Raw genomic sequence first — 57671 nt, forward strand, 5'->3', positions numbered from 1 at the left:
AGTGAGTTTTGAAAAACGGAAAGTTCTGAAAAACGGACATCCTCAACGGACGGCGATGCGATCGCTCTCGATCGCCGTTGGCGGTCGATCGCTACTGAAGCCATCGCACGGTTCAACTACGCCAGGGGGGGGTTGACTGTTTCGTTTTTTTGTCGAGCGACAATGCCGATTTCTGTAATGCCGATTTCTCTGATTTCGTCACCGGACGCGATGGTTTCGAACCGAGGGGGCGTCGGAATTTGACAGTTAAAGATTCGACAACTCGATTAAAAGCGTTAGGAATGGATTTCCTAGGACGACGGGATTCGATCGAAATCGCCAAAAAAAGCTCGCCCAGTCAAATAGACTCGACAATCGCCTCAATAACGACCTTGATTCAATTGATTACTTTTTGCAGACTTATTTCTATAATAGCAGAGAGTTTTGTCTCTAATTTTAGAGAGATTTAAAAATACACAAAATTTTACATCTAGGTTTAATATTTCGTAAAAAAACGAGGTAAAATATCGAAACCGGATTTCTCGAAGAAACCCGGTTTTGGGGAAACTCTAACGAGCAATGTGGCTGAACTCTCGATTTTCTTGACTTTCTTGAGGCTCGTAAATTCCCCAGTTTTCAATGTTGCGTTGACTCAAAATTTTCTGAGCTTGTTCGATTTCGCGATCGGTCCCTTTCACGATGACGAGATAGCCACCTTCCGAGACGCGATCGTAATAAATTTTAGCTTTTTCTTCGGGAATTCCCAAACCGATGAGACCGCCAATTAAGCCCCCCGCAGCCGCACCCGCAGCGCCGCCGACAGCGGTACTCCCTACAGCAATAAGTGGCGAACCCAACAGCGCAACCGGTCCCAATCCAGGGAGGGAAAAAACACCGACTCCAGCCAACAATCCGGCGAGGGTTCCTAAAGTTCCTCCGGTAAAAGCGCCGGTTTCTGCGCCTTTATCAGCTTCGTTACCCACTTTCGTTTTAACTTCTGCTCCAGCGAGATTCTCAGCCTTTTCTACACCTTCGGCTTCTTCTTCAGCGACCTCGGTATTTTTGGCAACGATCGACACCCGATCCATGGGAAATCCAGCGGATTTTAACTCCGTCAAAGCTAACGCCGGGTTTTCCATATCCTTAAACGTACCGACGGCGTGTTTGTATTGTTCCTGTGCCATAGTTAGTTAACCTCTGCTTCCGGTTTGTCAATGTTTATAAATCGCAGAACAGTCCGCTCGAGCAACGCTCGATCGCGAACCTTAAAACGATTTTTACGAACTCTAGTTTCAAGCTATCGAAATACTATTGAAGCTGCGTCTATCGATGGAGAGAGAATTCTCACGAAAGCGCCTCGAATCCCGACACCACATCTAACAGTTCGCTGGTAATCGCACTCTGACGCTGGCGGCGATATTGAGAATTGAGTTCGTCGAGACGTTCGCGCACGTTCTTTTCCGCCGACTGCATAGAGGTGAGGCGACTGGCGTTTTCGCTGGCCAAAGATTCCGCGAACGCGCGATACAGCGACACGAAGAGATATTGACGAATTAACGAGGAAAATAACTGACTTCCCGAGAGAGTAAAAATCGGGAGTGATCGACCCTCCCAGGGTTTCTGTTCTAACCCTTGCAACCACTGAGAATCGAGGGGAAACAGTTGTTGCGTATGGGGGGCGTAGCGAGACCCAGACTTCGATCGATTGTAAAACAACACCACGCGATCGACCCCCTCCGCTTCGCGCCACCCCTCAATATCCACAATTAACGACTGCACTCGTCCCACGATCGCACCCACGGAACTCGGTACCCACGACAGATCGGCGAAAGACCGATGCTTCGCTTCAAACGGCGGTACCACCCGCGCCCCCACTGCGGTGAGTCGTTGTCGCTGCTGGGGAATTCCGCAACTTTCGAGATAGTCCAGGGCGTGGGCGGCCACTTGTTCGTTAAACTGACCGCAGAGTCCTTGGTCCGAACCGAAGACGATCGCCCCGAGTTTCGGGTTTTCCGGCGGACGCGACGCCCCCAGATTCAAGTCCTCCAGGTCGTAGCGATACTTCAACAAAATCTGAAACCCCGTTTCGACAGTTTGGTTGTAGTCCGCCAGGGACTCCACCGCCCGCTGATACTGGCTGATACTCACCGCCGCTAACGCTTTCATAGTTTTAACGACCGATTGCAGGTCGCGAACGCTATGAATTTGGGCTTTTAAAGCTTCGAGAGACATTTTTTGAGTTGAAAGTTGAGAATCGAGAATTGATCGTTCGGGGAGTTCAGGAGGAGGGGAGAAAGTCTCGGACAGCGTCGCGACAGACATCGAGGAGACGTTGGCGATCGTCGTCCGAGAGTGATTCGCCGGATTGGATGCGATCGCAAATGTCGGGAATACGATCGATCGCCGCATCCCGAATCGCCTGAGAGGTCGATCGCATATCCTCTAACTCCACCTCGTCGAAAACCCCATCGTTAACGGCGTACAACACCGCAATCTGTTCGGCCACCGGAATCGGTTGCGCCTCGGGCTGTTTGAGAACCTCGCACACTCGACGACCTCGGGCTAAAGTTTGCATCGTATCTTCATCGAGTTGCGTTCCAAAGCGGGCGAACACTTCCACTTCCTGAAATTGCGCGTAGGACAGGCGCAAATCTCCCGAAATGTCGCTGTACGCGGGAAGTTGGGTTTTTCCGCCCACCCGAGACACAGATTTCCCCACGTCCACAGCGGGTAACACAGCTTTTTGAAACAAATCCGGCGACAGGTAGATTTGACCGTCAGTAATGGAAATGATGTTGGTGGGAATGTAGGCCGAAATATTTTGGGCTTGAGTTTCCACGATGGGGAGAGCCGTTAACGAACCGCCGCCCAGGTCGTCCCGCAGGTGGGTGGCCCGTTCCAACATCCGCGAGTGCAGGTAAAAAATATCGCCGGGATAGGCTTCACGACCGGGGGGACGGCGCAGCAACAGGGACAGTTCGCGATAAGCCCAGGCGTGGCGGGTCAAATCGTCGTACACCACCAGCACGTCTCGCCCCTGTTCCATGAAATATTCGCCGATGGTGGTGGCGGCGTAAGGAACGATGTAGCGCAGTCCTGGGGGGTCTTCTCCGGCTGAGGTGACGACGATGCTATACTCCATCGCGCCGCGATCGCGCAGGGTGGCGATGGTTTTGGCGACGGAGGACGATCGCTGACCGATGGCGCAGTAAATGCAGATTACGTCCTGGTTCTGTTGATTGAGGATGGTATCGATGGCGATGGCGCTTTTTCCGGTTTGGCGATCGCCCACGATGAGTTCTCGCTGACCGCGACCGATGGGAATCAGCGCATCCACCACTTTCAACCCCGTTTGTAGGGGAACGGTGACGGGGGCGCGATCCATGATGGCGGGGGCTTCCCGTTCGATGGGGCGTCGATCTGGGGTGGAAATTTCTCCGCCGCCGTCGAGGGGTTTTCCCGTCGCATCGACGACTCGTCCGAGGAGGGCTTCGCCCACGGGAACGTCCGTGACGCGGCCGCTGCGTCGCACTTTGTCCCCGGCTTCGAGGCGATCGCTGTCTCCTAGGAGGATGACCCCCACTTCGTCGAGGTCCAGGTTGAACGCGATTCCCGGTACGTCGTCCCCGAGATACACCAGTTCGTCGGATTTGACGTTGGGAAGTCCGGCCACTTTGGCGATTCCGCTGGAGATGGATTTCACCAGTCCTACCTCGCGAGGCTCGAGTTCCCGATGGTAGTCGGCCAGGGCGCGATCGAAGGCGGAAAAGGTTTCTCCGAGGACGGATAGGAGTTCGCGGTTTCGATTCATAAGTCGAGAAAAAGATTAGAGAAAAAGATTAGATGAGCCATTCACCACAGAGACACAGAGAACACCGAGGGGTTTGGATAAGAAAAGAGACTAAAAAACTCCCCCTGGGAGGGGAGTTTTGGAGACAAGACTATTCGGGAAGAATTTGGATGGAGTCGGCATAAACTACCGGACGACCTTCGTATTCGTATTCTAATTCTTCGCGAATTGCAAAATCGTCAAAGTCGAAATCGTACTCTCGATCGATATCGACTATGGAGAATTCTCGGACTTGTCCGGTAATGCGAACTTCTTCACCTTCTTCGACGGGAACTTGAGAAATATCGTCGCCGACCACTAAAACTTGGTCGTCGTTAAAGGGTTCTATCAAGCCTCCGTCTTCTTCGAGTTCAAAAATGTAGGGAGAGCGAGTGTCTTCAATTTCGCCTCTGAGGGATATGGTTCTCCCAACGTATTTTTCGGGATTTTCTGCGACATCTTCGATTTCCGCAAACGCTCGCATATTGTTTCTTTGAGCGATGGCGGGTTGATGGGTGGCGGCGAAGGAAACCAGCGCCCCGGCGAGGATACCCGTGGCAGAGGCTAAGGCGCTGAGATTGAATTGTTTGAGATTGAACTGTTGTTTCAGGCGTTTCATAAAAATTCTCCTGGTTTGATAATGACTGGGATGAGGGATTTCTAGATCGAACCCGATAGAACTTCTAGAAATCGCCCTCTGATTATCAAGTTAGAAAATAGAAAGCGGCCTGACATCTATCGATGGGGAGAGGGGGAGATGGAGAGATGGGCTGGGTTGAGGAAAACTCATCTACGCAATCGATAATTTTGTGAATTATCTGTAGCAAGTTTCAATAAATATGGTATAATTTAATGATGTGAAATGTTCTCGTCACCTCATCATCACATCACCTCATCACGAACGCGATCGAGGTAATCATCTAAATTCCAGGCGATTTCTCGGCCGTCGATTTGGACTTCGATTCCGCAAATGAGGTCTGAGGCTTGTTGAAAGTCGATCGAACTTCTATCGATGGAGATATCTCCAGGGAGGCGATCGCTGAGTTGGTGTTGGATATGTTGTTGAATTTTCTGTTTCCAGTGGGGGGAAATCTCGAAACTGCTGCGAACGCAAATCGATCGATCGCCCTCACTCAGCGATCGCGCCAGTTGTTCTCGCACCTCGTCGTCGAGTCGTTCCCAACGGTGCAAAAATACGGAAATCGCTTGCTGTTCCAGGGTTTCGTTGGCGATGTCTTGTAAGGCGCGACGGGCGATATCGTAGGTTTTTTGCGTCAGTTGTCGTCGCAGGCGTTCTTCGGGAAGGATTTCGTCTTCCTCGGCGCCATCGATTTGTTGTTCTAACGTCTGACGGACGCGATTTTCTAACTCTTGGAGATAGCGATCGAAACTCCACGCCACTTCGTACCCCCCTGCGTAGAGTTCGATACCGCAAATGGGGGCGCGATCGCGAACGAATTTCAGAGGAACGGGACGCGGTTGGTTGTCGGGATCGTCGTTTTTTGAACTGTCGTTGTCGGAACTGTCGCGATGGGAATTGCGATCGGACTCCTCAGAACTCTCCGTTTCGGAGAAATTCTCCTCAAAGAGATCGTCACTTTCGCGAATTTCCACCTCCGAGGCTAACTCTTGTCGCACTGTCTCGAGGATGCGATCGCGGCTTTCGCGGGGGATCTCGAACTCAGTACAGATTAAAATCGACGCCCCCTTATCGGCGATCGCCTCGTGAAGTTGGCTGCGAGTGGTGTCGTCGAGGTGGTGGAGTCGATCGAGAAACCGTTCGATCGATCGTTCTTCGAGTTGCGCGTCGGCGATGTCGTTCAGAACCCGTCGCGTCATGACGCCGAGATGGTGGGTAGTTTCCTGCTGGAGGCGATCGAAAAACTGGTTTTGTCGGCGACGTAACGAAGTTTTCCACTGACGCTGGAGGCGATCGACCTCTTCTTTCGCCTGGTGAGTGAGTTTTTCCCGTTCCCGACGCGCCGCGTCTTTAGCGTCTTCAAGTTGCTTAGCTTTGCGTTCTTGCAACTCCCGACATTGCTGGCGATAGCGTTCGGCGTTTTCCTGCGCCTCTTTTCGCTGCTGTTCCGCATCGCGATACCACTGGTTAATTCGCTGTTGGCGGCGATCGATCGCCCGCAACACCGGACGGTACAACACCCGTTTCAACAGCCAAACGAGCAGTAAAAAATTAAACAGTTGCGCGACAACGGTAAACCAATCAATTAACACCCATTACCCTCCCGCTTGATTCAGAAAATGGTTCCAAAAGGGATTGGCGAAAATCAAAATCATCGACACGACAAAACAGTAAATCGCCGTCGATTCCACCAACGCCATCCCCACAAACAGAGTTCGCGTAATCGTATTGGCGCGATCGGGTTGTTGCGCTAAAGCTCTCATAGCGTTAGCGAGGGCGATTCCTTCCCCGATCGCCGGACCCACCGCGCCGATTCCAATACACAATCCCGCCGTAAAAATTGAGACGGTGCCGATTAAACTCAGACTATCCATAAAACAAAATTTCTCCGAAATACGCGAATTTATTTTGAAGCAAACATTCTCGAGTCAAGACTTATGACGTTTCCCGCTGGGATTTCTGCGCCTGCATGCCCGAGGCAATGTAAACCAGCGATAAAATGGCGAACACATAAGCTTGAATGACGCCGACGAGCATACCAAACAAGCGCATCGTCGCCGGGAAAACCAGCGGCAAAATCGAAAGTAAAATCGCCACGAGCAGACTGCTACTCATAACGTTACCGAACAAACGAACCGCAAGAGAAATCGTTCGCGAAATTTCGCTGATAATTTGAAACGGCAACATCCAGGGCGACGGTTGAATGTAATGTTTGAGATAGCCCACGAATCCCGCATAACGAATTCCAAAGAGCGGCACAGCCACGAAGGTACAGAGGGCTAACGCCGTCGTAGTAGATAAAGAACCAGCCGGAGATTCGTATATGGGAAATAGGGTTAACAGGTTTGCCGTCGCGCCAAAGAGAAACAGGCTTCCAATAAACGGAAGAAAGGGTTTCGCGTCGCGGTTAGCCGCTTCAGCGATTTGGCTTTCGAGGGTTTTGACGATGACTTCGAGGGCATTTTGCCATTTGGAGATTTGCGGCTCGCTGGTGAGGTTTCGCGTCACCAACCAAGACCCCAAAACTAAGATTGCCATCACCAACCAAGTGTAAACAATGGTAGCATTGAGCTTCAGAAATCCCGATTGCCAGAAAATAATATTGTCGGGGGTAATATTCATAAATTTTGGCGGAATTCGGCAAGGGTTCGGCGAGCGTTTGGTAACCGAAGCGGTGGTGAAAATTGCATGGCTTCTATTAGGGGGTTTCGACGGGATGCGAGTTCGGGAGTTTGCCTTTAATTCGCGTTATTACGGTTCTGGCGATAATAAAGCCCAGTAAGGCGGATAAACCCCGTTGCCATTGACCATCCATGAGGATATAAAATCCCAAAAGCGTGATAATGAGGCGACCGAAAAAGCTACCGATCGCTAACGGAATGGGATAAGCCGTTACGGGAAACTGTCGCACGGTAATCCAGAGACTGTAAAAGTAGAACAGTCCCAAAGCAAAGCCGCCAAACAGTGCAATTCCAATGTTTAAAAATACGTTCGTCATAATGTCCTCTTAATTCAATTTTGTACTGCTATTTTGTACGACTCTTACAAATCGATAAAATCCAGTTTTTTTTAGGAAAATTTCGTAAAACTACCCCCTATCCCCCCTTCGCCCCCCTTTCAAAGGGGGGTTGGGGGGATGGTTGGGGGGGATGGTTGACGTCCTCAAAACGGGATGCCATTTTTTCAAAAGTGACGAGAGGAAAGTGGGAACGATTGTTGTCGTCAACGCAGAAACCACAACCATCGCAGCGAACAATCGATCGGAAACCGCCCAACTTCCCAACGCCAAACCTTTTTGCATAATAATGGTGCTAATTTCAGCCCGAGGAATCATGCTGATACCGATGAGAGTTGCGCCTTTCCAGTGGGTTTTCAGTAACGCGGGAAGCCCCGCCCCGAGGAGTTTTCCCACAACTGCCACCGCAAACAGCATCGCGCCCCATCCTAACCCCGTCGTCAGGGCGCTGGGTTCAATTTTTAAGCCGATTCCGATAAAAAAGAACGGGGTAAACATTTCGTAAATTGAATTGAAAGAGGCGTCAATTTTAACGGATTCGGGATCGCGACTGAATACCAATCCGGCGAAAAAGGCACCGATGGCGATCGAAAACCCCAGCAACCCCGCAATTGATGCGATGATAAACCCAATTCCAATAACTTCTAACATGGGACTGGGGGTCGGTTCGATGCGACGAAAAAAGGCGGTTAAGTTCTCTTCAATGTATTGAGAAAACAAAAAACAAAGGGTGCCAAAAACCAGGGCTTTGAGAAAAAAGCTTCCCGAAGTGGTCGCTGCTAAATTCCACAAAGAACTATCAGCACCGCTTTGGTTTATGGTGGGAGCGAGAGCCAAGAGTAACGCCATTAAAATCGCGCCGGAAATGTCGTCGAGTTCGGCGACATCGAGCAACAGTTCGCCAGTGGGTGAGTCGGTAGCGTTTTGGTTTTGCCATACGGAGACGGAAACACCAACGCTGGTTGCGGTCATCGCGATGGCGACGAACAAACTGGGAATTAAGGCTTGTTGCAGTAATAAATAGGCGGCGAAAAACCCTAAAATTCCATTGACCGAGATATCGGCAATCCAAATCCAACTGGCTCGTGGGAGTTGTTTTTTTAATCCGGCTAAGTCGCTTTCTAAACCCACGCGAAACAACAGGGAAATAATCCCGATTTCGGCAAGAAATTCAAACACTTGGTATCCCGATTCTCCAAGTATCTGAAACTGTCGATCGAGTAAGTTTAGGATAAAGCCAAACCCCAAGAACGCCACCAAAGACGGGATGCCCGTATTGTTTAAAAGTGCTTTGATAAAAATTCCCAAGGTTAGGATAACGCCAACCGATAAAACTAATAGAGAAATTTCCATTATTTAGACTCATTTTTATTGACATTTTCATTTTATTGTGGTAAAAATATTATTTTTAAGCGATTACTCGCGGCTGGCTCGATCGACCCAATACCAGGCACTCCAACAGCCTAAAAACAGACCGAGAAACAGTCCCATCAGCGTCCAAGAATAACGACTGGGAAATTGAGCATCGAGCCAGAGTCCCGCCGCAATGCCGGCTAAAGTGGGAATGGCGATCGACCACCCCACTAAGCCATAGATGCCCAAGCTAAACCAAAGGCTTCGATCGCCCTCCCGTTCTGCCTTCTGCCGCCGCAAAGTTTTTTTAGTAATTTCCTCTTGAAACTCCCGCAACAGTTGGGCGGGATGGCGTTTGTTGTGCAGTCGTTGGCGATCTGCATGGTGTTTGTCCCTGTCTTGAATCTCCGTGCGGTGGTTGTCGGGGCGACGATAGCGATATTCTCCAGATAATGGTTCCATAGTTTTGTCCTCCTTGTTCGATGATTCGTCGGGCGAATCCCGCCTCGAGTTTAGCCACAGCAGAACGGGCTTGTTTTTCGCGATCGTCGAGGGTACGATACTGTTCCTCAACCGTGGCGCTTAAATGTTCTAAATCTCGCCCTTTCACCCCCCGTCTCGTGGAAATGGTGACAGTAGAACCCGCTTTGACGAGAATGCCTTCGTCTACCGCCACGAATCGATCGATCTCCTCAGCGGTATAAGTTAAAATCCCCGGAACCAACACTGTCACAAAATCGATATGGTTCGGTAATAGCCCCAAGGCGCCGTTTTCGGCATCGACGTTAACTTTTTCCACGGTTTCCTCGAGTAAAATTTCCGTCGGCGTCAAAATTTTTAAGTCGATTGCATCCATAGAATTCAGACCGAACAGTCTCCGGGTTCCCTCATCTCCTCTAATCCGATACCTCATCGATCGATCCGATGGTGTACAGCTTCCGTTCAGAAACCTCGGCGAATTCGTCGTTTAAAATTCGATCGCACCCCTCTAAACCCTCTTCCAAACTCACCAACTTTCCCTTTTTCCCCGTAAACTGCTCCGTCGTGAAAAACGGTTGCGTTAAAAACCGTTCTAACCGACGCGCCCGGGATACCGTCTGTCGATCGTTCTGGGATAACTCCTCCATCCCCAACATGGCGATAATATCTTTCAACTCCTCGTATTCCGCCAGAGTTTGCCTCACCGCTTGAGCGATTTCGTAATGGCGTCGCCCCACGATCGTCGGCGAGAGCATTTTGGAACTCGACTGTAACGGATCGACAGCGGGATACAATCCCTGACTCGCCCGTTTGCGCGACAAGACGATCGACGCCGACAAATGGCCGAAAGTATTCACCGCCGCCGGATCGGTAAAATCGTCAGCCGGAACGTACACCGCCTGCACCGAGGTAATCGCCCCCGTCGCCCTGTTACTAATCCGCTCTTGCAACCGAGACAACTCCGTTCCCAGCGTCGGTTGATAGCCCACCCGAGAGGGCAACCGCCCCATCAACCCCGAAACCTCTTGTCCCGCCTGCACGAAGCGAAAGACGTTATCCATCAACAACAATACATCCCGTTTCGCCTCGTCGCGAAAATATTCCGCCATCGTCAAGGCGGCGTGGGGTACGCGAAATCTCGCCCCTGGGGGTTCGTTCATTTGTCCGAACAGAAGAACCGTTCGTTCTAACACCCCCGCCTCTTGCATGTCGCGGTAGAGTTCCTCAGCTTCGCGGTTGCGTTCTCCCACGCCGCAAAACAGACTGATTCCTTCATGGTGCGCCACCATGTTATGAATCATTTCCGTAATCAAGACGGTTTTACCCACCCCCGCCCCGCCGAACAATCCGGCTTTTCCGCCCCGTTCGAGGGGGGCGATAATATCGAGGGCTTTGATTCCCGTTTCGAGGACTTCCGACGTCGTCGCCCGTTCGGAGAGAGGTACGGGTTTTTGGTGAATCGATCGCCATTCCCCTTCGGTAATGGCGTCTTTACGATCGATCGTCTGGCCGAAGACGTTAAACATTCGCCCCAACACACGATCGCCGAGAGGAACTTGTAAGGTGCGCCCGATATCGCGTACTGGCGTCCCTCGGGCTAAGCCGGAGGTGGAAGTTAAGCCGATACCGCGCACCGTTTCGGGATCGACGTGGCTCAACACCTCGATTTCGATCTCCTCATTTTCCCCGGCTCTCAACTGGTGGTTGAGTTCCGGTAACGGCGGGTCGAAACGGGCTTCTACCACGCTGCCGCGAACGGACACGATGGTTCCCGTGCGGTTGTTTTGAGCGTTTTCCGTCATCACCTCGTTACCTCGTTACCTCGTTATCTCGTGACCGCTGGTCAGCCGCATTTGTTCGCAACGATCGAAGCGACTTCCGGCCGCTGCGTGGGGGGAATCGATAACTGTTTGCAAACGGCAAAAAAGGGAAAGTTGCGGCTGGCGCTGACGATGAGTTGGCTTTGGTTTTCCCCTTCCCAGCGGTAGCTATCGATCGCCTTCCAGGGGAGAACGGAGAGGCGATCGTAAATGCCGCGATCGCGCAGTTCGGTGGGGGCGAGTCCCGCTGCCATGAGGAACGCCGCCAACGCCCACTGCAACACCGCTTGTCCGCATAAAAACCACAGGTTGCGCGTGGCGGTGTCGGTATAGGCGATATCGCCGTAAATCGCGCCGAAGGTGGCGATGGTTTGCAACAGTGCCAACACGCTGAAAAACAAACCCCCGTAAAACAGCCAGCGTTTATTGTGTCTTTGAGGGCGCAGGCGCACCAGCAACACCCCGGCGTTATAGCGGCGTTGCGACCAACGTATGATGTAGGCGGCGGCGATAACCGCCACGGCGAAGTCGAAAGCCACCACAACCCAGGTTGGCCAAGGTTCCGGCAGAAATTCGATCGCCACGCCGCAGAGAACCGCCAGCAGAATCCAAAACAGGCTCGATCGTAAGTTGCGGCGGGCGAAGGTTTCCCCGAAGCGTTCCCGGTTGCGGCGGTAGCCCAGGACGAGAAACATCCCCAGGATCGCCAGGAAAACCAGCCATAACAGTACAGCAGTCATGGTTCTTCCTCTAGACGCGATCGCGTCCTTTGACTTCTGCCGGGGGACTGGTGGCTTCCACAGCGGTGAAGGGTTCGATGATGTTATAGGTGTGGTAAGCGCCAGCAGGAACCACCCAGGAATCTCCTGCTTCGAGGGTGACGGTTTGCCCCTCGACGTGCAACAGGGCGCGTCCAGAGAGGGCGTAACCGACGGTTTCGTAATCCCGTCGTACTTCCGGTTTGGGGGTTCCAGGTTGTTCGTTGTCCCACAACCGCATGGACAGGCTTTGTCCCGAGGCGAGATATTTTTGGTTCATATCGCCTTGGGGGGAATATTGGGAATCGACTTTTTTGATAGTGGTATCAGACATGGGGATAGGTTTAACAAGGTTCGATCGGTCGCTGAATCGGTTGCAGGCGATCGCGAGGTTGCGTTTCAGTTGGCCTCGAAATTGACGCCCTCGACTCTCGCTATCTTTAATTAATGAAAGAGAACGACCACGCCACATCGTTCGTCAGGGAGAGATAGATGTTAGCGTAACGATCTGTCTTTCGATGCAGGGGAATTCGTCCGACAGATAGACGACAAACGACTCAAAAACGGCAGTTCGTGGCTCTTTTTGACTGAAAACGTATTTTTTCGCAGCCTTTCGGAAAATTCGACGGCAACGGGAACGGAATTCGGGGGCGATCGAACTGTCGTAGGTCTCTTGCTGTCGTCTCTTAAGCAGTTCGAGAGCGATCGCCATGTCGATTTATACCTACAGAGCGATCGATTTTCGCTATGGATTTCGATAGTCTAGCAATAACGTAAGTTTTGAAACGATTTGAAACGAAATGTCGCGTCAATTGGCGCTCGCGTTTCTATTTCAAAACTCGACGATCCCATCGGTCGAACTCAAGCGAACGAAATCAAGTAAAAACGCTCGCTGAATTCGTCCGCACGGATCGAGTTGTTATACACTCAGGAGGACTGCTTATGAATATAGTACTGTTTGTCTCCACGATGGCAACCGCCGCGATCGCAACTTATTTTGTGACTCGTCGTTTCGGTGGATTTAGAACCATTGCCACCCTATTATGTTTGGGTGTGTTAGCCGGAACGACCAGTTTACCGGCCTTAGCCAGTACAGATATCGCCGCTCTCGGTGCGAAAAGCAACACCCTAGAACCGGGTCAGCAACAACTTGAAGAAGATTTGAAACTGACGCCGACGGGCAAACAATATAGCGGCATCGAATACGCCAAAGGCGCCGAACGAGGCGAACCGATGACCGACCAACAAATTCGCGAGGCGATTCAATTCGATACCTCTGAAGATTTGACAGTAAATGTGGCCAGCGGTTCGGTTATTTTGTCGGGAACCGTCAAAGATAAAGACCGCGCTCGCGAAATTGTCGATGAAATCAAAGGAATTCCGGGCGTTCACGAAGTTACCTTTGAACTCGGATTAGAAAAAGCTCAAACCTCGTAATTGTTCGAGCGGTTTGTGAACCGCCATTATAATTCAGTTCGTGTGATTCATCTGGTACGTTGCCGCGTACCAGTTTTTATGGTCTGTTTTAAAGAATTCGTTCAGATTGCCGAGATTTTGGCGATGCGGATATCACCCTAAACACAGAATAGCCGGACTTTTATTTCAAGCCGATCGAATTAACTTCCCAAACTTAACTTTTGGCTGTGACAGCGTTGCAAATAAATTTTGGCCACGCTATCGTTGGGATTGCGTTGCAAGCAGTCTGAGAAATACTGTTCGGCTTCTTCGTACTGTTGCAGTTGAAACAACACCAACGCCTGCTCGAAATGGGTGCGCGTCTTCGCTTTACTCTCGCGAATCCCGGGGGGATCGGCGTCGAAAACCTCAAAAACGGGGATGCGATCGGTTTTACCTTTCACCGCCACGCGATCGACCAAGCGAATATAATAATCTTGAGGAGATTGTAGCCGCGAAAAAGTTCGATCGGTAATCAACAACGATACCCCATAAATCTTCGTTAACCCCTCCACCCGCGAAGCCAAATTCACCGCATCGCTAATAGCGGTACTGTCCATGCGTTTTTGTCCGCCGACAGTTCCCAACATCAAAATTCCCGTATTAATTCCAATCCCAATCTTTAACGCCGGACGTTCGGGGCGCCGTCGCGTTTTATTATAACGATTGAGGCGTTTTAACATACTAATTCCCCCTTGTACGGCATCATCAGCGCTACCGTGAAACAACGCCATAATCGCATCGCCGATATATTTATCGATGAAGCCGTTGTTTTCGAGGATTGCCGGTTCCATGCGCGACAAATACCCGTTAATAAACTTAAAGTTATCTTCTGGCGTCATGCTTTCACTCAATTGAGTAAAATCACGAATATCGGAAAACAACACCGACATTTCCTGTTGTACCGTATCCCCAAGTTTGACGTCGAGGATACTTTCTTTATGCAGAAGTTCTAAAAACTGATGGGGAACGAACTTCGCGTAAGCCAAACTCAAATGAGACAGCCGTAAATGGGTCTTCAAACGCGCTAAAAGTTCCTTTTTATTAATGGGTTTAGTCAAATAATCGTTCGCCCCCAAATTCAACCCTTGCACGATATCTTCAGCTTGAGTTTTTGCCGTCAGCATCAAAATAGGCAGTTCGTGCGCCGAGTATTTCTCCCGAAGTTTCGCCGTCACCTCGTATCCCGTCATTTTAGGCATCATGACATCCAGTAGAATCAAATCGGGGTTCAAACCGTTTTCGATAATTTTGAGGGCTTCTAAGCCATTTGAGGCTTGAGTAATTTGATAGTTTTCCGGAGAGAGGTGGTTGATGAGAACCTGAAGGTTAATAGGTTCGTCGTCCACGATGAGAATGTGAAAACGCCGTTCGTTCAAATTTCCATTACGGGTCGAGCTCAGTCCGTTTTCGTAGGTGGCGATCGATCCCTTGAGGGGAGTTTCATCAAACGAACCCTCTTCCTCCTCCGCCTCGAAGGTGGAACGCAACGCCAACAGGGGAAGCAGACAGGAAGAAGAAACCGCCTCGTCCGTCGGTGACGATGTCTCGGCGACGGGGAGAGTAAACGTAAACTGCGACCCTTTACCGCGAATGGATTTAACGGCGATCGTACCGCCGTGCAACTCCACCAGTTGCTTCGTCACCGCCAAGCCTAACCCCGTTCCGCCGTATTGGCGAGCCGTAGAACCGTCAGCTTGCTCGAAAGACTCGAAAATTCGATCGAGCTGTTCCGCTTTCATCCCAATTCCCGTATCGGAGACAGTAATCGCCAAACATCCCCCTTCTTCCCCAGTACTGTTAGCCAGTCGTTCGGCGGAAATCCCTACAAACCCCTCCTCAGTAAACTTAATAGCGTTCCCCACCAGATTGTAAAGAATTTGCTGCAAGCGGTTTTCGTCAGCGTAAGCTAACGGAAGTTCTGGAGAAATGGCGTTGACGAGTTGTACGTTTTTCCGCGCCACCAAAGACTCGCAAAGGGAGAGAATCGCATCGGCGATTTCTCGCACGCCGACGGGTTTGCATTGCAGCTCGATTTCTTTATGTTTGAGTTTAGAAAAATCGAGAATGTCGTTCACTAAAGCCGTGAGGCGATAGCAACTCTGAACGATGAGCGTTAAATTTTTCCGCTGCGCGGGGTTGAGGGTTCCGGTTACGCCGTCGAGCATGGATTCGGCGATGCCGATAGTACCGTTGAGGGGGGTTCGCAACTCGTGAGAGGTGTTGGCGAGAAATTCGTCTTTGAGGCGATCGAGCCGTTTCATCTGCTCGTTCTTGGCTTGCAGGGAGGCGAAAGAGCTTTGGAGTTGCTCGGCCATTCGATCGAACGATCGCGCCAGTTGTCCGATTTCGTCGGAACGCTGTAGAACTCGGCGATCGTAGGTGGTGGCGTCCCAATCTCCCCGAGATAGAGATTTAGCCGATTCGTTGAGTCGTTGAATCGGACGTACCACCCACCGCGCCGTCAAAATCCCGATTCCGGTCGATACGCCCAGCGCCACGGTACAGAGGACGATGGTATTGCGGGTGTTGGCGTGGATGCGAGCCATAAAATCCGACTCGGGGACGACCACCACGATCGACCAGTTCAACCCCCATTCGTCCCGAAACGGCGTCACTTGGACTAACTGGCGGGTTCCCTTCCAATCGAAGGTGCGCTGGATGCGGGTATCGAGGGCGTCGAAACTGCCGAATTCGCTGAGGAAATAGGTGGCTGTGGCGCTGACGAGGTCGTTTTGGCTGGCGGTGGCGTAAAGGCGCTCTAGGGTATCCCCCTGTTGGGAAAACGGCTGTTCGTCCACGGAGGTGGCGACCAGTTGTCCGTAGGAATCGACAATAAAGGTCTGTCCGGTTTGTCCGATGTCCAGAGTTCGTAAAAAATCGCTGATGTCGAGGAGCGAAATATCCACGGCGAACACCCCCACGAACTCGTCGTCATCGTAAATCAGCAACGCCGCCGGAAGCGCCAAATTGGCATAGGGCGCCGCCCAAACGTAAATGTCCCCCCAAACGGCGGTTTCGGCGTTGGCGGCGGTCACGTACCAGGGTCGCGTCAGTAAGTCGTAACCGGGTACCGCTGAGAGCTGTTTTCCTCGGTTTCCTTCTTCGTCGCTGGCGTAGGTGTAGAAGTTATCGTCCTCGGGGCCGTTCCGTCCGGACACGCCGATACGAATCGAGCCGTCAGGTACCCGTTCGACGCCGCTAAATTCGCCCTGGGGGTTGCCGAAGTAAACGTAAGTGACGTTCTCGAACAGGCGAATCCGCCGGGCCAGATAGCGATCGAGTTCTGATAAGTTTTGTAAGTCCAGTTGCCCGAGTTCAAAGGCTTGGGCGTTAAGCTGGTTGATGAGATGGGGGGCTTCCAGGTATCGATCGAGCCGTTCTTCGATGCGATCGGTCAGTTCGTCCCGCAGTTGGGTGGAGATGTCGTCGATGGCTTGTTGGCCGTTGCGAAACGACAAATACCCCGTCAGTCCGACGGCTGCGAAAATTTGCAACGCGAAAGGGACGACGAGAACCGTTCGTAACGGAATGCGATGTGAAATTTCCTTAGCCAAGTGGCGCAAACCCATATCGGCGATCGTTCCCTCCTGCCCGCATCCCATCCTCCAATAATTTTCTCGGGTCTTTCTCTCATCATCGCCTCAATCTTGGGAAGATGTCACCGTCATCTGACATGGAGAATATGCTTCGATCGAGAGGTTAGGGGTAAAATTCCCCTAATTAAGACCTGTAGGGTATCGAACAACTTATTTAATCTCGATGAAAATATCAGCACGAGTCGGTCAAGTTCCTCCCTCGATGACCCTGGCCATTTCCGCCAAGGCGAAAGCCATGAAAGCTCAGGGGGTCGATGTGTGCAGCTTCAGCGCGGGGGAACCGGATTTCGGAACCCCCAAGCATATCGTCGAGGCGGCGAAACAGGCGCTTGACGAGGGGAAAACCCGTTACGGGCCGGTGGCCGGAGAACTGCAACTGCGCGAAGCGATCGCCGAAAAGTTGCGGACGGACAATCACATCGATTACAAAGCCGAGAACGTTCAGGTGACCAACGGCGGGAAACAATCCCTGTTCAATGCGATTTTAGCGTTAATCGATCCCGGTGATGAGGTTATCGTTCCGGCGCCTTACTGGGTGAGTTATCCGGAAATAGTGAAACTCGCTGAAGGGGTTCCGGTTATCGTGTCCACCACCGCCGAGACGCAGTTTAAGATTACGCCGGAACGGTTGAAAGCGGCCATTAGTCCGAAAACCAAGTTGTTCGTTCTCAATTCTCCCTCCAACCCCACGGGGGTGGTGTATACGCCCGAGGAGATTCGCGCTTTGGCGGAGGTGGTTCGAGAGGCGGGAATTTGGGTGATTTCCGATGAGATTTACGAGAAAATTCTCTACGATGGGGCGGAGCATTTGAGTATCGCTGCGGTGAGTCCCGAACTGCGCGATCGCACGATTACGAGTAACGGCTTCGCCAAGGCGTTTTCGATGACGGGATGGCGCGTTGGCTATTTGGCGGCGCCGGTGGAGTTGATTAAAGCTACGAGTACGCTGCAAAGTCACAGTACCTCCAATGTTTGCACGTTCGCGCAGTTCGGCGCCCTCGCTGCGTTGCAGTCGCCGCAATCTCCCGGATGTATTGAGGAGATGCGATCGAGCTTCGCCAAACGTCGCGCCTATATTCTCGATCGCGTTGCGAGTATTCCCGGTTTGAGCGCCCCGAAACCTGACGGCGCGTTTTACGTTTTTATCGATATCGCCAGTACGGGGTTGTCGTCGATGGAGTTTTGCGATCGATTACTGGAGGAATACCACGTGGCGGCGGTTCCTGGTATCGCCTTCGGTACTGATACTTGTTTGCGGTTGTCTTACGCCACGGATATGGCGGCGATTGAAAAAGGGCTCGATCGCCTCGAAAAGTTCGTGCGATCGCGGTAGCGGAAGGCCGTTCTTTCGCCTCTGTCGTCGTCGGGTATGCTACCCCCAACACCTCTGACTCGGTCTGTAGAGGCGTGCTTTTTGTGCGTCTCTACCTTGGCTTATTTTTCTCAGTTTTGGCGAAATTTCTCGAAGTTTTGAAATTAAGTTTCAATTCAATTTAAGTTCGATTGTTTATGTTTTAAAATTGGTTTTACTTGATTTTTAAAAATCTGTAAGACTAACAAAAAAGCTAAATTAATGGAATGGAATTGTAAAACCCTGAAAGTAGGAGTAAAAAAGGATATCCTTGCCATAAAAACATTTACGAAAGATTGTTGACTTCAATTCAAAATTATTCCTATTAAAAAAAGCTAAATATCTCCTTCAATAACCAAAAAACGAATCCAAAAACTGCCCGAATTACTTCATTTTAAATCGAGCTTATTTATTCACATAAAGAATGCCGATCGCCCCAAAAAAAATTTGGTATAGTTTGTAACAGATAGGGGAGCATCTATCGAGAGCGATCGCAAACCCCGAATTGAGAGAGTCAGAGCGACTATGGCCGTCATTCAAGACACCCTTGACGCCGGTGGCAACCTTCTCCCCGGCACCTCAGAAGACGACGCGATCTCCGGCTTAGACGGAGACGACACCCTGATCGGCTTCGATGGCGACGATCTCCTTCGCGGAGACTTCGACAACGACAGCTTAGAGGGAGGCGACGACGACGACATCCTTCGCGGCGGAAGCGGACAAGATACCCTTCTCGGCCAGGATGGAGACGATCTCCTTAGCGGCGATGGCGGACGGGATCTGATTTTCACAGGAGATGGCGATGACATCGTTCTCCTGCAACCATTTTTCGACCCCGAGAACGACAACGATCCCGTCGATGACGATCCTCGTTTGGCGAACTTCGACGTGGTTCTCGACTTCGATCCCGAACGCGATCGCCTCGGAATCGTCGGCGATTTAACCGTTGACGACTTAGAACTAATTCCCCCCAACGACGAAAACTTCGCCACCGTCGTGCGGGTTCGAGACACCCAAGAACTCCTCGTCCGACTGATTTCTAACGACGAAGTGTCCGACACCATCGACGAAACCCTCGTTGTCAAACTGGACGTGGTGGAATTCACCGAATCGACATTTCGCGTCACAGAAGACGGCACCCCAGTCATGGCGGTAACGCTGACGCGCAACATCAGCAGCGGCAACACCATCGGCGTAACGGTTAGGCCGAGTGAAGGTTCGGCAACCCTAGGGGATTTTGAAGCCAACCCCATCGCCGTCTTTTTCAACCCCACAGAAACCACGCAAACCGTCGAAATTCCCATTACAGACGACGATCTGCTTGAAGAGACAGAAACGATCGATTTAACCTTAAGCGACCCCATCGGCGGGGCGAGTTTGGGCGATCGTCAAACGGCGGTGTTGGAAATTGCCGATAACGACATCGCTGTGGAGTTTGCAGAAACGATTCTGCCGACTCAGGAAGAAGAGGGAGGGGTTGAGGTGAAGCTGTTGCGATCGGGGGTTGAAGAGGTTCCCTTTAGCGTCACCATCCAAATCACAGACGGAACGGGAACGTTTCCCGAAGATTATCCCCTACAACAGATTCCCGTGGAGTTCGAGGCCGGCGACACTGAGAAAACTGTCGAAATTCCCATTAATGACGACAGTCTTCCGGAACCCCTGGAAACAGTGAACTTGCAACTGGTGGATTTTTCGGGAAACGTGACCGCTGGAGAGGACGATCGCGCCCAAATCGTCATTACCGACGACGATACCCTCTTGGAGTTTTCGCAGTCGATTTTCGAGGTCGACGAAGACGGAACGGCGGCGATGGCCGTCACGGTGGTTCGATCGGGGAATTTGGAGAAAACCTCCACGGCGACGGTGGTTCTCAACGACGGAACGGCGACCTTTCCCACCGATTACGACAATACCCCCATCGAGGTCAGTTTCGCCCCCCAGGAAACGGAAAAAACGATTCGCGTTCCCATTGCTGATGATATCGAGGTCGAATCTGCCGAAACTATCAACCTCGGCCTCACCAATCCCAACCCGGGAACGATGTTAGGAAGCCAATCCACCGCGATTTTAGTGGTCTTCGATAACGATACGGAACCCCCCGACCCCCCCAACCCCCCCGAACCGCCAGACCCCCCCGAACCGCCAGACGGAGAAGTCGGAACTCTACTATTGGGGAGTTCAAACTTTTTCGTTGCCGAAGATGGCAACCCTTTCGCCGAAATTCAGATTTTGCGGGAAGGGGGGACTACTGGAGAGGTTAGCGTGACGCTGGTAGCCAGTGACGGAACGGCGACGGCGCCGGGGGATTTCGACCCGACGCCGATTCAAGTCACCTTCGCGGACGGGGAAACGGAACGCATTGTGAGACTGCCGATTGTCGATGATTTGCTGGTGGAACCGCCGGAAACGGTGCGGTTGGCACTGATCGACCCCACCAACGGGGCGATGTTGGGAGACGAGGATGCGGCAACTCTGACGATCGATCGCAGCGATTTGCCCAGTTTGCTCACTTTTGAAGGCATCGATAATTTAACCTCGGTGGGGAATTTGTACGGCGATCGCGGCATTTCCTTTTCTGAAAACGCCTTGGGAATCATGAGTGCTTGCGGCTTGAAGGAAATGGGAATCGAAGACGGCTTCGGCGGCAATTTCGAGGAAGCCCCCAGCGGCGTCACGGCTTTAACCTACGGGGAAGGGGATGCGATCGTCGTGGACGTGGCGCAAGGGTTTACGGGACAGGTGGCGTTGTCTTATGCTTCCCCCTTCCGCGACCATACGGTGACGGTGTTCGACGGTGCCAACGGTACGGGAACCCCTCTCGCCACCATTACCCTAGACCCCACGACAGCGAGCGAGTTTCCCCAAGCGTACAATCGCTTTGAAACAGCAGTGGTGCCGTTTTCCGGTGTAGCGCGATCGATTGCGATCGGTTCTCAGAGTAACAAACTCATCCTCGATGACCTGTTGTTGGGGTGATTTGAGAGGGGCAGAGGGGGAGAGGGGGAGATTTACTTCATCATCCCATCATCTCCTCACCTCATCATCTCTTCAACTCTGAAGAATCTGGTCGTATTGCTCTCGATCGCGGTTCGTCGCATTATCATCAAGTAGGGGTTGAGGTTTTTCGAGCGCCGGGAGACATCCCCGGCATCTGTGGCAGTAACCCCTGATATTGGCTATCTCTCGATCGAGTTCATGCAAAGCGAAGCCTTTAGCGAGCTGTTCCCCCTCTTTAACGCGGCAAATCCCGAAACAGTCGATTGGCTGCTGTCGGTGGCTGACGAACACGAATATCCTCCGGGTCGTGCTGTGTTGATGGAAGACGCTTGGGGGAACGCTGTTTATTTTGTCATATCCGGTTGGGTTAAAGTCCGACGCCTCTCCGGTGATGATGCTGTGACCCTGGCCGTTCTCGGACCGGGTGATTTCTTCGGCGAAATGGCGATTTTGGACGAATCACCGCGATCGAGCGACGCGATCGCCCTCTCCAGCGTGAAGTTACTCAGCGTCTCGGCGCAACGCTTCATTCAAACCCTGTTTAAGGACGCACAGTTACATCACCGGATGTTGCAGTTGATGGTGCGTCGCCTGCGTCAAACCAACGCTCGTTTCCAAATCCGCAATCGTCCCCCCGCCATTAAGTTAGCCCGCACGTTGGTTTCTCTAGCGGAAAGCTACGGCGAGAGTACGGAAAAAGGCAGCAAAATTTACAACATCGATTTGAAGGATTTGGCCGATGTCGCTGATATTTCTGCTGAGGACGCCCGCAAAATTACCGACAAACTCATTAGTAAAGGCTGGGTGGAAATCGACGAAGCTAGTCAAGGGATGTATTTAGTCAACCTCAAGCAACTGACGCATTTAGCGGGACATATGGGAAATTGAGGCGATCCCAGAAAGGCGGGGTTTTAGACCCAAAATTTTCGATAATGCAAAGTCAACTCGTCGTGTTAATGGCGTTGCCAGTACTGTGTTGATATAGAGATCGATCGTGACTCAAGCAATTCCGACTCGACCGAATACTTCTGAAACTACCCCAAATGCGATGCTAAGCTATACCGTAGCCATGTCCGACCCCGAATCTCATCTGTTCGAGATTCGCTTGCAGGTGTCGTCATGGCAAGCTAAACAGCTAGATTTGACGTTTCCGGTGTGGACGCCGGGTTCGTATTTGGTGCGGGAATACGCCCGAAACCTACAGGATTTCGCCGCCGAAACGCCCCAGGGAACGCAACTTTCTTGGCGCAAAGTCTCGAAACATCAATGGCAAATCGATACGGACGCGACGGAAGATATTGTGGTGTCGTATCGTCTGTTCGCTAACGAACTGACGGTTCGCACGAATCACCTCGATGGCACTCACGGCTATTTTAACGGGGCGGCGACGTTCTTTTTTATACCGGGATTTGAGGACAAACCCATCGAAGTGACGATCGATCTGCCCCGTTCGGATTGGCAAATCGCAACGGCTCTTCCCCCGGTTCCCGATGCTGAAAATAGGTTTGTTGCTGAGGATTTCGATACGTTAGTCGATAGTCCCTTTGAAATTGGCATTCAGGAACGCCGGGAATTCGAGATTTTTGGCAAACCTCACGAACTGGTCGTTTGGGGACGGGGAAATCTGGAGATCGATCGCCTCGTGGACGAGATCGATCGTATCGTGCGCGTGGAATCCGACCTCTTCGGCGGTTTGCCTTACGATCGCTATCTCTTTATTTTACACCTTTCCGGAAGCGGTTTCGGTGGCTTGGAACATAAAAATTCCTGTTCCTTGAACTATCCCCGTTTGGGGTTCCAAAAACCTGATTCTTATAATCGCTTTTTACAATTGGTCGCCCACGAATTTTTCCATCTGTGGAACGTCAAACGCATTCGCCCTAAAGCCTTAGAACGCTTTGACTACACGGCCGAAAACTATACGCCATCTCTGTGGTTCTGCGAAGGCGTTACCAGCTATTACGATATGCTGATTCCGCTTTGGTCGAAGCTTTACGACGCCAAAGCGTTTTTAAAAATTCTCTCGAAAGATGTGTCTCGTTTCTATATTACGCCGGGACGCTTGGTTCAACCCCTGTCTGAATCCAGTTGGGACGCTTGGATTAAGCTATATCGTCGGGATTCTAACAGCGACAACTCGCAAATTTCTTATTATTTGAAAGGGGAGTTGGTATCGTTGATGTTGGATTTGACGATTCGCCAACGCAGTCAAAATACCCGTTCGATCGACGACGTGATGAAGCAGGTTTGGCAGCAGTTCGGTAAAGCGGAAATCGGTTACCGGGCGGAACAGCTTCAAGAAGCTTTTGAATTGGTAGCAGGTTGCGATTTAAACGACTTTTTCGATCGCTATATCTACGGACTCGAAGATTTACCGTTAGCGGAATATCTCGAACCCTTTGGCTTGCGCTTGAAAACAGATATCGCCAAACAACCGCCGTTTTGGGGAGCGCGATTCAACGGAAACGGAAACGGTACCGCGATTCAATTTGTGGAAATCGGTTCCCCGGCACAACAAGCGGGATTGGATGCGGGAGACGAACTCCTCGCTATTGACGGTTTCCGCGTTAGCAGCGATTCGATTGACGATCGACTTAAAGAGTATAATCCCGGCGATACCATTTCCGTCAGCATCTTCCATCAAGACGAACTGAAAACGGTGTCTGTTACCCTCGCCGAACCTCAAGCCAGTACCTATCGCGTGGTTCCGGTGAAAAATCCCACCTCGACTCAGGCGAAGAATTTTCAAGCCTGGTTGGGGGCTGATATTACTACTGCATCTCGATAGGCTCACGGAAATTTTTTATCAAAATCGACCGGAAACCACTTTGAAACGCGAAAATTTTGACTGAAAAGGTCAAAAATCTCCGTATTCTCTGTTTTATCTGTGTATCTCTGGTGAATTCCCCTATTATCAACAGTAAACAGCGTGGCGGCGGATTCAAGCGTCGCCGTTTTCCCAATCCCAAATGCGCTCTAACTCGCTCAGGCTCACTAAGCCGTACTGCCACAGTACCATCGGCAGGTGGTCTTTGGTGGGGGCGTGACGAGCCGCCAGAGCGATCTCCGCTTCGGAAAGGTTCAAATCCTGTCGCAGAAACTGGGTGAGGGGGCGCGTGGGGGTGAGTTGCATGGCGATAACACAGTGGGGGATTGAGGGCTGGGGGGTGTCTCCCATCAGGAAGTTGTCACCAGCCTACTCGCCAATTGTGACGACGCTGTGACAAATCCTTGAAGATGGGGATTGTTTTGGGATCTGTTTCAGTATGGTTGAGATTGAATAAAAAGTCAACATTCGAGAGAGGGATCGATCGAGCAGCGGCGAAACCGCCTTATCGTGTCACGCTACGGGGTTTCAGAGAAACATCAGATTTGGGGAATCGCCACCCCGAAGATGGATTTCGGAACTATCGCCGACATCGATCGCACTTCCCGCAGGGTTTCGCCTCCTCCCCAAAGCCAAACGCCTCCAGTAAAAACATCCAACGACAGCGACGACTTCGCAGATACCGTTGCATCTCTCGGATGGCGTCGGTGTTGGAATCGGGGTTCGGGGTACTGTCGAGAATTTTGTAATGGAAGGGATCGCGCCAGGTGAGTTGTCCGCGACTGTGCAACAATGACAGGGCAATTTCGGCGTCTTTGTATTCCGTTTTTACGGCGTCGAGATTCCCTGATTTGGGGAGTTGTTTGGCTAACTGTTTGGCGCGTCGCAGTTGCGCGGTTTCGCGATCGCGGAAAAACTGCTGGCGTTGCTTGTCGCTGGGATCTAGCCATCCGGTGGGTTCGCTGACGATCGAAACGGCGATAGCAGGCTTTCCGTCACGTCCCGCTCTTCCCACTTCTTGCAGGTATTCTGAGAGTAAGGCGGGAACTTGGTAATGTAACACCCAGCGCACGTTGGGTTTGTTAATCCCCATGCCAAAGGCAGAGGTACAGACGACGAACTGCAACTGCCCGTTTAACCATTGTGCCTCGAGTTGGCGGCGATCGATCGACCCCAATCCGGCGTGATAGGCGGCGGTAGCGAATCCCTGTTGTTGTAGCCAATACGCCAGCGTCTCGCAGTCGCGGCGGGTTCTGGCGTAGATGATTCCCGATTCCTGGGGATGTTGTTTCAGGAATTTGAGAAGTTGCTGTTTGCGGTTGCGCGGCGTGCAGGTGTGGCGCAGGTGCAAAGATAAATTAGGACGATAGGGGTTTTGTAAAAACTGCTGGGGTTGGCGCAGTTTCAACACTTCTCGAATCGTTTGCTGTGCGGTGGAATCGGCGGTGGCGGTAAAGGCGGCGACGGGAATGCGGGTTTTCGGCGGACGGTTTTTGAGGAGGGTCGATCGCACTGCTCCCAATCGTCGGTATGCTGGACGAAAGGTATCCCCCCACTGGACTAAACAGTGGGCTTCGTCGAGTATGATTCCGTTGATGTCGATATGCGGTTGCGCGAGAATTTGCCAAACTTGGCGACTGAGGAGGGTTTCGGGAGAGAGGTACAGCAAGCGCAGTTTTTGGTGTTCCAAGGCGTTGAGAACGGCTTTTTTCTGGGAACGCGATCGATCGCTGTGAAGTGTCGCGGCGGGAAGGTTGCGATCGCGCAATTCTGTAACTTGATTTTCCATCAACGCCACCAATGGCGACACCACCAGCGTCACGCCATCTTGTAACAACGCTGGAAGTTGGAAACAAATCGATTTTCCGCCTCCAGTCGGAAGTACGATTAAGGCATCCCGTTTCTGAAGAATCGTCTTGACAATTTCCCCTTGAGGATAGCGAAACTCATCGTATCCCCAAATCTGTCGAAACGTCTCCCGCAGTCGATTCCAATCGTTCATTTTACCAGAAATTTTGGGTCTAAAGCCTCGCCCTTTCAGGGCGACTCTGCTATAATGGAGAAACTGGAGCGGTATTCAACCAGTTTGAAAACCGAGCCTCTAATCGAGGCAACTGAACCTTGAAAACTAGAGTTAGTGGGTTCTGTTCGGGAAGGCTCGGGCAGGTAAAAGCTCTAAGCAACAAGTACAGAGAACCAATTTTTTCGCGGATTCTCAGGTACGGTAGGGCATACCGAAACCTCCTCTGCAATGGGGAAAACGCCTAGGGAGATAAACCCCTCTGGTATTCATTGGCAACGATGGATAGTAAGGGTTGTCAACGAACTAGGAATCCCAAACCGTGAGGTCTGGAGAATCGCCGCTCTTTTAAGGCGGCGAGTATGTCAAGGAGAACAGGGAATGGGGAACAGTGGTAGGGTACATGACTTGAAAAATCCGGTGTCGAACCTGAAACTGAGAAATCATCCCATCATCTCATCATCTCATCATCCCATCATCCCCTCATCCCCTTATCCCATCATCACCCCCGTCGTCGCAACACTTCCTCGCGAATGGCTTCGAGGGTATCGGCGAGGGATTGTTCGAAGATGTCGTAAAAGATGGTTTCGGGGGTTCCGTCTTCGGGGGAAACGTTGACGGTTTGTTTGAGGCGCAAATGGTTCGAGTCGGCGACGGTTTCGAGTATCCAAGAACCTTCGAGTTTTGCGAGATCTCCTTCGACGAGGCGAAAGTCGATGCGCTGGTTTTGGGTTTCTAGGTTTTCGGTACGGATGCGCGATCGCACGTTAATAAACAATACGCGACGTTCGCTGATTTGTTCGACAACGCTGCGGTTTCCTTCGCTTTCAAGAACGTTACTCGAGACGATGTTGGGGAGAAAATTGCTGAAGTTGTTGTAGTCGGCGATGACGTTCCAGACTTCTTCGGCTGACGCATCGAGGAGAATTTCGGCGGTGTAGGTGTTTTCTGCGTCGCGAGTGATGCGGATTTCCCCTTCCCGTCGCGCCAGTTGGGTTTCTGCGGCGGGAACGTCAACGGCGAGGGTGGGAAGGGTAGGGGTGAGGCTTCCTATTAGAAAAGCTGTACTGGCGATAAAAGAAGCGGAAATAAAATAGCGCATGGAGATTTTGTTGGGTTTCAGGAGTGTTTTGTAACTTGGGATACTGCAAAAAAAACGATTTTGTGCTTATCTCCAAGTAAGTCTTTGAAAACTGTAAAGATTTGTATCGTTCGATCGATCGTACCATTGCTGTCAAAAGAAGTCAGGAATTGAACTGTGAACGACCCTATCGAGGCTTATGAAATTATCGCCCATCGGGGCTTTTCGGCGATCGCGCCGGAAAATACGTTAGCCGCGTTTGATTTGGCGCTCGACGCGGGGGCGGATTCGATCGAATTAGACGTGCGTTTGAGCGGCGACGGGGTTCCGATTGTGATTCACGATGAAACGCTCGATCGCACGACGCCGATGCGGGGAAACGTCAGCGAAACCCCTTGGCGTCAGTTGCGGGATCTCGATGCGGGAAGTTGGTTTGACGAGGAGTTCGCAGAGGAACGGATTCCCACTTTAGCTGAAGCTCTCGATGCAATCTGGGACATACCGAACGCTTTATATTTGGATATTAAGCCACATCCGATGTGGACTGACGAACGCATCGAGAAACTGTTGCGGCTGCTGGGGGAGCGGGGATGGCTCGATCGCTGTTACATCTGTTCTTTCGATCCTGCGTTGTTAGAGCGGTTTCGCGCCGAATCGACGGAAGTACGGCTGTGTTACCTCGTCGCGACAGAGGAGGCGTTTGAAGCCTGTTTACCGCTGGCGTCTGAGAAAAAGGCGATCGTTTCCGGTTTGGCGTCACTGTTACTTGAGGAACCGGGATTGGTAGGAGATGCGAAAGCCAGAAACATCAAGGTTTTGGCGTGGGTTGTCGACGATCTCGAGATTTGGGAACAGCTCAAACAACTCGGCGTTCGCGGTGTCGTGACGAATACTTTGTGCGATCGCGCGTTGGATTGGTTCGAGGATGAGGAGATGATGGGGTGATGGGATGATGGGGGCTAGAAAAAGGGTAAGAAGCCTTGGAGTAAGATGCTTCCGACGCCGGTAATGACGTTGAGGAGGTTTCCGCCGAGATCGCCGTTGCGGGCGCGTTCGCGGGCTTCTTGGTAGGCTTCTTCTTCGGCTTGGATGGCGGCGATGAAGAATTCGGCGGTTTCGTATCCTTCTTGGTTTCCCGCCAGGAAATAGATTTCTGAGGCGCGTCTGGCGTCGGCGATGGCTTGTTCGACGTTCCCCATGCGGTTGTGCGCGGCGGCTCTTCCGAGGTAGGCGAGGGGAAACTCGGGTTGTAGGTTAATGGCTTGGGTGTAATATTCGATCGCTCCTTGGAAATTCCCTTTTTCGGCTTCTTCGCCGCCCCACAAAAGCAAGTCTTGGGGCGTGACGGCGACAGTGGGAATTCCGTAAGCGCCTCGCAGGTTCGCCCCGCTGAGAATGGCGCCTTCGTATCGCACGTCTGTTAAATATGCGTCTCGTAAATCCGCCCCGGTGAGGTTGGCGCCGGTGAGGTTCGCCCCGGTAAGGTTGGCGCCGACGAGGGAGACTCCGGTGAGGTTGGCGCCGCTTAAATCCGCCCCGGTTAAGTCGCTGTGGCTGAGATTGGCGCGGATGAGATTCGCCCCGGTGAGGTTCGCCCCGGCTAAGTTGGCGTGAACGAGTCCCGCATTTCGCAAGTCGCACCCGGAACAGTTTTGTGTGGAGAGGAGTTGTTGCAGGTGTTCGATGTTTTCAGCCCGGGCGGGTGCTATCCAACAGGCTGTTGCGAGAAGGGTTGTGGTTGCGAGTTTGGGAAGTTTCATAGTAATCATAGGGAACAGCGAACAAAAAATCGGGTGTCAAACGTGAAACCAATACATCGTCACGCACTGCTCATCATCCCATCACCTCCTCATCTCCTCATCATTTCCAGGCTTGGATGATTTGTAAACTTCCTCCGGCGTACAGTTGGCGATCGCACCGCTGAAAGCCTACGGCTGAGAGCAATCCGGGTAAGTCGATTTTTAGGAGTTTCCAGGCGGTTTCGGTTTCAAAGAGCCAGAAAAATGCTGCTAATCCCGGCCAGAATAGGAGATTGGTGGGTTTGTGGAAGTCGGCGATGGTGAAGACGCCGCCGGGTTTGAGTATGCGGAACACTTCCCAGACGATGCGATTGAGGGTTTCGGGTTCCATTTCGTGGAGGGCGGCGCTGGTATGTACTACGTCGAAGCTGTTGTCGTCGAAGGGAATATCCTGCGCGAAGGCTTGGACGTACTCGGCTTCGGGAACGTTGGCTTTGGCTCGATCGATCGATCGAGGGGAAGCGTCTAATCCAATCACCTCTTGAGACTGTTGTACCAGATATTTCGTCGATTGACCCCAGCCACAGCACAAGTCTAATACTCGGCTTTTGGGGGAAATGGGTAAGTCCGCCATCGGTAGCGTCCGAAATCGCTCTTCGCCGCCGACGGTGAGGGCGGCGGTGCGGGAAATGCTGTCGTAGAGCCACTGATGGCGATAACTGAGGTCTCTGAGAATTGTTGCCATTGCGATCGCGGGGTCTTGCATAATACCAAGACCTATTGTACGGCGAACGGCGGTTCTCTATTTTTGATGGGTTCGGGGAGTCTCAAATGGAATTGTTCAAAAAAGTTGACTAAAAAATCAAGCTAGTTGACACAATCCCATTATCTTAGAATACGATTATCTTATCCGAAAAAATTGCCGAAGTCAAGGATAAAAAATTCCGCGAGCGACCCAAAAAGTTAATTTTAGTTAATTTTTTAAAATAAAGTTTTCAATAGAATTCAATACAAAATTTAATACAAGATTATTTTACCCCCCAGCCGGGTATTCGGTCAAGGGGGTTTAGGGACTTGCATGGCGAAGGGGTAGGGAACGAAAGCCTCACTACATCTGAGAAGGAGGAAAGAGGGTTGGGATTTATTCGAGGGCTTTCATCGACAAGCTAATTCGCTTTAATTTCTCGTTGATATCTAAGACTTTAACTTTCACCACTTCGCCGACTTTCACGACGGTATTGGGATCTTTGACGAAACGGTTGGCGAGTTGGGAAATATGAACTAAGCCGTCTTGATGGACGCCGATATCGACGAAGGCGCCGAAATTGGCGACGTTGGTAACGACGCCTTCTAAAACCATTCCTTCTTTTAAATCGGAAATTTCGTCGATTCCTTCTTTGAAGGTGGCGTAGGTAAATTCGTCGCGGGGATCGCGTCCGGGTTTTTCCAATTCGGATAAAATATCCCGTAATGTGGGTTCGCCAATGCTGTCGGTGGTATATTTTTTGAGATCGATCGCCTTCAATTGTTGGGCGATGGCTTCGGGTTGTTCCAACGACAACTGCAAATCCTGGGCGATCGATTTCACGACGCTGTAACTTTCCGGGTGAACCGCCGTATTATCCAAAGGATTCTCCCCATCGCGAATGCGTAAAAATCCCGCCGATAACTCGAAGGCTTTCGGACCTAATTTCGGCACTTTTAACAGTTGGCGGCGGTTGGAAAAGGCGCCGTTTTTATCTCGATAGGCGACGATATTGTTCGCCACCGACGCCGACAATCCCGAAACCGAGGTTAACAGGGCGTTGGAGGCGGTGTTGAGATCGACGCCGACATAGTTGACGCAGCTTTCGACGGTTTCCTCGAGTTTCTGTTTGAGTAACTTTTGGTCGACATCGTGTTGGTATTGTCCCACGCCGATGGATTTGGGATCGATTTTCACCAATTCCGCGAGGGGATCTTGTAACCGTCGCGCGATGCTAATCGCCCCCCTCACGGTAACGTCGAGATCGGGAAATTCTGCGATCGCCACTTCGCTGGCGGAATACACCGACGCCCCGGATTCGTTCACCATGACTTTGACGGGGGGGTTTTGCAAGCTTTTCAACACTTCGCCGACGAAGCGATCGGTTTCTCGGCTGGCGGTTCCGTTTCCGATGGCGATCAGTTGGATATGGTGGCGTCGAATCAACTGCGTCAGGGTTTTGGCGGCGGCTTCCCGTTTGGTTTGGGATTGGTGGGGGAAAATGGCTTGGTATTCAAGGAATTTTCCGGTATCGTCGAGGGCGGCGACTTTGCATCCGGTTCGGAAGCCGGGATCGATTCCTAGGGTGGGTTTGCGCCCTGCTGGGGGGGCGAGTAACAACGCCCGCAGGTTGGCTTCAAAGGTTTTGACGGAGGCTTCGTCGGCTTGGGTTTTGACTTCTGCGATAACGCCGTTGACGATCGAAGGTTTGAGGAGGCGGGTGTAGGCGTCTTTGATGAGGTTTTGGTAAAACTGACGGAGCGATCGATCTCGGGTATGAAGGATCTGGGATTCGAGATGGGCGAGAATGTGATCGTCGTCGGCGGTGAGTTTCACGTCTAAAATCCCTTCCCGTTCTCCGCGCAACAGGGCTAAAACGTTGTGAGGGGCGATTTTACGCAGGGAAATTTGATAATCGCGATAGGTTTCGTATTTGGTACTTCCTTCGGGATAGTCTTTTTTGACGCCAGAGGTAAAGAATCCGTCTTTGAGGAAGATTTCTCGCAGGTGCGATCGCAATTCGGCGTTTTCGGAGATGGCTTCGGCGAGGATATCCGACGCGCCTTTTAAGGCGTCTTCGGCGGTGGCGATTTTCTGTTCCGGGTTGAGGTATTTTGCGGCTTCTGCGTATAAATCGATGGCGCGGCTTTGGGGCGTGTTGTGCGATGCGATCGCCGTCGCCAGGGGTTCTAACCCTCGTTCTCGGGCGATGGTGGCGCGAGTGCGGCGTTTGGGGCGATAGGGAAGATAGAGATCTTCGAGTTCCGTTTTCTGGGAACATTGAAGAATCTTGTCTCGCAATGCCTCTGTGAGTTTTCCTTGTTGTTCGATGGCTTCGAGAATCGTGGTTTTGCGATCGTCGAGTTCCTTTAAATAGGCGGCGCGATCGAACAGTTCCCGCAGCTGCACTTCCGTCATTTCCCCGGTGCGTTCTTTCCGATACCGGGCGATAAAGGGAACTGTCGCCCCTTCGTTCCACAACTCGAGGGCGTTTTGAACTTGGGAAAGGGACAGGGAAAATTCCTCAGCCAGACGCTTGGGAATATTGGAGGAGAGAGAAGGCAGTGCAATCATGGACGAACGGACGAGAACGAACAGATCGATCGAGTTACTGGTAAATTCTACCGTCTGGGAGGATGAGGCCTGTTAAATCTGCCCCCGTCAGTTTAACGAGGAGTCGGTTTCCCGTTCCCACCTTCGCCCCGGTTAAATCCGCCCCCGTCAAATCCGCCCCGCTTAAATCGGCACCGATGAGATTGGCTTCTCGCAGAATGGCGTAACTGAGATCGGCTTCGAGGAGGTTGGCGCGAAACAGATTCGCCCCGGCGAGGTTCGCCCCGGCGAGGTTGACGCGATGCATGAAGGCATCGCTGAGATTGGCTTCGACGAGGTTCGCCCCTTCCAGGTTGCGCCCGGATAAGTCTTTTTCCCGAAAGTTCGCCCCGTGTAAGTCAGCGTTGCAGTAGTCGCGGGTGTGGGGGCGTCGGTAGCCGCGATGGTGGTGATGGTGGTGATGGTGATGGTAATGGGGCGGCGGTGGGGGCGGTTTCGGCGGCGAGGTGGGCGATCGATATCCGTTTTGATGTCCGTTGCGATCTCCGCTGCGATGTCCGTTACGATGGAACGATCGCAGGCGATCGCGGGCGTCGTTGATGGATTTGAGGGTTTCTTGGGCTTTGTATTGGAGTCGTGCGTTTTCGCCGGGAATGCGATCGGGATGCCAGACGAATGCCAAGTCTCTGTAGGCGCGATCGATCTCTTCGATCGATGCCCCCGGTTCTAGTCCCAACACTCGATAGTATTGCTCTAGATGTTCCATCGCCAGCGTCTCTTCTGGAATAGAACGATTATATCCAATCTTAAAATTTAACCCGCCCAGGCTGTTCGGATTTCAGTCTGGGCGGGCATGGTTTTGTTATGAACTAGCCTTATTATGGAAACGGCGGCTAGAGGTTTTAAACGGGCGTGCTTAGCACTTTCTATAGTTTTAGAGTACCGCAAGAATACGGAAATATTCAATAAATTTAACTTGTCTTTAAATTAATACAGGTTCGTTTACATTTCTGGCATTTCTTACAGAAGAGTCTGACGCTTTAACCGCCTATCTACAAATCTAACCATCAATGAATCAGGAACCCAACCGGAATTCGTTGCCACAACAAAGCGAGTCTAAGTTAGACAGAGTAGAGGTTTCAGGCGAAGCAACCTCGGATCGATCGCCCGCAAATCCCCCCTCAGCGACCTCTTCTCAAATTGAAACCCGATCGCAAACAATATTTTTATTACAAAAATATCCCAGCGCCATCGTTTTAGGGTCGATCGTAATTACCATCATCGGACTGGCGATCGATAGCCTGTGGTTGGCGCTAACAGGATCGCTGGCGAGTTTGCTGGTGTCGTTAGTGTTGCTGCTACCGAGTTGGGCGAAACTCTGGACGCAACTGGTTCCCGAACCCTGGCGCAAACTCATCATCGCCATTTTAGGACTGCTGGCCGCCGCCACAGGACTCCTGATGCTGAGTACCTCCAACCAGCAGGGAACCCGCGCCATTCAAATCAACTGGGACGCCGTAGGCGCCCTCGGAGAAATCGTCGGAGCGTTAGGACAAATCGCGATCGCCATCCTCGCCGTGTACGTGGCGTGGCAACAGTACGTCATTTCACGGGATCTAACCATTCAACAAAACCGCATCACCCAACAACAAACCATCGACGCTTACTTTCAAGGAGTATCCGACTTAACCCTCAACGACGAAGGATTACTCGAAGACTGGCCGCAAGAACGGGCGATCGCCGAAGGGCGAACCGCCGCCATTCTCAGCAGCGTCGATGCGGCCGGAAAAGCGAAAATCCTGCGGTTTTTATCGCAATCGCGACTGCTAACGCCCCTAAAACGCGATCTCCGCCTAGGGCGTCCCATTCTCGACGGGGCGGGGGGCTACGCCGAAGATCGCGCCTACGGTACCCGAGTTATCGACTTAGGGGTGATGTTGGCGGCGGCGAACCTCGAACAGACCGATTTACGTTGGACAGACCTCAGCGATGCGAACATGGTACGAGCGAATTTGAGTCACTGCGATCTCGTCAAAGCGAATTTGGCTCGATCGATCCTCTACGAAGCCAATTTAACCGGAGTAGATTTAAAAGGAACCCGTTTGTTTTACGGAACCGCCGAAACCGCCACCCCCCGCAGTCGAACCGAACCGCCGAACTACCAAACCGGAGAACAGACGGGGGCGGTTGTCGAAGACGCCGACTTTACCGACGTACAGCGAATGTCCGACGCCCAGCGATATTACTGTTGCGCCTGGGGCGGCGAGAAGACGCGCCAAACCATCCCCGGCGGTTGCGAAGGAATTCCCAATCGCTTAGGGAGATGAGGAGGAGGTCGAGAGAAACAAGAATTGGACTACTCCGCCAACGCCGCCAACGCCGCCTCAGACTGCTTCTCCAACGCCGGAGACATAGCGTCCAACCACTGAATCAAACTGTCGAGTTGCTTGTCCGGCGACAACACCCCCAAACCGCGAACCGTGACTTTCCCCGAACTGTACAGGAACCGCGAGTGTAGGTGAGACGGTAAATGTTCCTTCAGCAGCTTCCAAGCTGGCTCTTCCATCGGCGTTTCCAAAACCACATGCTGTTTCCCTTCCGGTTTGATGCGGGAAAAGCCCAGTTTCTTGGCGATTTGCTTAAGTTCCATCACCCGCAACAACTGACTGACGCCCTTGGGAAGCGGCCCGTAACAATCCCGCCAATCGGCGGCGATTTGTCCCAACTCTTCAGAAGACTGGGCGGTGGCGACGCTGCGATAGGCGCTCATCTTGCGATCGATATCCCGAATATAATCGCTGGGAATAAACGCCGTGAGGTTGAGGTCGATTTGCGTGTCGTCCACCTTGGGAATTTCCTGACCCTGAATTTCCTGAATCTCCTCTTGCAACATCTCCATATACAAATCGAAGCCGATGGCGTTCATCTGACCCGACTGTTCCGCCCCGAGGAGATTTCCCACGCCGCGAATTTCCATATCGCGCACCGCCAGTTGATATCCCGAACCCAACTGGCTGAACTCCTGTAACGCCCGCAACCGCTTCTGTGCGGCGTCAGACAGTTTCGATCGACGACTGTAAAACAACCAAGCATGGGCTTGAATCCCCGCCCGTCCCACGCGACCGCGCAACTGGTACAGTTGAGACAATCCAAAGCGATGGGCGTCTTCAATCAAAATCGTGTTGACCCGGGGAATGTCCAACCCGGACTCGACGATAGTAGTACAAACCAAAACATCCGCTTCCCCAGAACTGAAGCCCAACATCACCGATTCCAATTCCGAAGCGTCCATCTGACCGTGGGCGATCGCAATGCGGGCGTTAGGAACCATTTCCCGAATTTGCGCCGAGGTTTCCTCGATACCCTCGACCCGAGGCACCACGTAAAACACCTGTCCGCCGCGATCGAGTTCCTGACAGACTGCACTTCTGACCGTTTCCCATTCAAACGGGGCTAAATGAGTTTTAATGGGGCGACGAGACGGGGGCGGCGTCGTAATCAAACTCATCTCGCGAATTCCCGAGAGAGACATATATAAGGTGCGGGGAATCGGCGTCGCCGTCAGCGTCAAAACATCCACCTGAGTTTTAAGGGATTTAATTTTCTCCTTCTGACTGACGCCGAACCGCTGTTCTTCGTCCACCACCAACAGCCCCAAATCCTTAAATTTGATGGTTTTCCCGAGGAGGCGATGGGTTCCCACCACCACATCTAACTCGCCCGTCGCGAGGCGTTGCGAAATCGCTTTGCGTTCCTCGGCGGTGCGGAAGCGGTTGAGTAACCCCACTTGAATCGGGTAGGGGGCGAAGCGTTCTTTGAGGGTGTGGTAGTGTTGCTGAGTGAGAATCGTCGTCGGGGCCAGAAGTGCCACTTGTTTTCCGGCGGTGACGGCTTTGAAAATTGCCCGAATCGCCACTTCGGTTTTCCCGAACCCCACATCGCCGCAGACGAGTCGGTCCATGGGTCGATCGCTCTCCATGTCCCGTTTGACATCTTGAGTCGCTTTGAGTTGGTCGGGGGTGGGTTGGTAGGGGAAAGAGTCTTCAAGTTCCTGTTGCCAAGGGGCATCGTTGGGATAGGCGAAGCCTTGCTGTTTCGATCGCTGGGCGTAGAGTTTCAGCAAATCGACAGCGACTTTTTTAACAGCTTTGCGAACTTTGTTTTTGGTGCGTTCCCAAGTTTTCCCCGACATCTTGTTGAGTTGGGGGCGTCCGCTTCCCGTGTGGCGATAGCGAGAGAGTAAATTCACGCGATCGGCGGCCACCCGAAGCGTCCCGTCAGCGTATTTCAACACCAGATATTCGCGAGTTTCCTGGTTGACGGTGAGGCTTTCGAGTTTGACGAACTGACCGACGCCGTGGTTTTTGTGAACGACGTAATCTCCCGGTTGCAGTTGGTTGGGATCGACTTGTTTAGAGGCGGCCCGGCGGCGTTTGCGGACGTAACTGGGGGTGGCCAGGGCGTGTTGTCCGAAAAATTCGCGGTCGGTGACGACCACCAGGCGCAGGGTGGGAAGGATGAAGCCTTCGAGTTCGGCTTGTCCGGAGTATTTGAGGGCGACGGGGGTATGGTGGGTTTGCAGTCGTCCGATGGCTGGGAAGTCTTTGGGGTTGGGGACGAACTGGGCGGGACAGTCGTGTTCTTGGAGGAGGGCGACAGTGCGACTGGGTTGGGCGGAGACGAGGAAAATGGAGAAGCCGCGATCGCGTTCGCCCCGGAGAATGTCGGCGAGTTTGGCGAATTGGTGGGGCGTGATGGGAAGGGGACGACTGGCGAGATCGGTGGCTTCGCGAGTAGTTTCGACGAGTTCGGACAGTTCTAAGCGCAGGAAGCGATCGCCCTCCGCCAAACAGTCGTCAAAACTGCGGTGAAGCGGTTGGAGGTCGCCGAAACTCTGTCGGTGAAGGTTGAATTCCTGTTGGGCGTGTTCGGTCCAGCGATCGCAGTGGGCGCGACAGGCTTCCGGTTCGTCCAGGGCCAGAAGGGTATTTTCGGGCAGGTAATCCAGCAAACAGGCGGGTTTGTCGAAGGCGACCCCCAACAGGGCGGTTTTGGTGAGATTTTCTGGAACCTCCTCATCTTCGATGGGAACCGCCGCCCCGAAACTCGTCGGTGTTAGCACACATTGGGGTATTTTGTCAAGAGATCGCTGACTGCCGGGGTCGAATTCCCGCATTTTTTCCAACTCGTCCCCGAAAAACTCTAATCGCACCGGGAGTTCTGCCGAAACGGGGAACAAATCCACGATATCGCCGCGACGACTCCACTGTCCTTCCGTTTCGACCAGAGAGACTCGTTCGTATCCCAATTCGGTGAGGCGAGTTGAAAGGGTATTTAAGTCCAGTTCCATCCCCGGTTGTAGCGTCAGACAGAGGGAGGAAAAGATATCTCGGGGCGGGAGATGGGGTTGTAACGCCCGTTGCGTGGCGACGACGGCAATTTTCGAGGTGTTGTCGCTGCGAACCAGGTCGGACAACACTTGCATTTGTCCCCAGGTCATTTCGTCCGATCCTTCGCGGCGTTTGTCGCCGAGGTTTCCATCGAGGCTATCGTAGGGAGAGGCTTCGGTGGTGGGGTAAAAGAGGACGGTTTTCCAGTCCATTTCCGCCAGTTGCGCCGCCCAGCGTCCGGCTTCTTCCAGGGTGGCGGCGATGACGCACAGGGGTTGAGAGGCGGGAGTTTGGGAAGAGGTAGGCTTATCGTCGAAGTCGGTGGCCAGGGCCGAGGCCACGAGACCTTTGGGAAACCGAGGAATCCCGTCGAGTTTTAAACGGCCGTCTCGCCGGAGACGACCGTGAAGTTCTCGGGTAAGTTGAGTTTGGACGAGGGTACGAACGACGGACGAAAAAGCCATAACGTAGGGTAGCGATCGAGTTGGAATGTCACCGATCTTTATATTTTAAGAGGTTTGATGGCTTCAAGTCCGTCGCCTCCGCGATCGCTTCCCCTTCCACTGTGCCGGATTCTCGCCAGAGTCAGGTACTTGTCAGTCAAGAAACCCGGTTTTTCCGAGCGAATCTCGTCAACAACCAGGTTTCTGCGTCACTCCTAAGAACTCTGGATTTCGGAGTTGTTCGGGGGAGAGATCGCCCTTAAGCGCCCTCTCGCTTTGCCTTTTCCCGTTCGATTTCCCGTTTGAGTTCCTCAATTTGGCGGCGCAAGCTTTCCGTTTGACTTTCCGGGGTTGGGTTGGCGTCCACCGCCCCGCGAGCCTCGTCTCGCTGGTAATTTCCGGCTTTAATTTGGCGGTATTCCGACGAGTCGGCCCACTCTCGCAAATAGTACAACCGCTCGACGGCAAACGGATGGGTAAAGGCGATGCCTTGAGCGCCGTTATAAAGCAAAAACTTGTAAATTTGATTGAGATTGTCGCGATCGAGGTCTTGATAGCGTTCCGACTGGCGAACGAACTCCTTCAAGCTCATTTCGTGAGCGTACTTGCGACTTCCCCCCGCCATAACCATCATCGTCTGCATCACGTTGTCGAGGTCGTCCGTGGCCAGCAACGCCGCGCGATCGGCAGAAAGTTCGGCTTTGCGCCGCCACTCGTAGAAGGCATAAATCAAGCCGCTTCCGATGGCGTTTCCCAACCCGAAGGTCATTTCACCCACGAACATGGCCGTCGAAATCGCCCACAACGCCATTTGAATCAAAATCGTGTGGCCGCATTTAATATGACCGAGTTCGTGAGCGATAACCGTCCGCAATTGCGCCTCGTCTGTGGCGTCTAACAATCCCGAATTCAACGTCATCGAGGGATGGTCTTGACCGAGGGAATAGGCGTTGAGTTGGGGATCTTGGGCGACAAACAGCAGCGGTTCCGGGGCGAGATCTAAATCCCGAACGCACTCGCGGAAAATGTGATATACCGTCGAATATTGGCGAGGCCCCACCTCGATCGAGTTGCCCATCTTAAACACCGATTGGGGGCGTTCGTAGACGAACTCGACAAACTTTTTCGCCACCATGTCGAAACCGGGTAGATTTCGCAGGGTTTCTTCCGCTTCGCGATCGAGGGGGTGGCGAAAGGCTTCGCTAGAAATTCCAGGATATTGGGGCATTGTTGGCTTGGCTGGGCGTTACAGCGTACTGCTCTTTTCCCATGATACGCATTCTGGAGAGAGAAGCAGCAGACCCCGGGAACGGGGAAGGGAAACCTTGACAGTAACCGTAGTTACGCAGTTGTCGGTGGAGAAACCCGGTGTTGCCTCCCGAGCTTCGGGGGATTGACAAAATAGACAAAATATGTATTGGGGTTCGATCCAGATCCCCGGCATCTTGGAGATGCCGGGGATCTCCGGCAGCCATTTCCCGATCGGAGATTGGGGGGGGGCAACTACGGCGATATCTTTTCTAATAAGGGTTTCAGGACTTTTCTACACCACTGAGCCTTGGCTCCTCCTGTCCCCATCCCCCGATCCGATCGCCCCATCAACCCCTCAACTGGCTTGCATGGCTGCAATCTGAATCCCGCGATGGAAAATTTCGTGTTCTTGAACTTGGATTCTGGCGTGTAGGGTTTCGGGGGTATCGTCGGGGAGAATCGGAACGGCGGCTTGAATGAGAATCGGGCCGCTATCGACTTTCAAACGGGCGATGTGAACGGTGCATCCGGTGATTTTGACGCCGGAGTTCAGGGCTTGTTCGACAGCATGTAACCCCGGAAAACTGGGAAGCAAACTCGGATGAATGTTGATGACGCGATCGGGATAGCGATCGAGCAGCACTTCGGTAATGCGGCGCATCCATCCCGCCATGACGACCCATTCAACGCCGTACTGACTGAGGGTTTGGGCGATATCGAAATCGAAGGCTTCGCGGCTTTGATATTTGCGATGGTCGATTAAAATCGCGGGAATTCCCCAGCGTTGGGCGCGAGCGGCGACTGCTGCGCCGGGTTTGTTATAAATGAGAACGGGAATTTCAGCTCGCAGTTTTCCATCTGCGATCGCTTGCACTAACGCCTCGAAGTTCGTACCGCTACCCGAGGCGAGAACGCCGAGTTTCAAGGTCGAAACTTGGGTTTCGGCATCTGCGGGGATGTCGGGGGAAATGATACTGGGCGTTGTTTGCTCCACGGCTGGCTCCATTAAGCTAGAAGTGAACGATTCGATCGCACGGTTGGAAGGCGCACGATGCTCGAACTTCACTGTCACACGACATATTCTGACGGAACCCTGACCCCCACGCAACTGGTGGAGGCGGCGGTGTCGGCTGGGGTCAAAGCCTTGGCAATTACCGACCACGATACCCTTTCCGGTTGGGACGAAGCTGAAGCAGCGGCGCGATCGCGCGATCTCGAAATCGTTCCCGGCGTGGAGTTGAGTACGGTTCACTGCGATCGCTCCTTGCACGTTTTGGGATTTTATCCCGATCGCGAGGCCTTGGAAGTTCCGTTGCGCGATCGTCTCGACGGGCGATGGTGGCGGGCGCGAAAAATGGCGGAAAATTTAGCCAACATGGGCTATCCCATCACTTTACCGGAGTTGGGGGAAGGCGTCGCCCCCAGTCGCCCCCACTTGGCGAACGCAATGGTCGAGGCGGGATACGTGCGATCGATGGAAGAAGCGTTCGATCGCTTTCTCGGCGACGATAAACCCGCTTACGTCAGCTATCCCAAATTCACCGCCCGCGAAGGAATTCAACTGTTGCGGAAGTGCGGCGGCGTTCCCGTTTGGGCGCATCCCTATCTCTTTCGCGGCGGCGAGGTGGAAACTGTGTTACCGGAACTGGTGGAAGCCGGATTGATGGGAATCGAAGTGTATCACCCCCATCACCGCAGTTCTCAACGTCGCCGTTTGCTGGAACTGTGCGATCGCTATGGTTTAATCGCCACAGGCGGAAGCGACTATCACGGTCCGAAAGCTGCGGGTAAAGACGAACATCCTCTGAATCGTTTAAATGTGTCTCTGTCGCTTCTCGCGCCTCTCAAACGCGCTGCTGAAGACTTAAAACCGAGTTGACCACCGCAGTTGGCCCAACCGATTTTCAGTCAGATCGCCGACGATCGCGCAACCCTTCCAACGCCACCGCCAACCCTGCCCCCAACGCTTCCGCTGCCACGCTAATCAAACGATACAGCGCCACCGCTGCCAACACCGTCACCGCTGGAAACTCCCCATCTAACACGGCGACGGCGGTCGCTTCAAACACGCCAATCCCTCCGGGGGCGCCGGGAATCACCAATCCCAACAACCAGGCTAAACTAAACCCCCCAAACACTAACGACAGGCGATCGATCTCCCAGGGTGTGATCGCCGCCCAAGCCAGCAAAAACCCCAAACCGCGCAACCCCACAAATGCCACCTCGCCCAACAGAGGACGTAACGGATAGCGTCGCATCCGAAACAGTGGATTGTCCGACAGTTTGCCTTTCAATTTCACCCGTTCGAGGCGTTCGAGAACCGGATTGAGCCATCGCGGGTGAATCCCCACCAGAACCGCCGCCAACGCCACCACCGACAAATCTGCGCGATGGCCCGGCAGTGCCAAGGCCACCATCGGCAACGCCGACGCCGCCATCAACAACGCCTCCAACACCACGCTGGCGGTGGCGGCCATCACCGACAGTCCGATTTGAGTGGCTTCGCGAATCCGGCCGTAAAAATGCCAAATATTCCCCGGGAGATACTTGGCCACGTTGGTTTTCAAAAATACTCGCGTCGCCCAAAGCATCGATACGGATTGGTCGCACTCGCGCAGAATCCAGCCCCACACCCAACCGGACCAAGTATGTGCCAGCATCGTGACGCCAAAGGCGAGAACGAGAAAACTGCCGCCGCGATCGCGCAATCGGATTTCAGCCACCTCTTGCCAATTACTTTTGAGGGTTTGCGCCAGAAAAAACAGCGTCGCCCCGAGAACGACCCAACGCAAATAGGTTTTGAGATAGGGTTTGAGGCGAGCAAACAGGGATTTCAACATTAGCAAGCGTAACGAACGGGCGGTGAAATCAAAGAATTTTTGGCATAATCGATCGCAAGGCTGTTAGAATTCGCCCTCATCCCGTGACGACTCAACCCACTTCCAACGCAACCTCCCCCAACATCGTCAACGCGATTCTCGATCGCGCGGTGTCCCGCGTCCCCTTAACGGTTGAAGACGGCGTAACGCTTCTCCAACAAACCGATCCCCAAGCGATCGCGGCGATTCGCGACGCGGCCGATGAACTGCGACAGCAGCAAGTGGGCGATACGGTGACCTACGTGGTCAACCGCAACATCAACTTTACCAACATCTGCGAGCAGCATTGTAGCTTTTGCGCGTTTCGTCGCGACGAGGGCAAAGACGGGGCTTACTGGCTGGATATGGGGGCGATTTTGGAGAAAACCGCCGAAGCCGTCCGTCGCGGTGCCAGCGAAATTTGTATGCAAGGGGGACTCCATCCTAAAGCCAAAGAAGGCGGTACGTCCTTAAAGTATTACGTTCGTTTGGTTCGCACCATTAAAGCGGAATTTCCCGACCTCCATTTACACGCTTTTTCTCCGCAAGAAGTACAGTTTATCGCCCGCGAAGACGGCATTAGTTACGAAACAGTCATCGCGACGTTACGAGATGCGGGTTTGGGTTCGATGCCGGGAACCGCCGCAGAAGTCCTCGACGACAGGGTGCGTCAGGTGATTTGTCCGGAAAAAATCGATACGGCCACTTGGTTGGAAATCGTCGAAACTGCCCACCGCCTGGGAGTTCATACCACCAGTACCATGCTCTCGGGTCATATCGAAACGCCACAACAGCAAATCGAGCATTTGTTGACGTTGCGATCGCTTCAAGAACGAGCGATCGTTGGCAACTCTCCCGCCCGCATCACCGAGTTTATTCTGTTACCCTTTATCGGACAAGACGCCCCCGCCCCCCTGCGTCGCCGTGTCGGACGAGACCAACCCGTTCTCGCCGAGGCTCTATTATTAACAGCAGTAGCGCGGTTGTGCTTGGGAAATTGGATTCCCAACCACCAACCGAGTTGGGTGAAATTGGGCTTAGCCGGCGCCAGCGAAGCCCTCAACTGGGGCTGTAACGATATCGGCGGGACGCTGATGGAAGAACACATCACCACCATGGCCGGCGCCCGAGGCGGGACTTGTATGGAGCCGGAAACCCTCGAAAATGCCATTCGATCGCTCTCCCGCGTTCCCCAACAACGAGATACCCTTTACCGAGCGATCGAACCTTCCGGAAATTCGGACAGTTCTTTCAAAAATGCCGTTTTCCAAGCTTGACAATAATGATTTAATATGGTAAAGAACAGGCGATCGAAGGGAATCAATTTGGGTGCATCTCACTTTTGTAAAAATATGAGTTTGCGGTAGTTTGGGTGGAGCGATAGCGAAACCCAACAACAGCTCAATTCAGTGTAGAGACTCCGATCTGATAAATTTACATTTTTGAGATGCACCCATCAATTTTCGGCTCTTCCGACTTGGTTATGTAGAACCTAATTTTCAAATTATAGCCACTCAAAACATTTTTTAAAAACGGGTTATTGGGGACTGAACATGACGTTTGAGATACACCAATCCGCTAGAACCTTTATCAGGTAAAGTTTTTAGATTTCGCCAAAAGAGACTTTGATAGATATTACGGTTTCTTGTCTAAAATTTTCTGCATATGCAAGGGTTTAAGTCGATTTTGTCTGTTTTTTGCCATAACTACTCTCGACGAGCAAAAAACGTTTCCCATTTAAGTCTTAACGGCTAAATTTTTACGGTTCGCCGCTCACTGTTTACTGTTAACTGTTCGCTGTAAAATGCCCGACCAACAACATCCCCAAGCCAAAAGCGATCGCGCCTCCGTCAACGCCCTCTTAACCGGAGAAGCCAACGATTACAACCTCGCCGAACTAGCGCGATTGCGAATTCGCTATAACGGATTTCCCGGCGCTCGAGATATCCAAGCTGACCTCGATCGCATTTTAAAACAATGGAATCTCGACGAAGAAACCTTATTTGAAAAAACCCGAAAACTCCACGCGAACGGTCGCATTTTTAAAGTCGGGTCTAACAAAAAAGACGAAGAAGATTGGAGTTAAAATCCTCTAATTCCGTCGAGCAAATTCAATAACGTTTTCCCGAACCGTCAAATCGTACCGTCCGAAAAAATCCTGTCCGAGGAGTCCGATCTCGAGGGTTTCCGGAGCGATCGTCACCGGAACGTTACGAGCCACAATTCCCCCGAGTTCCATCGAAGAAATCAGTCCGACCTCAGCGTTGACGTTCCGTTGGCTGGCCGTATCGATTTGGATGTTACCCACCCGTTCCACTTGTAAACGTCTCGCCATCTCTTGGGTAATGACCGTATTACTCGCCCCCGTATCGAGTAACATCTCGAAGCGTTGACCGCCGTTGAAGTTCACGTGAACGACGGGAATACCGCTCATCCGCCGAACAATCGGAACTTGGGCGACATTGGCGGAGGTTCGAGTAGGGCTTGGCGTCGAGGTGGGTTCGGCGGCTGCAGGCGGGGGGTTACTCGGACAGAGATCCCCTAAATCGATAATGTTTCCGGCGGGGTCGATGAGGAAACATCCTTCGTATTCTTGCGCGATCGCGTTTCCTTGAAAGCAAACGAAGCCGAAGGCCGAGAGTAAAGCAGCAAGAGTGCGTTTCATGAAAGATTTGAAAACTTTCTCACCCCAACTCTATCAAATTCGATCGAGTATCGGCGTCGAGGAACGGGCGATCGTGTGACAGTTGGCCAACTGTCTGTAACAGAAAGACAGCAAAAGATGCGTCACAGGGGGTTTCCCGTCCGTTCCTAGGGCATTCTGGCGAGGACGGTGAAACAAGTGTGCGATCGCCAACTCGAGACGAAAGACGGGCGATCGTACACTGATGCCGTAGGCGCAACCACTCGAGCTGTCTTTTATCTTCAATCTTCTATGAATTCTACCGATCTGGCTTTTACCCCTGCCCTCGAACTGTCACAACTGATACGACAACGGGTCGTTTCGCCCCTCGAACTAACGCAACTGTATCTCGATCGCATCGAACGCGAAAACCCTCGCCTCGGCGCCTTCTTCACCGTCACGAGCGATCGCGCCTTGGCTCTGGCCAAAGCCCAAACCGAAACCCTCGCTCAAACCGACGACCTCAAAAGCTTACCGCCGTTTTTCGGCGTTCCCATTTCCATTAAAGACCTCACCCCCGTCAAAGACATTCCCTGCACGCGGGGGGCGGCCGTCTTGCGCGATCGCATCCCCCCCGTGACGGCCGCCGTCGTCACCAAACTCGAAGCTGCGGGATTCAATATGCTGGGAAAAACCGCCACCTCCGAACTCGGGTCGATGCCCTTTACCGAACCGCCAGGATTTCCCCCCGCCCGCAATCCCTGGAATCTCGACTATACCCCAGGCGGCTCGAGTGGTGGGGCGGCGGCCGCCGTCGCGGCGGGGCTGTGTCCGGTCGCCCACGGTTCCGACGGCGGCGGGTCGGTGCGCGGTCCGGCGGCCTGTTGCGGCTTAGTGGGACTCAAACCGTCCCGAGGTCGTATTTCTCAAGCCCCAGCCGGAGAACATTTAATGGGCATGGCCACGGCGGGGCCCCTAACCCGAACCGTAGCGGACGCAGCGGCAATGTTAGACGTGATGTCCGGTTACGTTATCGGCGATCTCTATTGGTTGCCAGCCCCGGAAACGCCGTTTCTAGAAGCCGCCACGCAATCGCCTCCCTCCCTGCGCGTCGCGGTCGCGACTGAAATTCCCGGTTGGGACATCGAAACCCAATGCCGTCAAGCCGTCGAAGACACGGCAACGCAGCTTGAAAGCTTCGGCCATCGCATCCAACCCGGCTGTCCCGATTTTCGTCCCCTCGTCGAACCGTTTCGGCATATTTTCGCAGCGGCCGTGGCGTCCACGGGACTGCCGCCGGAAGCCCTGAGTCCGGTGAATCGCTGGCTGATGTCGCAAGTGGGAACCGTGGCGGAAGTCTTGCAGGCGCAGGCGCAGTTACAGGTTTTGGCGCGATCGCTCGTGGGGTTTTTCGAGAAATTCGACCTATTGGTATTACCGACATACCTCCATCCGACGGTGCGCGTGGGAGAATGGGCGCAGTTGTCGCCAGACGCCGTTCTCGACGCCGTAACGAACTGGATTCTTCCCTGTCCGCCCTTTAACGCCTCCGGACAACCTTCGATCGCCGTTCCCGCCGGGTTTGACGGTCGCGGACTTCCCTTGAGCGTGCAGCTTGTGGGCAAACCGGGCGCCGAAGCCACCCTGTTACAAGTGGCGGCGCAACTCGAACGATCTCGGCAGTGGTGTCAGTTTCGCCCGCCTCAAACGGTACTCTAGGAGCAAAACGACTCTATCGTTCGAGCAAAAAGTTTATGAACGCGAAGAAAATTGGATTTTGGGCAGTTGTCGTTCTCGCTGTCCTCTTTATTGTCGATGGCGATCGCTGGGAATTTTTACCGCAACCGATGCGAAATGCCAGCTATCAAAGCCGTACCTTTTTAGTGGGCTTGTGGCCCGATTGGTTGAAACCGAAAGACCGCAACCAGGAACGAGAACAGCAAATCGAAGAACTCGAACGTTGAACATACTTGGTTGAAAATACTTTCAAGAGCGCCCGATGGCGCTCTGTCCGACCCGAAAACCTATGAATCGTATATCCTTTCTCGCCGCCGCTCTCGTCACGGCAATTTGGGCGATCGCCATCGCCGGCCTGGCCATCGGCAACGCTACCCCCGTTTCCCTGCGATTTCTCGCATGGGAATCCATCGAAATCCCCCTAGGCACCCTGTTAACCTTTGCCGGGGTGGGAGGACTCGTTGGAGGCGCGATCGCCATCGCCGCGACTTCCAAATAAGTCTCAAAGCGAATAAACGTGACCGTCGAAGAAAATCCGGGTAATCCCTTTGGCTTGTAAATGAGAGCCGACTTTATGCAACATTCGGCTATCGGGGACTTTCATCACCCGCTGGCTGCGATTGGCAAAGCGTCGCGCCACACGATGGTTGTCGAACACTGGCAGGGTTTTCGCCGACACTTCCTCGGTAGGAATCGGACCGAGATCGTCGAACTCTTTAAGGGGTCGCGCGATCAGTTCCGAGGCGCGATCGACCACCAAATAGCAGGTTTTCGGCAACGTTGCCTCTGCTAGAGGAGAAACGGTTAACGGAGGTGTCGTCCCTCGCAGTTTGGGTTTTTCCGGACTCGGAGATGGCGTCGGCGTGGGAGGAGGCGAAGATTTCTCGGGCGCCAACTCGTGACGCAATACGGGCGCTTCGACCTTGCGGCTTGGCTCCCGGCTTTCCTCACGACTGTCCTCCCGGCTTTCTTCAGCACGACTCACGACGCGCTTGCGACGACGTCGCCGAGGTTTGACCCCCACCTCGAGACTGAGTTGTTCGCCGTCCTCAGAGGGGGACTTAGCAGGTTGGGGCGTTTCCCGTGCGGACGTCCGCTGTCCCGAGTTCGATCGCAACGCCCGTTTTTGTTGGATGAGCTGTTCGTATTCGTCGGGGGAAAAGCTGCTTTTGAGCAAGCGAGAGATCGTCGAGTTGCTTACGCTGTACCGTCTAGCCAGTGTCGAAGTCGTTTCGCCCGGTTGTCGGTACTGCTCGAGGATTTCCTTTTTATCAGCATCAGATAGTTTTTTGGCACTCATTCTGTAGTTACTAGGTTAAAAAACTCGAGGATAGCTCTGGGAGGGGACAAAAGGAGGCAACCCGCTTCGCTTGAGGGGTCGTCAGAACGCTTCAGTCTACAGAAAACCCGGGAATATCGGTTTCGATCGCCTGCCCCGCTCCCGTGAGTCGCCAAGCGTGGAACTGGTGGCGTCGAGAGAGAGAGAAGGCGTTCCCTGCCTTTCAGGTTTCTAACCGTCCGCGCGATCGCTGTACTCGTTTCCCTCCGATCGTTACAGGGTTTCCTCTCCCCCTCCAAGAACCGAAAACCGAACCGGCCATCCGGCGTCCGCGAAAGCCGTCCCCTGGACTGGGGGAAATCGGGGACTTTTAAGAGGCCGATCCCCGGCGGCGACGACTGCCTCGGGATACCGATCGCGTCGAAACATCGTATTCGAGTAAAGCGCCGATCGCAAAGAAGACCCCGGTAAAGATAAAGAAGACTTCGAGCAAGTCGCCACTTTCGTAATCGGGAATGTTTTTATCGGCGTACTTAAACCACATATCGGCGATATACAGCGAAAACGCCGCCGCCGCGATCATGCGCCAAGATTGGGAAAACCGCCCGCCCCAGAAGGCTAACAGTAACACGGCCGCGATAATCAGCAGCAATACGTCTAAGAAGACGTACAACAGGTTGAGAGGCGGACCGAGGGGATCGAGTTGTTTTTCCAAACCGATGACCCATTCCGGCGCCGGACGGGCCGGTTCGATGGCCACCACGGCATCTTCGACTGCCGGGGCGCTACTGAGGAAGTCGAAGGGATAGGACACCCAAGCGGCAAAGGCGATCCCGGCCACGGCAATGGCCAGGGTCACGCCCCACTGCCACAGTTCCAGGTTCAAGCGGCGCGATCGCACCGCTAAAATCATGCCCACTGTCAAACAGAGGTAACTGATCACGTAGAACAAATCCCCAGGGGAAACGGCCGGACTCAATTCCCAGTAGAGTTCCCACCAGCTAAAGAAGAGGTTGCCCACGAAGTAGGACAACAACCCCAGTCCCATTCCCAACCAGACGTTTCGACCGCTGACGATTTGGTTGCTGAAGCTATTTCGCAAACAGAGAATTCCCGCAAACAGAAAGGCAACTTGTTCTAAGACTAGAGTGCCGATTCCGTACCAAAAGGGACGGCCTTCACCGGGAAGGGTCACGCTGAACAGTAGAAAGAACAGCAGCGATCCCACCCCCCAGGTGACTGCGGCGGACACCAGAACGGGTGTCGATAACAACGACTTGATGCCGCCTGCTTTTTCAGCTTTTTCGGAAGTAGAGCTCATAAGAACGTTTCGTGGCTAACAACCAATGTGGAAAAGCGGGGCGAACCCGCCCGAGATGCCTCGGACCGATAGGCGATCAAGACCGCACGCCCCCTTCTCTCCTCAATTTTCACATTCCCCGGCATGACAACCTCTCGACTCAAACAATCTTCAAGCAGTCGCCCAGAGTTTACCCAGGGGCGATTGGTTCATCCAGTTGATAAACTGCTCCCGGTCGGTTTCGGGTAAGTCTTGCAAGGCGTCGATCGCTCGTTCGACAAAGGTGGGGTTGCCGAAATACTCCTTGCCGAGACGGTGCAGTTCTTGCAGGAGGGTGTTGAGGTGGTGTTCCTGCCACGGCGGCACCTGACTGCTTTCGAGGGGATCGCGTTCGAGTAAGTTGCCGATTTCGTCAGCGGAAGTGGCTTGGGGAAAGTTCCACTGTTGGAACACTTGGGCGATCTCTTTTTCAAAGGCGCTGGCTTGTCGGTTGCCCAACAAGTCTTCAACATCGAAATAGACGGCTTGTAACAACAAGAGCGATGCCTGTGTAAACGACGGGGCTGCCGCCATGCCGCTCCCCGAACCCTCATCGCTAAGTTGTTCGATCCGGACTTTCCCCCAAACGCTATATCGATCGGGTTCTTCAAGCAGGACACAGGCTTTTCCTCGATTGTCGGTTAAATCCCGCCAAAACGTTCTCGCTTCTTCGGCTTGATTGGCGTTGAACACGCTAATCAAGCGAAACGTTTGTCCCTGATATTTGAGGACAGGAACTTGCTGACCTGTTTTGGGGTGTTGTACCCCGGTAATTTCAACATCCTGCCTTTTCAGAATAAACATGACACTGCCAATTGACTCCGATCGGGGGCCGATGGGTGGTGCGGTGTACGACAGGTAGGGCGCTCTCACACCCGTATGAGACGGGGCGTGGTTCTCGCTTCCGTGAGGACCGGGATTACCGTTACCCAGACGCGGCCGCTCCCCCAGAAAGCTTCTACGGTGCGTCCCACCGCAGTTGAGGTTCGGTTCCGAGAATTGCTTCCCAGGGATACCCTTATTCGGTGTCTGATGTTATCCGAAGTTTGGCCATCGCAAGACGGGAAACCCATGTTTTTAGATTCTACCTCAAACCGCGAAAGGGCTGACCCTGTACGCCGCACGTCAGCCTCGAGGGGATTTGCCACCAGAATCTCCCTCTCAGACCCTCCCTCGCGATGTTGCCGGAGAAGTTACGAACGACCTTTCCGTAAATTTACGGTCGATCCCTGAGATTGGGTTTAGTAAAATCGGGGTAAGATCTATTGATGTAAAGAATATTTAAGAAAAAGCCTCGTTCCCGTAATTTTTGGGGTGAAAGGGGCGAGAGAATAATAGAGGGGAAGTCTGCTGAACTTTCCTTCGGACGCGACCCCAACGCGAAGCCAACAAGTATTGTGACGCGACTATTTTAGCGACCCAGATTTTAGCGACCCAGAAATCCGACAGATTGACAAGTCAATGAGATTAAATTCATCATGAACGCTAAGTTTTTAACCCATATGGCTGCCGCAGCCTCCCTGGTTCTGGCGACAACAGCCGTCGTAGCCGAACCGGCCGCCGCTCAAGCTCGACGCTTTTCCTGTGGGACAAGCAACGGCTATCCGGCGACAGTCGCCCACACCCGCAGCGGAACGGCAGTTCCTGTTATTGTCTGGGAATCGAGTTATTTCGAGTCCTCGGGATACACGCCGGAAGTGCGATGTGACTTGGTCTCGGAGCGGTTCGAGACCTACTATCAAGACGGTTCCCTCAATCAATTACGAGGGGGCTACATGAACAACCAACCCGTCGTCTGCACGAGCAACGCTGCGGGGGGTTGCGATCGCCTGTTGTTTACGTTGAAACCGGGTACCGATCCCAACCAAGCTCTGCTGGATTTGACGAACGTTCGCACCCGAGCGGCGTCAGCTCTGTATGAAAGCGTCGACGGTAGTTCGTCTTACATCGACTTCAACCAACTGTTGCTGCAACTGCAAGATTCCGAACCCGCAGATTACGCTTTCTAAAACCCTCAAAAGGGTGTTGAAACCGCGCGATCGCGAGTTTCGATCGCGATCGGGCAAAGATCGCGGCGCTCGAGGGCGCTCCGTGTCGTTTGGTTCTGGCACGGAAAGCGATTCTGCTATGTAAGCGTTACGGGGTAGGGGCGATCGCTGCGATCGCTATCCTGCCCGTTTCTTCGATGTATCTGCAATCGAGCTGCAAGAGAGCTGCCATGTATCCGCCGAACCTATCCCTCTCGACTCTGCCAACTTCGCCCCCAAGGTACGGTTATGCTGCCTAACCGATTTATCCCGTCCCTACTCGGCGTCAGCGCGATCGTTTGCCTGAGTGCGACGGTGGCCGTGGCCGATGGCGAGCGCGTCGCCGAAATTGCCCAAAGCGTAACCGTTCGCATCGATCGCAACAACCAACCCGACGCCTCCGGGGTCATCGTCAGCCGACAAGACAACACCTACTACGTTCTCACAGCCCTCCATACTTTCAACGATAGTTCCGGACGCTGGCAAATCGTCGCCCCCGACGGTCAACGCTATTCCTTCAACGCCATCGATCTCGTTACCCTCGGTAACTACGACATGGCGCTCGTCTCCTTCAGCAGTTCCAGTAGTTACGACACCGCCGAAATCGCCAGCGACGCCGTGCGCTTGGGAACCTCCATTTACGTCGCGGGATGGCTTCCTGGTGAAGGACAAGGACGATTTACCTTTACCCCCGGTCAAGTGTCGAGCTTCGACCTTCAAACCGGGGGTTACGAAATCGGCTATACCAACGTCACCAATGCCGGAATGAGCGGCGGCCCGGTGTTCGACGAAAACGGCGAACTCGTCGCCATGCACGGCTCCGCCGACGGCCAAGCACTCGAAATCAACGGAGAAACCGTTCGACTCAAAGAAGGCATCAACTGGGGCATTCCCATCGCCCGCTTTCTCGAAGGCTCGGCCGAAGCCATGGCCGCGCGAGGGCGTCAAAAACTGGCGCAAGGAGACTATCGGGGCGCGATGGCGGATTTCAATCAAGGCTTGTTCTTCAACCCCGATTCTGCTGAAGCCCTGACCGGTCGGGGTTACGCCTACTTTGCTCGGCAAGACTACCGGGAAGCGATCGCCGACGCCAGCGACGCCATCGATCGCGATTCCAACTTTTCGGTGGCCTATCTGCTACGAGGTGCCAGCTACGCCCAGCGAAGAGACTACGATCGCGCCATCGCCGATTACACCCGCGCCATCGAACTGCGCAACAACTTCGCCGAAGCCTACGGGCTGCGGGGGGTCAGCTACGCCGAACTGCAACAATACCGCCCAGCCAACCTCGACGCAGCCCGGGCGATCGAACTGAGTCCGGACAACCCCTTCGCCTATTTCCGCCGCAGCGAAGTACGCGACCTCATCGGGGAAATTGAGGCCGCTCGCGCCGACCGCCAACGGGGGGAAGAACTCCTCGAGTCGTTCGAACCCACGGGTTACCAAGTGGCGCTCCTCGAAGGGGGCGGCCGCGATCACCAAATCGAGGCGGCGGCGAACGTTCCCAGTTCCTCGCGACGAGACCCCACGCCGCCACCTGTGGAAACCCAGAGGGTTCCAGCACCGGAGCCAACGGTCGCTCGGGCTTCTTCGGGATTGCCCAAAAGTATCAGTCATCTCCCGCAGACGAGTCTGAACGTGGAAGCGACCATTGAAGCTGGGGAAAACATTCGCGCCCTGGCCGTGAGTCCCGACGGTTCGTCGATCGCCGGAGGTGGCGAAAGCGGCACGATTTACCTGTGGGACAGCAACGGCGATCTCGTAGCTCGCCTGACCGGCCATGAAAGTCAGGTGGAATCCCTGGCCTTCAGTCCTAACGGTGCGTTGTTAGGAAGCGGCAGCAGCGACAAAACGGCGCGGGTGTGGGACCTGCGATCGCAATCTCTACGGCATACCCTAGGGAACCGAGACTCGCCATCGGCCCTCTCTGTCACCTTCAACCCTACGGGACAACAATTTATCGTCGGTCGTCGCGACGGACAAATTGAAGTGTGGGACGTGCGAACCGGTCGGCTTCGGAACTCTCTCGGCGGACATCTCGGCGGCACAACGACCCTGGCGGTACATCCCAACGGGCGCATTCTGGCCAGCAGCGGCGGCGATCGCAAAATCAAATTGTGGAATCTCGCCAACGGCACGGTTCTGCAAACCTTGATCGGCCATGGGGAATTGGTACAGTCTATCTCTTTCGACAGTACGGGCGATCGCCTGGCCAGTTGCGACTTTGAAGGGGAACTGAAAATTTGGCAAACCGACACCGGAAGCGAAATCCAGCACGGACGGGGTGGTTGGGCAGCCCATGCCGTCGCCTTCGGGAACGACGATCTCGTAGCGGTCGGCTTGCAGACGGCCAGCACCGGAACGGGGGCGATCGCTCTCTGGGACACCCAAACCGGACAGTACCGAGGCGTTGAAGTGGGCGGACTCCGAACTGTCCGAGCGATCGCCTTCAACCCGAACGGTTCCCTCGTCAGTGCCAGCGAAGACGGAACTGTTCGCATTTGGCAAATTCCCTAATTTTTTAGGGAACAGGGAACAGTGTCTTCCTTGCTCCTCCTCTCCCCCTCTCCGGAGGCTTCGCTGCTCCAAAAACTCCGTCTCAGAGGAACCCCTATCGTGTGTTACTTTCGCTTCCCCCTGACGATCGCTCGGTTCGCTTGGTTGCCGTTGTTGAGTTTGCTGGTCTCGACCGCAGCCGAAGCGCAAACGGTCTCACAACCGACTCCGACGAGGCCGGAACCGCCCCCGTCTATGATGCTGGGGCAGATGAACGGACATCCCGTCTTTTGCTTTCCCGGTACTCCCGGCAATGAAAATACTGCGCCGCAAGCGGGTTACTGTGTGGCCATTTTGCCGTTTCCCGACGGGACGAATGCGGCGACGAACGAGATTCAACTGTTCGTGAACTTGCAAATTCCGCAAAATGCCACCCGCATTAGTCTCCCGAGTCCCGTTAACCGTCCCGTCGCCGACTCCAACGCTCCCTCGCCGCCGTCTCAACGGTTTCGGCCTGAGAAACCCGAGCAACGGCCAACGGACAATGGGACTGAAAATAGTACTAGACAGGAGTTAGAGCCGCTGTGGTAAACGTCTCGATCGCCGCTCGCATGCTGGTGGCGGCCGTAGCCGCTACGGTTTCGGGTGGCAGTATAGCCGTGGAAGCGCCTTCAGAGGGCGCTCCGGTGGAGGACTCTCCCGCGATGGAGTCCGTTTCCACTTGGCAAACTTCTGCGGCGTTTCGACACCGACTCCTCGAAAACTGGCAAGAGGTTCTGCAGCCGGAAGCCCCGGTTTTTCCGGTTCTCTGCGAGGCGTGTTTGTACGATGTGGCTCGCGCCATCTCGGTGAAAGTCTTTTCGGGACATGGGTGGGGAACGGGGATTATCGTGGCTCGCCAAGGGGACACTTACCTCGTGGTGACTAACCGCCACGTCCTCGATCGCACGGACGATACGCCGCAGGTGCAAACTCCTGATGAGCAAACCTATGCGGCTCGAGAACGCCGGGAACCGAGCCTCGAATCTTACGATTTGGCGTTGCTGGAATTCCAAAGTTCCCAATCTTACGCGATCGCTGAATTTGGCTCTTCTACTGGGCTTTTGGTGGGAACGCCGACGGTGGCGGTGGGCTTTCCCTTACAAACGGAAAGCGGCGATCGAGGCGATGCGGAAGCGTTAACGGACGGGTTTAAATTCACGGAAGGGGAAGTCTCTTTACGGCTCGATCGCGCCCTGGAAGAGGGCTATCAACTTGGGTATACCAATGCGGTTGAAAAAGGGATGAGTGGGGGTCCGGTTCTCAATCTCGCTGGAGAAGTGGTCGCCATTAACGGGATTCACGCCGATCCTCTGTGGGGCGATCCTTATATTTACCCTGATGGAACGCGGCCGGAAGACTCGGTGCGAGCGGTGTTGCGGCGCTCGAGTTTGGCTATTCCGAGCGATCGCATTTTAGAACTGCTTCCCCACCTCGCGATCGGTACCCCAGATTCGACCCGCACGGCTCTCGAGGAAGAGGACTACTCACCGGCGAACCCACTCGAGCCGCCGTTGCCGTCCGTGCGATCGCACCCAACTCCCTGAAGTGGCGATTTCCACTTCTTCTCAAACTTCGCTTCCGTGTTTTTACCTCTGTGTTTTTACCTCAGTGTTTTAAGCTCAGCGTTTTTACGTAAAAATTCGTGTTTTTACGAACCACAAAACCCCGACATCTAATTTAAATATCCTGAATTTAATCGATTTTTCATGACTTTTTGAAAATACCTATAAATGACGCATAAACCCAGTTTTTAACAAAATTACGTGATTTTCGTCTAAATTTAGCAATAATAAACTAATTTTTTTGTCCGATAAATGCAGAAGTGCTGACCTCAAAAAAACTAAAATTCGATAAATCTTTCTAAATCATTTCTCAAAAATTTGGGAAAATAGAATTAATTAAACCGCTCTTTTCGTGCTTGGAGAATCAGATCGTGGAACAGCTCGTTGCCATCAGCCAAGGAACCGTCATCGATCGCCGCTACAAGGTCGAGCGGCTTCTCGGACAGGGAGGGTTCGGGCGAACCTATCTCGTCTCCCACCAAGGCAGACAGGGAGAAAAGTGGGTTCTCAAAGAACTCGTCCCCAGCGGCAGTAACGAGTACGTCGTTCAAAAATCCAGAGAGCTATTCCAACGAGAATCCGAAGTTCTCTACAAACTCGACTGTCCCCAGATCCCCAAATTTCTCGAATGCTTTGAAGAAGACGGGCGGCTGTTCCTAGTTCAAGAATACGTTCAAGGGAAAAGTTACTGGCAACAACTCTGCGATCGCAAAAGCCAAAATCGCACCTTCAGCGAAGCAGAAATCCTCAGCTTGATGCGAGATATCCTGCCCGTTCTGAGCTACATCCACCAGCGGGATATCATTCATCGGGATATCTCCCCCGACAATATTATGTTGCCCGACGGCGCCACAGAGCCAGTTCTCATCGACTTCGGCGTGGTCAAGGACGCCATTACGGGAATCGCCATCAGCGCCGTCGGAAGCCACGGCGCAAACGCCTCAGTGGTGGGGAAAATCGGCTACTCTCCCCCCGAACAGATTCGTAGCGGGAAGTGTTATCCCAACAGCGACTTGTACGCCCTAGCAGTCACGGCGTTGGTGCTTCTGAGCGGAAAAACGCCAGACCAACTGTTCGACGACTACAAGGGCGAGTGGAACTGGCACTCCGCCGTCAGCATCAGTTCCGATCTCAAGGCAATTTTTGAGAAAATGTTGGCTTATAAACCCTGCGATCGCTACGAGAGCGCCGCAGCCGTTCTCGAAGTTTTGAACGCCGCCAATCTCGAAACCCAGTCTAATTTAGAAAAAGAGTCAGGAGGAACCGTCGCTACGGTAACGATCGTCAGCTCACCGCAGTCAGTACCCTCGACAGACGAAAACGGCGCGACGGCGGACAAGATCTCGACGGTAGAGGCGGAATGGACAGAAGAATCTCAACCCTCAGAGGTTTCTTCTGAAAACGAGACAACCCCTCTCGAGACTGGCGAAACTCTCGAAATTCCCGAAACTCCCGAAATGGAGAGTTCCGACGCCTCCAGCGGTGAAACAGAGAGCCTCCAAACTGCCGAAACGGCCGAAACTGAGGAGTCCGAACCCTGCGAACTCCCCACTTCTGAAGCTGAGACTTCTGAAGTTGAGACTGGCGAAACTCTCGAAATTCCCGAAACTCCCGAAACTCCTGAAATGGAGAGTTCCGACGCCTCCAGCGGTGAAACAGAGAGCCTCCAAACTGCCGAAACGGCCGAAACTGAGGAGTCCGAACCCTGCGAACTCCCCACTTCTGAAGCTGAGACTTCTGAAGTTGAGACTGGCGAAACTCTCGAAATTCCCGAAATTCCCGAAACTCCTGAAATGGAGAGTTCCGACACCGAGACAAAACCCATCGGCGAAACGCCAACCGTCGTTCAAACCGATCGCACTCAGGCGATTTCCAAAAGTTCCCCAACCGCAGCTTCCTCAAACAAAAACAGTATCGAAGACGCCACCGCTTCCTCAGTCTCGCCGTCTGTCGAGAACTCAGAAAAGAGTCTTTCCATTCCCCCCACTCACGTCAGTCAACCCCCAGGGAAAGTTGAAGCCGAACAGCCAGACCACTCGGCGGAAATGCCCAAAACCCAGGTGAGTCAACCGCCTGCTGACGTCGAATCCGCCAGTCTCGACGACCCAGACCACTCGATGGCGATGCCCAAAACCCAGGTGAGTCAACCGCCTGCTGAAGCAGCTCGCCAGAACGCGGCAACTCCCGCCGTCCAAGGTGTCCCCGTTCGCTCGTCTCCAGAGCGATCGCCCTCGTCGAACAAAACGAAAATTGCCATCCTCGCCGCCATTCTCCTCGCGGGGGCGTTTGCGGGTAGTGCTATTGTGTCGGCGATTCTCACCACGACAACCGCGCGTCAGCAAGAACTCGAACAACAGTTCGATCGCGCCGTGCAAGCGG

Annotated in this window: 49 protein-coding genes (1 of these 49 running past the window's edge); 19 read left to right on the plus strand and 30 right to left on the minus strand. The window is 53.3% G+C overall.

Translation table 11 applies throughout. The features are described from left to right. Window positions 1-548: 548 nt before the first annotated feature. From ACP5D4_RS01500 to ACP5D4_RS01565, 14 genes are all read right to left on the minus strand, one after another. Window positions 549-1163: a hypothetical protein gene (locus ACP5D4_RS01500; RefSeq protein WP_428009848.1), complete on the minus strand. Its 615-nt coding sequence runs from the start codon at window positions 1161-1163 to the stop codon at window positions 549-551. 160 nt (window positions 1164-1323) lie between these two features. Next, window positions 1324-2211, minus strand: a complete 888-nt coding sequence (locus tag ACP5D4_RS01505; protein ID WP_428009849.1) for a F0F1 ATP synthase subunit gamma — start codon at window positions 2209-2211, stop codon at window positions 1324-1326. A gap of 46 nt (window positions 2212-2257) precedes the next feature. Next, window positions 2258-3790 (minus strand): alternate F1F0 ATPase, F1 subunit alpha, encoded by a 1533-nt coding sequence (locus tag ACP5D4_RS01510; protein ID WP_428009850.1) that lies wholly within the window; start codon window positions 3788-3790, stop codon window positions 2258-2260. 130 nt (window positions 3791-3920) lie between these two features. Continuing rightward, a complete protein-coding gene (locus tag ACP5D4_RS01515; RefSeq protein WP_428009851.1) occupies window positions 3921-4427 on the minus strand; it encodes a hypothetical protein in 507 nt (168 codons plus the stop codon). 263 nt (window positions 4428-4690) lie between these two features. Then, window positions 4691-6040 carry a hypothetical protein gene (locus ACP5D4_RS01520; protein ID WP_428009852.1) on the minus strand — a complete coding sequence of 450 codons (1350 nt, stop codon included), beginning with the start codon at window positions 6038-6040 and terminating at the stop codon, window positions 4691-4693. 3 nt (window positions 6041-6043) lie between these two features. Continuing rightward, a complete protein-coding gene (locus tag ACP5D4_RS01525; protein ID WP_428009853.1) occupies window positions 6044-6322 on the minus strand; it encodes a F0F1 ATP synthase subunit C in 279 nt (92 codons plus the stop codon). Window positions 6323-6383: 61 nt separating this feature from the next. Then, on the minus strand, window positions 6384-7070 hold the full coding sequence (locus tag ACP5D4_RS01530; RefSeq protein WP_428009854.1) for a F0F1 ATP synthase subunit A: 687 nt from the start codon (window positions 7068-7070) through the stop codon (window positions 6384-6386). Window positions 7071-7146: 76 nt separating this feature from the next. Continuing rightward, window positions 7147-7446 carry an ATP synthase subunit I gene (locus tag ACP5D4_RS01535; RefSeq protein ID WP_428009855.1) on the minus strand — a complete coding sequence of 100 codons (300 nt, stop codon included), beginning with the start codon at window positions 7444-7446 and terminating at the stop codon, window positions 7147-7149. Between the two features lie 90 nt (window positions 7447-7536). Beyond that, a complete protein-coding gene (locus tag ACP5D4_RS01540) occupies window positions 7537-8817 on the minus strand; it encodes a cation:proton antiporter (protein ID WP_428009856.1) in 1281 nt (426 codons plus the stop codon). Between the two features lie 63 nt (window positions 8818-8880). Then, window positions 8881-9222 (minus strand): AtpZ/AtpI family protein, encoded by a 342-nt coding sequence (locus ACP5D4_RS01545; RefSeq protein WP_428009915.1) that lies wholly within the window; start codon window positions 9220-9222, stop codon window positions 8881-8883. Next, the gene (locus tag ACP5D4_RS01550) at window positions 9125-9673 is read right to left on the minus strand and encodes a F0F1 ATP synthase subunit epsilon (RefSeq protein WP_428009857.1); all 549 of its coding nucleotides are present in this window, start codon (window positions 9671-9673) and stop codon (window positions 9125-9127) included. Before ACP5D4_RS01550 ends, ACP5D4_RS01545 begins: the two co-directional genes overlap by 98 nt. Before the next feature lie 40 nt (window positions 9674-9713). Continuing rightward, window positions 9714-11099, minus strand: coding sequence for a F0F1 ATP synthase subunit beta (gene atpD / locus ACP5D4_RS01555; protein WP_428009858.1), 1386 nt, complete (start codon window positions 11097-11099; stop codon window positions 9714-9716). 41 nt (window positions 11100-11140) lie between these two features. Further along, window positions 11141-11857: a hypothetical protein gene (locus ACP5D4_RS01560; RefSeq protein WP_428009859.1), complete on the minus strand. Its 717-nt coding sequence runs from the start codon at window positions 11855-11857 to the stop codon at window positions 11141-11143. A 10-nt stretch (window positions 11858-11867) separates the two neighbouring features. Further along, window positions 11868-12209: a cupin domain-containing protein gene (locus ACP5D4_RS01565; RefSeq protein ID WP_428009860.1), complete on the minus strand. Its 342-nt coding sequence runs from the start codon at window positions 12207-12209 to the stop codon at window positions 11868-11870. A 249-nt stretch (window positions 12210-12458) separates the two neighbouring features. On the opposite strand from ACP5D4_RS01565, the gene ACP5D4_RS01570 reads away from it, so the two are divergent. Next, window positions 12459-12641 carry a hypothetical protein gene (locus ACP5D4_RS01570; RefSeq protein ID WP_428009861.1) on the plus strand — a complete coding sequence of 61 codons (183 nt, stop codon included), beginning with the start codon at window positions 12459-12461 and terminating at the stop codon, window positions 12639-12641. A 176-nt stretch (window positions 12642-12817) separates the two neighbouring features. After that, entirely contained in the window at window positions 12818-13312 is a 495-nt protein-coding gene (locus tag ACP5D4_RS01575; protein ID WP_428009862.1) for a BON domain-containing protein, read from the plus strand. A gap of 179 nt (window positions 13313-13491) precedes the next feature. On the opposite strand, the gene ACP5D4_RS01580 is transcribed toward ACP5D4_RS01575, so the two are convergent. After that, entirely contained in the window at window positions 13492-16935 is a 3444-nt protein-coding gene (locus ACP5D4_RS01580) for an ATP-binding protein (protein ID WP_428009863.1), read from the minus strand. Between the two features lie 157 nt (window positions 16936-17092). Between ACP5D4_RS01580 and ACP5D4_RS01585 the strand changes: the two genes are divergently transcribed. From ACP5D4_RS01585 to ACP5D4_RS01600, 4 genes are all read left to right on the plus strand, one after another. After that, window positions 17093-18262: a pyridoxal phosphate-dependent aminotransferase gene (locus ACP5D4_RS01585; RefSeq protein ID WP_428009864.1), complete on the plus strand. Its 1170-nt coding sequence runs from the start codon at window positions 17093-17095 to the stop codon at window positions 18260-18262. 543 nt (window positions 18263-18805) lie between these two features. Further along, window positions 18806-21259 carry a Calx-beta domain-containing protein gene (locus ACP5D4_RS01590; protein WP_428009865.1) on the plus strand — a complete coding sequence of 818 codons (2454 nt, stop codon included), beginning with the start codon at window positions 18806-18808 and terminating at the stop codon, window positions 21257-21259. 219 nt (window positions 21260-21478) lie between these two features. Then, window positions 21479-22168: a Crp/Fnr family transcriptional regulator gene (locus ACP5D4_RS01595; RefSeq protein WP_428009916.1), complete on the plus strand. Its 690-nt coding sequence runs from the start codon at window positions 21479-21481 to the stop codon at window positions 22166-22168. A gap of 106 nt (window positions 22169-22274) precedes the next feature. Further along, window positions 22275-24068: a M61 family metallopeptidase gene (locus tag ACP5D4_RS01600; protein ID WP_428009866.1), complete on the plus strand. Its 1794-nt coding sequence runs from the start codon at window positions 22275-22277 to the stop codon at window positions 24066-24068. Between the two features lie 153 nt (window positions 24069-24221). Here the strand turns inward: ACP5D4_RS01600 and ACP5D4_RS01605 are convergent, their stop codons facing one another. The 3 genes from ACP5D4_RS01605 to ACP5D4_RS01615 all read right to left on the minus strand — a co-directional run bounded on the left by ACP5D4_RS01605 (window position 24222) and on the right by ACP5D4_RS01615 (window position 27229). Next, the gene (locus tag ACP5D4_RS01605; RefSeq protein WP_428009867.1) at window positions 24222-24413 is read right to left on the minus strand and encodes a DUF2949 domain-containing protein; all 192 of its coding nucleotides are present in this window, start codon (window positions 24411-24413) and stop codon (window positions 24222-24224) included. 274 nt (window positions 24414-24687) lie between these two features. Further along, window positions 24688-26109, minus strand: coding sequence for a RecQ family ATP-dependent DNA helicase (locus tag ACP5D4_RS01610; RefSeq protein ID WP_428009868.1), 1422 nt, complete (start codon window positions 26107-26109; stop codon window positions 24688-24690). 520 nt (window positions 26110-26629) lie between these two features. Then, entirely contained in the window at window positions 26630-27229 is a 600-nt protein-coding gene (locus ACP5D4_RS01615; protein WP_428009869.1) for an SRPBCC family protein, read from the minus strand. Between the two features lie 156 nt (window positions 27230-27385). On the opposite strand from ACP5D4_RS01615, the gene ACP5D4_RS01620 reads away from it, so the two are divergent. Continuing rightward, window positions 27386-28153 (plus strand): glycerophosphodiester phosphodiesterase, encoded by a 768-nt coding sequence (locus tag ACP5D4_RS01620; RefSeq protein ID WP_428009870.1) that lies wholly within the window; start codon window positions 27386-27388, stop codon window positions 28151-28153. Window positions 28154-28167: 14 nt separating this feature from the next. Here the strand turns inward: ACP5D4_RS01620 and ACP5D4_RS01625 are convergent, their stop codons facing one another. The 4 genes from ACP5D4_RS01625 to ACP5D4_RS01640 form a co-directional block, all read right to left on the minus strand. Next, on the minus strand, window positions 28168-28968 hold the full coding sequence (locus ACP5D4_RS01625) for a pentapeptide repeat-containing protein (protein ID WP_428009871.1): 801 nt from the start codon (window positions 28966-28968) through the stop codon (window positions 28168-28170). A gap of 100 nt (window positions 28969-29068) precedes the next feature. Next, a complete protein-coding gene (locus ACP5D4_RS01630; RefSeq protein WP_428009872.1) occupies window positions 29069-29692 on the minus strand; it encodes a class I SAM-dependent methyltransferase in 624 nt (207 codons plus the stop codon). Window positions 29693-30088: 396 nt separating this feature from the next. Further along, entirely contained in the window at window positions 30089-32266 is a 2178-nt protein-coding gene (locus tag ACP5D4_RS01635; RefSeq protein WP_428009873.1) for a Tex family protein, read from the minus strand. A 34-nt stretch (window positions 32267-32300) separates the two neighbouring features. Further along, a complete protein-coding gene (locus ACP5D4_RS01640) occupies window positions 32301-33011 on the minus strand; it encodes a pentapeptide repeat-containing protein (protein WP_428009874.1) in 711 nt (236 codons plus the stop codon). Between the two features lie 304 nt (window positions 33012-33315). Here ACP5D4_RS01640 and ACP5D4_RS01645 point away from each other — a divergent pair, with 304 nt between their 5' ends. Continuing rightward, window positions 33316-34572, plus strand: coding sequence for a pentapeptide repeat-containing protein (locus ACP5D4_RS01645; protein WP_428009875.1), 1257 nt, complete (start codon window positions 33316-33318; stop codon window positions 34570-34572). Between the two features lie 29 nt (window positions 34573-34601). On the opposite strand, the gene mfd is transcribed toward ACP5D4_RS01645, so the two are convergent. The 3 genes from mfd to purN form a co-directional block, all read right to left on the minus strand. After that, on the minus strand, window positions 34602-38099 hold the full coding sequence (gene mfd / locus ACP5D4_RS01650; RefSeq protein WP_428009876.1) for a transcription-repair coupling factor: 3498 nt from the start codon (window positions 38097-38099) through the stop codon (window positions 34602-34604). 238 nt (window positions 38100-38337) lie between these two features. After that, on the minus strand, window positions 38338-39306 hold the full coding sequence (locus tag ACP5D4_RS01655) for a M48 family metallopeptidase (protein ID WP_428009877.1): 969 nt from the start codon (window positions 39304-39306) through the stop codon (window positions 38338-38340). A 378-nt stretch (window positions 39307-39684) separates the two neighbouring features. Continuing rightward, a complete protein-coding gene (purN, locus tag ACP5D4_RS01660) occupies window positions 39685-40335 on the minus strand; it encodes a phosphoribosylglycinamide formyltransferase (protein ID WP_428009878.1) in 651 nt (216 codons plus the stop codon). 45 nt (window positions 40336-40380) lie between these two features. On the opposite strand from purN, the gene ACP5D4_RS01665 reads away from it, so the two are divergent. Further along, window positions 40381-41208 carry a PHP domain-containing protein gene (locus tag ACP5D4_RS01665; RefSeq protein WP_428009879.1) on the plus strand — a complete coding sequence of 276 codons (828 nt, stop codon included), beginning with the start codon at window positions 40381-40383 and terminating at the stop codon, window positions 41206-41208. A gap of 25 nt (window positions 41209-41233) precedes the next feature. Here the strand turns inward: ACP5D4_RS01665 and ACP5D4_RS01670 are convergent, their stop codons facing one another. Beyond that, the gene (locus ACP5D4_RS01670; RefSeq protein WP_428009880.1) at window positions 41234-42169 is read right to left on the minus strand and encodes a lysylphosphatidylglycerol synthase transmembrane domain-containing protein; all 936 of its coding nucleotides are present in this window, start codon (window positions 42167-42169) and stop codon (window positions 41234-41236) included. 83 nt (window positions 42170-42252) lie between these two features. On the opposite strand from ACP5D4_RS01670, the gene cofH reads away from it, so the two are divergent. After that, entirely contained in the window at window positions 42253-43464 is a 1212-nt protein-coding gene (cofH, locus tag ACP5D4_RS01675; RefSeq protein ID WP_428009881.1) for a 7,8-didemethyl-8-hydroxy-5-deazariboflavin synthase subunit CofH, read from the plus strand. 527 nt (window positions 43465-43991) lie between these two features. After that, on the plus strand, window positions 43992-44273 hold the full coding sequence (locus ACP5D4_RS01680; RefSeq protein ID WP_428009882.1) for a DUF3288 family protein: 282 nt from the start codon (window positions 43992-43994) through the stop codon (window positions 44271-44273). 6 nt (window positions 44274-44279) lie between these two features. Here ACP5D4_RS01680 and ACP5D4_RS01685 read toward each other — a convergent pair whose 3' ends face one another. Further along, the gene (locus ACP5D4_RS01685) at window positions 44280-44852 is read right to left on the minus strand and encodes a retropepsin-like aspartic protease family protein (RefSeq protein ID WP_428009883.1); all 573 of its coding nucleotides are present in this window, start codon (window positions 44850-44852) and stop codon (window positions 44280-44282) included. Window positions 44853-45122: 270 nt separating this feature from the next. Between ACP5D4_RS01685 and ACP5D4_RS01690 the strand changes: the two genes are divergently transcribed. The 3 genes from ACP5D4_RS01690 to ACP5D4_RS01700 all read left to right on the plus strand — a co-directional run bounded on the left by ACP5D4_RS01690 (window position 45123) and on the right by ACP5D4_RS01700 (window position 47046). Beyond that, complete coding sequence (locus ACP5D4_RS01690; protein WP_428009917.1) at window positions 45123-46529, plus strand: amidase; 1407 nt, start codon at window positions 45123-45125, stop codon at window positions 46527-46529. 35 nt (window positions 46530-46564) lie between these two features. Then, window positions 46565-46774 carry a hypothetical protein gene (locus ACP5D4_RS01695; RefSeq protein ID WP_428009884.1) on the plus strand — a complete coding sequence of 70 codons (210 nt, stop codon included), beginning with the start codon at window positions 46565-46567 and terminating at the stop codon, window positions 46772-46774. A gap of 62 nt (window positions 46775-46836) precedes the next feature. After that, window positions 46837-47046: a hypothetical protein gene (locus ACP5D4_RS01700; RefSeq protein ID WP_428009885.1), complete on the plus strand. Its 210-nt coding sequence runs from the start codon at window positions 46837-46839 to the stop codon at window positions 47044-47046. A gap of 3 nt (window positions 47047-47049) precedes the next feature. Here ACP5D4_RS01700 and ACP5D4_RS01705 read toward each other — a convergent pair whose 3' ends face one another. The 3 genes from ACP5D4_RS01705 to ACP5D4_RS01715 all read right to left on the minus strand — a co-directional run bounded on the left by ACP5D4_RS01705 (window position 47050) and on the right by ACP5D4_RS01715 (window position 49969). Then, complete coding sequence (locus tag ACP5D4_RS01705; RefSeq protein ID WP_428009886.1) at window positions 47050-47847, minus strand: transposase; 798 nt, start codon at window positions 47845-47847, stop codon at window positions 47050-47052. Window positions 47848-48196: 349 nt separating this feature from the next. Further along, entirely contained in the window at window positions 48197-49147 is a 951-nt protein-coding gene (locus ACP5D4_RS01710; protein ID WP_428009887.1) for a hypothetical protein, read from the minus strand. 150 nt (window positions 49148-49297) lie between these two features. Further along, window positions 49298-49969 (minus strand): Npun_F0813 family protein, encoded by a 672-nt coding sequence (locus ACP5D4_RS01715; RefSeq protein ID WP_428009888.1) that lies wholly within the window; start codon window positions 49967-49969, stop codon window positions 49298-49300. 674 nt (window positions 49970-50643) lie between these two features. Here ACP5D4_RS01715 and ACP5D4_RS01720 point away from each other — a divergent pair. From ACP5D4_RS01720 to ACP5D4_RS01740, 5 genes are all read left to right on the plus strand, one after another. Then, the gene (locus ACP5D4_RS01720; RefSeq protein ID WP_428009889.1) at window positions 50644-51174 is read left to right on the plus strand and encodes a COP23 domain-containing protein; all 531 of its coding nucleotides are present in this window, start codon (window positions 50644-50646) and stop codon (window positions 51172-51174) included. A 267-nt stretch (window positions 51175-51441) separates the two neighbouring features. Further along, window positions 51442-53709 carry a trypsin-like peptidase domain-containing protein gene (locus tag ACP5D4_RS01725; RefSeq protein ID WP_428009890.1) on the plus strand — a complete coding sequence of 756 codons (2268 nt, stop codon included), beginning with the start codon at window positions 51442-51444 and terminating at the stop codon, window positions 53707-53709. Window positions 53710-53730: 21 nt separating this feature from the next. Next, window positions 53731-54279 (plus strand): hypothetical protein, encoded by a 549-nt coding sequence (locus ACP5D4_RS01730; RefSeq protein WP_428009891.1) that lies wholly within the window; start codon window positions 53731-53733, stop codon window positions 54277-54279. Next, complete coding sequence (locus ACP5D4_RS01735; RefSeq protein WP_428009892.1) at window positions 54273-55274, plus strand: S1 family peptidase; 1002 nt, start codon at window positions 54273-54275, stop codon at window positions 55272-55274. Before ACP5D4_RS01730 ends, ACP5D4_RS01735 begins: the two co-directional genes overlap by 7 nt. A gap of 389 nt (window positions 55275-55663) precedes the next feature. Continuing rightward, window positions 55664-57671, plus strand: the 5' portion of a protein-coding gene (locus ACP5D4_RS01740; protein WP_428009893.1) for a protein kinase domain-containing protein. The gene runs 719 nt beyond the window's last position; the window shows 2008 of its 2727 coding nt (coding positions 1-2008); it begins with the start codon at window positions 55664-55666; the stop codon falls past the right edge of the window.

This window comes from Baaleninema sp., from assembly GCF_049974805.1.
GTDB lineage: Bacteria > Cyanobacteriota > Cyanobacteriia > Cyanobacteriales > Geitlerinemataceae > Baaleninema.

Coding starts and splice junctions, on each gene's coding strand:
- ACP5D4_RS01500 (WP_428009848.1), bottom strand. CDS start 1,163: ATGGCACAGGAACAATACAAACACGCCGTCGGTACGTTTAAGGATATG.
- ACP5D4_RS01505 (WP_428009849.1), bottom strand. CDS start 2,211: ATGTCTCTCGAAGCTTTAAAAGCCCAAATTCATAGCGTTCGCGACCTG.
- ACP5D4_RS01510 (WP_428009850.1), bottom strand. CDS start 3,790: ATGAATCGAAACCGCGAACTCCTATCCGTCCTCGGAGAAACCTTTTCC.
- ACP5D4_RS01515 (WP_428009851.1), bottom strand. CDS start 4,427: ATGAAACGCCTGAAACAACAGTTCAATCTCAAACAATTCAATCTCAGC.
- ACP5D4_RS01525 (WP_428009853.1), bottom strand. CDS start 6,322: ATGGATAGTCTGAGTTTAATCGGCACCGTCTCAATTTTTACGGCGGGA.
- ACP5D4_RS01530 (WP_428009854.1), bottom strand. CDS start 7,070: ATGAATATTACCCCCGACAATATTATTTTCTGGCAATCGGGATTTCTG.
- ACP5D4_RS01535 (WP_428009855.1), bottom strand. CDS start 7,446: ATGACGAACGTATTTTTAAACATTGGAATTGCACTGTTTGGCGGCTTT.
- ACP5D4_RS01540 (WP_428009856.1), bottom strand. CDS start 8,817: ATGGAAATTTCTCTATTAGTTTTATCGGTTGGCGTTATCCTAACCTTG.
- ACP5D4_RS01550 (WP_428009857.1), bottom strand. CDS start 9,673: ATGGATGCAATCGACTTAAAAATTTTGACGCCGACGGAAATTTTACTC.
- atpD (WP_428009858.1), bottom strand. CDS start 11,099: ATGACGGAAAACGCTCAAAACAACCGCACGGGAACCATCGTGTCCGTT.
- ACP5D4_RS01560 (WP_428009859.1), bottom strand. CDS start 11,857: ATGACTGCTGTACTGTTATGGCTGGTTTTCCTGGCGATCCTGGGGATG.
- ACP5D4_RS01565 (WP_428009860.1), bottom strand. CDS start 12,209: ATGTCTGATACCACTATCAAAAAAGTCGATTCCCAATATTCCCCCCAA.
- ACP5D4_RS01575 (WP_428009862.1), top strand. CDS start 12,818: ATGAATATAGTACTGTTTGTCTCCACGATGGCAACCGCCGCGATCGCA.
- ACP5D4_RS01580 (WP_428009863.1), bottom strand. CDS start 16,935: ATGGGATGCGGGCAGGAGGGAACGATCGCCGATATGGGTTTGCGCCAC.
- ACP5D4_RS01585 (WP_428009864.1), top strand. CDS start 17,093: ATGAAAATATCAGCACGAGTCGGTCAAGTTCCTCCCTCGATGACCCTG.
- ACP5D4_RS01590 (WP_428009865.1), top strand. CDS start 18,806: ATGGCCGTCATTCAAGACACCCTTGACGCCGGTGGCAACCTTCTCCCC.
- ACP5D4_RS01595 (WP_428009916.1), top strand. CDS start 21,479: ATGCAAAGCGAAGCCTTTAGCGAGCTGTTCCCCCTCTTTAACGCGGCA.
- ACP5D4_RS01605 (WP_428009867.1), bottom strand. CDS start 24,413: ATGCAACTCACCCCCACGCGCCCCCTCACCCAGTTTCTGCGACAGGAT.
- ACP5D4_RS01610 (WP_428009868.1), bottom strand. CDS start 26,109: ATGAACGATTGGAATCGACTGCGGGAGACGTTTCGACAGATTTGGGGA.
- ACP5D4_RS01615 (WP_428009869.1), bottom strand. CDS start 27,229: ATGCGCTATTTTATTTCCGCTTCTTTTATCGCCAGTACAGCTTTTCTA.
- ACP5D4_RS01625 (WP_428009871.1), bottom strand. CDS start 28,968: ATGAAACTTCCCAAACTCGCAACCACAACCCTTCTCGCAACAGCCTGT.
- ACP5D4_RS01630 (WP_428009872.1), bottom strand. CDS start 29,692: ATGGCAACAATTCTCAGAGACCTCAGTTATCGCCATCAGTGGCTCTAC.
- ACP5D4_RS01635 (WP_428009873.1), bottom strand. CDS start 32,266: ATGATTGCACTGCCTTCTCTCTCCTCCAATATTCCCAAGCGTCTGGCT.
- ACP5D4_RS01640 (WP_428009874.1), bottom strand. CDS start 33,011: ATGGAACATCTAGAGCAATACTATCGAGTGTTGGGACTAGAACCGGGG.
- ACP5D4_RS01645 (WP_428009875.1), top strand. CDS start 33,316: ATGAATCAGGAACCCAACCGGAATTCGTTGCCACAACAAAGCGAGTCT.
- mfd (WP_428009876.1), bottom strand. CDS start 38,099: ATGGCTTTTTCGTCCGTCGTTCGTACCCTCGTCCAAACTCAACTTACC.
- ACP5D4_RS01655 (WP_428009877.1), bottom strand. CDS start 39,306: ATGCCCCAATATCCTGGAATTTCTAGCGAAGCCTTTCGCCACCCCCTC.
- purN (WP_428009878.1), bottom strand. CDS start 40,335: ATGGAGCCAGCCGTGGAGCAAACAACGCCCAGTATCATTTCCCCCGAC.
- ACP5D4_RS01665 (WP_428009879.1), top strand. CDS start 40,381: ATGCTCGAACTTCACTGTCACACGACATATTCTGACGGAACCCTGACC.
- ACP5D4_RS01670 (WP_428009880.1), bottom strand. CDS start 42,169: ATGTTGAAATCCCTGTTTGCTCGCCTCAAACCCTATCTCAAAACCTAT.
- ACP5D4_RS01680 (WP_428009882.1), top strand. CDS start 43,992: ATGCCCGACCAACAACATCCCCAAGCCAAAAGCGATCGCGCCTCCGTC.
- ACP5D4_RS01685 (WP_428009883.1), bottom strand. CDS start 44,852: ATGAAACGCACTCTTGCTGCTTTACTCTCGGCCTTCGGCTTCGTTTGC.
- ACP5D4_RS01690 (WP_428009917.1), top strand. CDS start 45,123: ATGAATTCTACCGATCTGGCTTTTACCCCTGCCCTCGAACTGTCACAA.
- ACP5D4_RS01695 (WP_428009884.1), top strand. CDS start 46,565: ATGAACGCGAAGAAAATTGGATTTTGGGCAGTTGTCGTTCTCGCTGTC.
- ACP5D4_RS01700 (WP_428009885.1), top strand. CDS start 46,837: ATGAATCGTATATCCTTTCTCGCCGCCGCTCTCGTCACGGCAATTTGG.
- ACP5D4_RS01705 (WP_428009886.1), bottom strand. CDS start 47,847: ATGAGTGCCAAAAAACTATCTGATGCTGATAAAAAGGAAATCCTCGAG.
- ACP5D4_RS01710 (WP_428009887.1), bottom strand. CDS start 49,147: ATGAGCTCTACTTCCGAAAAAGCTGAAAAAGCAGGCGGCATCAAGTCG.
- ACP5D4_RS01715 (WP_428009888.1), bottom strand. CDS start 49,969: ATGTTTATTCTGAAAAGGCAGGATGTTGAAATTACCGGGGTACAACAC.
- ACP5D4_RS01720 (WP_428009889.1), top strand. CDS start 50,644: ATGAACGCTAAGTTTTTAACCCATATGGCTGCCGCAGCCTCCCTGGTT.
- ACP5D4_RS01725 (WP_428009890.1), top strand. CDS start 51,442: ATGCTGCCTAACCGATTTATCCCGTCCCTACTCGGCGTCAGCGCGATC.